Source organism: Megasphaera sp. ASD88, assembly GCF_002287425.1.
Classification (GTDB): domain Bacteria; phylum Bacillota; class Negativicutes; order Veillonellales; family Megasphaeraceae; genus Megasphaera; species Megasphaera stantonii.
Genome location: NZ_NQXW01000002.1, coordinates 1 through 57,671, shown reverse-complemented (window position 1 = coordinate 57,671; position 57,671 = coordinate 1). Strand labels below are relative to the sequence as shown.

General features: G+C 53.0%; 53 protein-coding genes, 1 other RNA gene, 1 pseudogene and 1 CRISPR repeat array (1 of these 56 running past the window's edge). Of the genes and pseudogenes, 42 read left to right on the top strand and 13 right to left on the bottom strand.

Features of this window, described 5'->3' with window-relative positions:
- The 6 genes from gyrB to CJ260_RS02030 form a co-directional block, all read left to right on the top strand.
- Positions 1–1,190, top strand: partial view of a DNA topoisomerase (ATP-hydrolyzing) subunit B gene (gene gyrB / locus CJ260_RS02055; RefSeq protein ID WP_095628986.1) — the 3' portion only. Its footprint begins 730 nt before the window's first position; the window shows 1,190 of its 1,920 coding nt (coding positions 731–1,920); its start codon lies beyond the left edge, outside the window; its stop codon occupies positions 1,188–1,190.
- Positions 1,191–1,202: 12 nt separating this feature from the next.
- Positions 1,203–2,363: a pyridoxal phosphate-dependent aminotransferase gene (locus CJ260_RS02050; RefSeq protein ID WP_095628985.1), complete on the top strand. Its 1,161-nt coding sequence runs from the start codon at positions 1,203–1,205 to the stop codon at positions 2,361–2,363.
- A 30-nt stretch (positions 2,364–2,393) separates the two neighbouring features.
- Positions 2,394–3,152: a hypothetical protein gene (locus CJ260_RS02045; RefSeq protein ID WP_087477770.1), complete on the top strand. Its 759-nt coding sequence runs from the start codon at positions 2,394–2,396 to the stop codon at positions 3,150–3,152.
- 321 nt (positions 3,153–3,473) lie between these two features.
- A complete protein-coding gene (locus tag CJ260_RS02040; RefSeq protein ID WP_158221355.1) occupies positions 3,474–4,478 on the top strand; it encodes an NAD(P)-dependent oxidoreductase in 1,005 nt (334 codons plus the stop codon).
- 206 nt (positions 4,479–4,684) lie between these two features.
- Positions 4,685–6,052: a hemolysin family protein gene (locus CJ260_RS02035; RefSeq protein ID WP_095628983.1), complete on the top strand. Its 1,368-nt coding sequence runs from the start codon at positions 4,685–4,687 to the stop codon at positions 6,050–6,052.
- Between the two features lie 537 nt (positions 6,053–6,589).
- Positions 6,590–9,298 (top strand): autotransporter outer membrane beta-barrel domain-containing protein, encoded by a 2,709-nt coding sequence (locus CJ260_RS02030; protein WP_095628982.1) that lies wholly within the window; start codon positions 6,590–6,592, stop codon positions 9,296–9,298.
- Positions 9,299–9,802: 504 nt separating this feature from the next.
- Here the strand turns inward: CJ260_RS02030 and CJ260_RS02025 are convergent.
- Positions 9,803–10,294 (bottom strand): prolyl-tRNA synthetase associated domain-containing protein, encoded by a 492-nt coding sequence (locus tag CJ260_RS02025; protein WP_095628981.1) that lies wholly within the window; start codon positions 10,292–10,294, stop codon positions 9,803–9,805.
- Positions 10,295–10,432: 138 nt separating this feature from the next.
- Between CJ260_RS02025 and CJ260_RS02020 the strand changes: the two genes are divergently transcribed.
- The 3 genes from CJ260_RS02020 to CJ260_RS02010 all read left to right on the top strand — a co-directional run bounded on the left by CJ260_RS02020 (position 10,433) and on the right by CJ260_RS02010 (position 12,286).
- Entirely contained in the window at positions 10,433–10,726 is a 294-nt protein-coding gene (locus CJ260_RS02020) for an Imm17 family immunity protein (protein WP_095628980.1), read from the top strand.
- An 18-nt stretch (positions 10,727–10,744) separates the two neighbouring features.
- Positions 10,745–11,407: a hypothetical protein gene (locus tag CJ260_RS02015; protein WP_087477774.1), complete on the top strand. Its 663-nt coding sequence runs from the start codon at positions 10,745–10,747 to the stop codon at positions 11,405–11,407.
- 120 nt (positions 11,408–11,527) lie between these two features.
- Entirely contained in the window at positions 11,528–12,286 is a 759-nt protein-coding gene (locus CJ260_RS02010) for a hypothetical protein (RefSeq protein WP_095628979.1), read from the top strand.
- A 2-nt stretch (positions 12,287–12,288) separates the two neighbouring features.
- Here CJ260_RS02010 and CJ260_RS02005 read toward each other — a convergent pair whose 3' ends face one another.
- Positions 12,289–13,248 carry an NAD(P)H-dependent glycerol-3-phosphate dehydrogenase gene (locus CJ260_RS02005; protein ID WP_095628978.1) on the bottom strand — a complete coding sequence of 320 codons (960 nt, stop codon included), beginning with the start codon at positions 13,246–13,248 and terminating at the stop codon, positions 12,289–12,291.
- 252 nt (positions 13,249–13,500) lie between these two features.
- Here CJ260_RS02005 and CJ260_RS02000 point away from each other — a divergent pair, with 252 nt between their 5' ends.
- The 12 genes from CJ260_RS02000 to CJ260_RS01950 all read left to right on the top strand — a co-directional run bounded on the left by CJ260_RS02000 (position 13,501) and on the right by CJ260_RS01950 (position 25,093).
- Positions 13,501–14,640: a PucR family transcriptional regulator gene (locus tag CJ260_RS02000; protein ID WP_095628977.1), complete on the top strand. Its 1,140-nt coding sequence runs from the start codon at positions 13,501–13,503 to the stop codon at positions 14,638–14,640.
- Positions 14,641–14,689: 49 nt separating this feature from the next.
- Positions 14,690–15,784: an iron-containing alcohol dehydrogenase family protein gene (locus CJ260_RS01995; RefSeq protein WP_095628976.1), complete on the top strand. Its 1,095-nt coding sequence runs from the start codon at positions 14,690–14,692 to the stop codon at positions 15,782–15,784.
- 115 nt (positions 15,785–15,899) lie between these two features.
- Positions 15,900–17,060: an alanine racemase gene (gene alr, locus CJ260_RS01990; RefSeq protein WP_233127861.1), complete on the top strand. Its 1,161-nt coding sequence runs from the start codon at positions 15,900–15,902 to the stop codon at positions 17,058–17,060.
- Between the two features lie 266 nt (positions 17,061–17,326).
- Complete coding sequence (locus CJ260_RS13295; RefSeq protein ID WP_255378459.1) at positions 17,327–17,722, top strand: aminotransferase class III-fold pyridoxal phosphate-dependent enzyme; 396 nt, start codon at positions 17,327–17,329, stop codon at positions 17,720–17,722.
- Entirely contained in the window at positions 17,695–18,654 is a 960-nt protein-coding gene (locus CJ260_RS01985; RefSeq protein ID WP_255378458.1) for an aminotransferase class III-fold pyridoxal phosphate-dependent enzyme, read from the top strand. The genes CJ260_RS13295 and CJ260_RS01985 overlap by 28 nt, the downstream gene beginning before the upstream one ends.
- Positions 18,655–18,892: 238 nt before the next feature.
- A complete protein-coding gene (locus CJ260_RS01980; RefSeq protein WP_087477781.1) occupies positions 18,893–19,213 on the top strand; it encodes a P-II family nitrogen regulator in 321 nt (106 codons plus the stop codon).
- A 47-nt stretch (positions 19,214–19,260) separates the two neighbouring features.
- Positions 19,261–20,154 (top strand): branched-chain amino acid ABC transporter permease, encoded by an 894-nt coding sequence (locus CJ260_RS01975; RefSeq protein ID WP_087477782.1) that lies wholly within the window; start codon positions 19,261–19,263, stop codon positions 20,152–20,154.
- A 9-nt stretch (positions 20,155–20,163) separates the two neighbouring features.
- On the top strand, positions 20,164–21,135 hold the full coding sequence (locus CJ260_RS01970; protein ID WP_233127860.1) for a branched-chain amino acid ABC transporter permease: 972 nt from the start codon (positions 20,164–20,166) through the stop codon (positions 21,133–21,135).
- Positions 21,110–21,877 (top strand): ABC transporter ATP-binding protein, encoded by a 768-nt coding sequence (locus CJ260_RS01965; protein WP_095628974.1) that lies wholly within the window; start codon positions 21,110–21,112, stop codon positions 21,875–21,877. The genes CJ260_RS01970 and CJ260_RS01965 overlap by 26 nt, the downstream gene beginning before the upstream one ends.
- A 2-nt stretch (positions 21,878–21,879) precedes the next feature.
- A complete protein-coding gene (locus tag CJ260_RS01960; protein WP_095628973.1) occupies positions 21,880–22,590 on the top strand; it encodes an ABC transporter ATP-binding protein in 711 nt (236 codons plus the stop codon).
- Between the two features lie 75 nt (positions 22,591–22,665).
- Entirely contained in the window at positions 22,666–23,841 is a 1,176-nt protein-coding gene (locus tag CJ260_RS01955) for an ABC transporter substrate-binding protein (protein WP_095628972.1), read from the top strand.
- 145 nt (positions 23,842–23,986) lie between these two features.
- On the top strand, positions 23,987–25,093 hold the full coding sequence (locus CJ260_RS01950; protein WP_095628971.1) for an acyltransferase family protein: 1,107 nt from the start codon (positions 23,987–23,989) through the stop codon (positions 25,091–25,093).
- Positions 25,094–25,148: 55 nt separating this feature from the next.
- On the opposite strand, the gene CJ260_RS01945 is transcribed toward CJ260_RS01950, so the two are convergent.
- Both CJ260_RS01945 and CJ260_RS01940 read right to left on the bottom strand, forming a co-directional pair.
- On the bottom strand, positions 25,149–26,147 hold the full coding sequence (locus CJ260_RS01945; RefSeq protein ID WP_095628970.1) for an isocitrate/isopropylmalate dehydrogenase family protein: 999 nt from the start codon (positions 26,145–26,147) through the stop codon (positions 25,149–25,151).
- Between the two features lies 1 nt (position 26,148).
- Positions 26,149–27,489 carry a citrate synthase gene (locus tag CJ260_RS01940; protein ID WP_095628969.1) on the bottom strand — a complete coding sequence of 447 codons (1,341 nt, stop codon included), beginning with the start codon at positions 27,487–27,489 and terminating at the stop codon, positions 26,149–26,151.
- A 311-nt stretch (positions 27,490–27,800) separates the two neighbouring features.
- Here CJ260_RS01940 and CJ260_RS01935 point away from each other — a divergent pair, with 311 nt between their 5' ends.
- Positions 27,801–30,092 (top strand): hydratase, encoded by a 2,292-nt coding sequence (locus CJ260_RS01935; protein WP_095628968.1) that lies wholly within the window; start codon positions 27,801–27,803, stop codon positions 30,090–30,092.
- Positions 30,093–30,526: 434 nt separating this feature from the next.
- Here the strand turns inward: CJ260_RS01935 and CJ260_RS01930 are convergent, their stop codons facing one another.
- The gene (locus tag CJ260_RS01930; RefSeq protein ID WP_095628967.1) at positions 30,527–31,690 is read right to left on the bottom strand and encodes a twin-arginine translocation signal domain-containing protein; all 1,164 of its coding nucleotides are present in this window, start codon (positions 31,688–31,690) and stop codon (positions 30,527–30,529) included.
- Between the two features lie 189 nt (positions 31,691–31,879).
- Between CJ260_RS01930 and CJ260_RS01925 the strand changes: the two genes are divergently transcribed.
- The gene (locus CJ260_RS01925; protein WP_087477791.1) at positions 31,880–32,080 is read left to right on the top strand and encodes a twin-arginine translocase TatA/TatE family subunit; all 201 of its coding nucleotides are present in this window, start codon (positions 31,880–31,882) and stop codon (positions 32,078–32,080) included.
- A 67-nt stretch (positions 32,081–32,147) separates the two neighbouring features.
- On the opposite strand, the gene CJ260_RS01920 is transcribed toward CJ260_RS01925, so the two are convergent.
- The 3 genes from CJ260_RS01920 to CJ260_RS01910 all read right to left on the bottom strand — a co-directional run bounded on the left by CJ260_RS01920 (position 32,148) and on the right by CJ260_RS01910 (position 34,757).
- Complete coding sequence (locus CJ260_RS01920) at positions 32,148–33,341, bottom strand: MFS transporter (protein WP_095628966.1); 1,194 nt, start codon at positions 33,339–33,341, stop codon at positions 32,148–32,150.
- A 59-nt stretch (positions 33,342–33,400) separates the two neighbouring features.
- Positions 33,401–33,820, bottom strand: coding sequence for a MarR family winged helix-turn-helix transcriptional regulator (locus CJ260_RS01915; RefSeq protein ID WP_095628965.1), 420 nt, complete (start codon positions 33,818–33,820; stop codon positions 33,401–33,403).
- Between the two features lie 94 nt (positions 33,821–33,914).
- A complete protein-coding gene (locus tag CJ260_RS01910) occupies positions 33,915–34,757 on the bottom strand; it encodes an AraC family transcriptional regulator (RefSeq protein WP_095628964.1) in 843 nt (280 codons plus the stop codon).
- Between the two features lie 133 nt (positions 34,758–34,890).
- On the opposite strand from CJ260_RS01910, the gene dapF reads away from it, so the two are divergent.
- Entirely contained in the window at positions 34,891–35,727 is an 837-nt protein-coding gene (dapF, locus tag CJ260_RS01905; RefSeq protein WP_095628963.1) for a diaminopimelate epimerase, read from the top strand.
- Positions 35,728–35,880: 153 nt separating this feature from the next.
- Entirely contained in the window at positions 35,881–36,675 is a 795-nt protein-coding gene (locus CJ260_RS01900) for a sugar phosphate isomerase/epimerase (protein ID WP_087477796.1), read from the top strand.
- 57 nt (positions 36,676–36,732) lie between these two features.
- Here CJ260_RS01900 and CJ260_RS01895 read toward each other — a convergent pair whose 3' ends face one another.
- Positions 36,733–37,173: a DUF805 domain-containing protein gene (locus CJ260_RS01895; protein WP_095628962.1), complete on the bottom strand. Its 441-nt coding sequence runs from the start codon at positions 37,171–37,173 to the stop codon at positions 36,733–36,735.
- Between the two features lie 534 nt (positions 37,174–37,707).
- Between CJ260_RS01895 and CJ260_RS01890 the strand changes: the two genes are divergently transcribed.
- The 5 genes from CJ260_RS01890 to CJ260_RS01870 all read left to right on the top strand — a co-directional run bounded on the left by CJ260_RS01890 (position 37,708) and on the right by CJ260_RS01870 (position 41,093).
- A complete protein-coding gene (locus tag CJ260_RS01890) occupies positions 37,708–38,148 on the top strand; it encodes an Hsp20/alpha crystallin family protein (protein WP_095628961.1) in 441 nt (146 codons plus the stop codon).
- A gap of 64 nt (positions 38,149–38,212) precedes the next feature.
- A complete protein-coding gene (locus CJ260_RS01885; protein ID WP_095628960.1) occupies positions 38,213–38,650 on the top strand; it encodes an Hsp20 family protein in 438 nt (145 codons plus the stop codon).
- 142 nt (positions 38,651–38,792) lie between these two features.
- Positions 38,793–39,935: a DNA/RNA nuclease SfsA gene (gene sfsA / locus CJ260_RS01880; RefSeq protein ID WP_095628959.1), complete on the top strand. Its 1,143-nt coding sequence runs from the start codon at positions 38,793–38,795 to the stop codon at positions 39,933–39,935.
- 108 nt (positions 39,936–40,043) lie between these two features.
- Positions 40,044–40,634: a hydrolase gene (locus CJ260_RS01875; RefSeq protein ID WP_087477801.1), complete on the top strand. Its 591-nt coding sequence runs from the start codon at positions 40,044–40,046 to the stop codon at positions 40,632–40,634.
- A 42-nt stretch (positions 40,635–40,676) separates the two neighbouring features.
- A complete protein-coding gene (locus CJ260_RS01870; protein WP_087477802.1) occupies positions 40,677–41,093 on the top strand; it encodes an OmpH family outer membrane protein in 417 nt (138 codons plus the stop codon).
- A gap of 156 nt (positions 41,094–41,249) precedes the next feature.
- On the opposite strand, the gene CJ260_RS01865 is transcribed toward CJ260_RS01870, so the two are convergent.
- From CJ260_RS01865 to CJ260_RS01860, 3 genes are all read right to left on the bottom strand, one after another.
- Entirely contained in the window at positions 41,250–42,398 is a 1,149-nt protein-coding gene (locus CJ260_RS01865; protein ID WP_095628958.1) for an acyl-CoA dehydrogenase family protein, read from the bottom strand.
- A 99-nt stretch (positions 42,399–42,497) separates the two neighbouring features.
- Positions 42,498–42,653: a hypothetical protein gene (locus CJ260_RS12780; RefSeq protein ID WP_158221354.1), complete on the bottom strand. Its 156-nt coding sequence runs from the start codon at positions 42,651–42,653 to the stop codon at positions 42,498–42,500.
- A gap of 215 nt (positions 42,654–42,868) precedes the next feature.
- The gene (locus CJ260_RS01860) at positions 42,869–43,291 is read right to left on the bottom strand and encodes a MarR family winged helix-turn-helix transcriptional regulator (RefSeq protein WP_087477804.1); all 423 of its coding nucleotides are present in this window, start codon (positions 43,289–43,291) and stop codon (positions 42,869–42,871) included.
- A 246-nt stretch (positions 43,292–43,537) separates the two neighbouring features.
- On the opposite strand from CJ260_RS01860, the gene CJ260_RS01855 reads away from it, so the two are divergent.
- The 12 genes from CJ260_RS01855 (at position 43,538) to eis (ending at position 53,680) form a co-directional block, all read left to right on the top strand.
- Complete coding sequence (locus tag CJ260_RS01855; protein WP_087477805.1) at positions 43,538–43,987, top strand: GtrA family protein; 450 nt, start codon at positions 43,538–43,540, stop codon at positions 43,985–43,987.
- 17 nt (positions 43,988–44,004) lie between these two features.
- A complete protein-coding gene (locus CJ260_RS01850) occupies positions 44,005–45,549 on the top strand; it encodes a M20/M25/M40 family metallo-hydrolase (RefSeq protein WP_095628957.1) in 1,545 nt (514 codons plus the stop codon).
- A 50-nt stretch (positions 45,550–45,599) separates the two neighbouring features.
- An RNA gene (ffs, locus tag CJ260_RS01845) (signal recognition particle sRNA large type) lies at positions 45,600–45,834 on the top strand.
- Positions 45,835–45,874: 40 nt separating this feature from the next.
- The gene (gene dnaX, locus CJ260_RS01840) at positions 45,875–47,650 is read left to right on the top strand and encodes a DNA polymerase III subunit gamma/tau (protein WP_233127859.1); all 1,776 of its coding nucleotides are present in this window, start codon (positions 45,875–45,877) and stop codon (positions 47,648–47,650) included.
- 251 nt (positions 47,651–47,901) lie between these two features.
- Positions 47,902–48,219 carry a YbaB/EbfC family nucleoid-associated protein gene (locus CJ260_RS01835; protein ID WP_087477809.1) on the top strand — a complete coding sequence of 106 codons (318 nt, stop codon included), beginning with the start codon at positions 47,902–47,904 and terminating at the stop codon, positions 48,217–48,219.
- A complete protein-coding gene (gene recR, locus CJ260_RS01830) occupies positions 48,219–48,809 on the top strand; it encodes a recombination mediator RecR (protein WP_087477810.1) in 591 nt (196 codons plus the stop codon). Before CJ260_RS01835 ends, recR begins: the two co-directional genes overlap by 1 nt.
- Before the next feature lie 20 nt (positions 48,810–48,829).
- Complete coding sequence (locus CJ260_RS01825) at positions 48,830–49,066, top strand: pro-sigmaK processing inhibitor BofA family protein (protein WP_233127858.1); 237 nt, start codon at positions 48,830–48,832, stop codon at positions 49,064–49,066.
- Between the two features lie 21 nt (positions 49,067–49,087).
- A complete protein-coding gene (locus CJ260_RS01820) occupies positions 49,088–50,194 on the top strand; it encodes an efflux RND transporter periplasmic adaptor subunit (protein ID WP_095628955.1) in 1,107 nt (368 codons plus the stop codon).
- 40 nt (positions 50,195–50,234) lie between these two features.
- Positions 50,235–50,972: an IclR family transcriptional regulator gene (locus tag CJ260_RS01815; RefSeq protein ID WP_232818809.1), complete on the top strand. Its 738-nt coding sequence runs from the start codon at positions 50,235–50,237 to the stop codon at positions 50,970–50,972.
- Positions 50,969–51,580: a DNA-3-methyladenine glycosylase gene (locus CJ260_RS01810; RefSeq protein WP_095628953.1), complete on the top strand. Its 612-nt coding sequence runs from the start codon at positions 50,969–50,971 to the stop codon at positions 51,578–51,580. Before CJ260_RS01815 ends, CJ260_RS01810 begins: the two co-directional genes overlap by 4 nt.
- Before the next feature lie 46 nt (positions 51,581–51,626).
- The gene (locus CJ260_RS01805) at positions 51,627–52,529 is read left to right on the top strand and encodes a DUF2156 domain-containing protein (protein ID WP_255376408.1); all 903 of its coding nucleotides are present in this window, start codon (positions 51,627–51,629) and stop codon (positions 52,527–52,529) included.
- Positions 52,514–53,680 (top strand): enhanced intracellular survival protein Eis, encoded by a 1,167-nt coding sequence (eis, locus tag CJ260_RS01800; RefSeq protein WP_095628952.1) that lies wholly within the window; start codon positions 52,514–52,516, stop codon positions 53,678–53,680. Before CJ260_RS01805 ends, eis begins: the two co-directional genes overlap by 16 nt.
- A 169-nt stretch (positions 53,681–53,849) precedes the next feature.
- A CRISPR array of direct repeats spans positions 53,850–57,481; the repeat unit is 32 nt; unit sequence GTCACCCTCCGTGTGAGGGTGTGGATTGAAAT.
- A 72-nt stretch (positions 57,482–57,553) separates the two neighbouring features.
- On the opposite strand, the pseudogene CJ260_RS13080 reads toward eis, so the two are convergent.
- A pseudogene (locus CJ260_RS13080) lies at positions 57,554–57,671 on the bottom strand (IS30 family transposase); the annotation flags it as partial.

Here is a 57,671-nt window from a genome sequence, read left to right as displayed (position 1 = left end):
CGGTCATTACGCTGGAAGGCGAAAAGAACAAGGTCCTCGTGGACATCGCCATGCAGTATAACGACGGCTACAGCGAAAATATCCTGACCTTCGTCAACGACATCTTTACAGAAGAAGGGGGCACTCACCTGAGCGGCTTCCGTTCCGGCCTGACCCGCACGATCAACGACTACGGCCGTACGGCGGGACTGCTGAAGGACAAGGAAGAAAACTTATCCGGCGAAGACGTGCGCGAAGGCCTGACGGCTATCGTCAGCGTCAAGGTACGGGAACCGCAGTTCGAAGGGCAGACGAAGACGAAGCTGGGCAACAGCGAGGTCAAGGGGATCGTCGACAACATCGTGTCCGACGGATTGAAGGAATTTTTCGAAGAACATCCCGGCGAAGCCAAGTCCATTGTCAATAAGGCGATTTCCGCAGCCAGAGCCCGCCAGGCCGCCCGCCACGCCCGCGACCTGACGCGCCGTAAAAACGCCCTGGAAATCAGCAGCTTGCCGGGCAAACTGGCCGACTGCTCGGAAAAGAACGCCGCCATGACGGAAATCTACCTGGTCGAAGGCGATTCGGCCGGCGGCTCGGCCAAACAGGGCCGGGACCGGAAATTCCAGGCCATCTTACCGCTCCGCGGCAAGATCATCAACGTCGAAAAGGCCCGTCTGGACAAGATCCTGGCCAACGAAGAAATCCGCTCCATGATTACGGCCTTCGGCACGGGCATCGGCGAAGAATTCGACATCAGCAAGCGGCGCTACGATAAGATCATCATCATGACCGATGCCGACGTCGACGGAGCCCATATCCGCACGCTCCTGCTGACGTTCTTCTACCGCTTTATGAAGCCTCTCATTACGGAAGGCCATATATACATCGCCCAGCCGCCCCTGTATCAGGTGCGCAAGGGCAAACAGGTCTGGTATTACTACACGGACGAAGCGATGAACGCCAAGCTCGACGAGCTGGGCCGCGACAGCAGCGTCGTCGTCCAGCGCTATAAGGGCCTCGGCGAAATGAATCCGGAGCAGCTCTGGGAAACGACGATGGACCCCCAGAACCGCACGATGCTCCAGGTCCACCTGGAAGACGCCGTAGAAGCGGACCGCATTTTTTCCGTCCTCATGGGCGACAAGGTCGAACCGCGCCGTCAATTCATTCAGGAAAACGCCAAGAAGGTGCGGAATCTGGACTTATAGGAGGATGTGTCTATGCCGAACATATCGAAACGAATTTCCTTGTTTTCCGAATCGGCCATTGCCAGAATCTCCCACATGGCCGAAAGGTACGAGGCGATTAATTTATCGGAAGGCTTTCCCGATTTTCCCCCGCCGGAAGCCCTGCGGAACCGCCTGAAGGATATAGCCTCTCAGGGGCCGCACCAATACAGTATAGACAGCGGCGCACAGAACCTGCGGCAGGCCTTGGCGAACTACCGCCGGACCTTCGCCGGCCAGACGCTGGACCCGGAACAGGAAGTCGTCGTCACCTGCGGCGGCACGGAAGCCCTGATGACGACGATGATGGCCCTCGTCGACCCGGGCGATAAGGTCGTCGTATTTTCGCCCTTTTACGAAGCCTACGGCACGGACGTGCTGCTGGCCGGCGGCGATCCCATTTACGTGCCTCTCCGCCAGCCGGACTTCACCTTCGACGCCGACGTGCTGGAAGACGCCTTCCGGCAGCGTCCGAAGGCGATCATCCTCTGCAATCCGTCCAATCCCTGCGGAAAGGTATTTTCTAAGGCCGAGCTGGAAATCATCGCCGGCCTGGTGCAGAAATACGATGCCTTCGCCATCGTCGATGAAGTATACGAGCACATCGTGTACAAGCCGACGGAATATACGTACTTCTCCAATTTGCCGGGCATGTACGAACGGACCATATCTTGCGGTTCCTTGTCGAAGACCTATTCGATTACGGGATGGCGCGTCGGCTACATCTTCGCGCCGCCTCATCTGGCCGCGGCGCTGCGGCAGCTCCACATGTTCATGACCATCAGCGCGCCGAGCCCGCTCCAGGAAGCGGCTGTGACCAGCCTCGGCTTCGACCGGTCCTATTACGAAGGGCTGCGGGAAGTATATACGAAGAAGCGCGACATCGTCATGAAGGGCCTCGACGCCATCGGCATTCCCCACAACGTGCCTCAGGGGGCCTTTTACATGCTGATGGATATTTCGGAATACGGCTACGACGACGATACGGCCTTCTGCGAGGACTTGATCCGGAAACTGGGCGTAGCCCTCGTGCCCGGCTCGACCTTTTTCCACGAAGACGTACACAACCTCGTCCGCCTTCAATTTGCCGTCAAGGACGAAACGCTCTATGAAGCGCTGAACCGTCTGGAAGGCATTCATTGCATGAAACGGTAATTCTATGCTTCGTTAAAGGAGGGATTTTGTATGAAATGGCCTGCGTTAGTACTCAGCGTATTGTGCTGCTTAGGCAGCTTCTCCGCCTTTGCCGCCGCGCCGGCAGGGGCAGCCGTACAGATCGACCCGTCGGTCCGTATGGAAACATTGGACGACTATTACATTACGAAGGGCAGTACGTATGATAAGATTACAGCCCTTCTGCAAAATCTTCCTTCTGAGGCGTCGGGCCTTTCGGGAGACTATTATTTCCGAATTGAAAAGAAGCTGACTCACGACTATTTTTATCACGTCAAAGCCTACGATACGAATACGCACGTTCAGAAGGGAAATTATTTCTTCGCCAAGGATGAAAGCTGCGTATGGCGTCTCGACCCGACAGGCGACGCGGTGATGATTTACGGCAGCGCGGAAAATCTTCTGAAAAAGACGGAAATCGTCGTCTATCCTAAGAAAATCGCCTTGGGCAGCTACGGCATCATCCGGGTTCACGTGCCGGGCATGCTCCCCTACGACATCAAGCTGACCAGCTTGAACGCCAACGTGGCGCAAATCTCCGATAAGATGAATATCGTCCCCGTCAGCGCCGGCAAGACGGACATCGTCGTCGACTTGAAGATCGGCTCGGCGACGCGCACCTTTACAGAAACCGTCTCCATTATCGATACGGCCGACGACGGCCGCGACAGAGGCATGAGCCCCTCCGTCGGCATTGGTATCGGCGTAGGATGGGGCAGCGGCTGGCATCATGGCGGCGGCATCGGCATCGGTGTGGGCCCCTGGTGGTAATGGTGGTAAGAGTTATATCATATGCATAGGCACAGAGCGGAATACCCATTGTATTCCGCTTTGTTTTTATATACTATAAGAAAAAAAGTTTGCCCATCTTCTGATCATAATAACAAAAAGACAATATTGAATGTATTTCTATATGATTTATGTATAAAAGCAAAGAGAATTGAAATACGTATGAGAATTTGAAACGATGCCTTTCTTGTGATATAACGAAAAGGAACCTGTCTAATACCATATCATATGATACGACGGCGTATGAAATCTATTGGTATATCGTATTTCAATGCGCTGTTTGGCAGAAAGGACGTGAATGCTATGAGAGTGGGAATTTTCAGCAATGTCAGAGGCGGCGCAGCCAGATTTGCGCCGTATGTACGCCTTGGATGCGACGATATAGAGTTAATCGGCCTGCCTTGCGAAGCGGCGTTGGATACGATAGAAACGGTTAAGAAGGCGAAGTGCGAAGGCCTTATTTATTACAGTGATCATAAGGAAGATGAACCCTTTTATAAGGCTCTGGCCGAGAGCGGCGTCAAATACGTCGTGACATGCAGCGCCGGTTACGATCATCTCAATATAGAGGCGATGAAAAGGTACGGCATCAAAGGGGCCAATGTGCCGAGATATTCGCCCAACGCCATATCAGAACACACGGTGATGATCGTGCTGGCCCTTCTTCGCAAGCTGCGGACGCAGATACTGCGTGTAGAACATGGCAATTTTACTACGACAGGATTGCAAGGGCGGGAACTTCGCAATATGGTCGTAGGCATCGTCGGCGCCGGCCGTATCGGATATACGACGATACAGTGTTTGAGCGGGTTTCATCCTAAAGCTATCCTGGCTTACGATATTTACGAGAACAATGACGTACGCCAGTATGCATCCTATGTGACGCTGGACGAATTATACGCTAAGGCCGACGTGATCATTTTCCATTGCGCCTATACGAAAGAGAATTACCATATGGTAAACGACGAGGCCATTCAGGCTATGAAAGACGGCGTCGTCCTTGTCAACAGCGCCCGAGGCCCTTTATTTGACACGCAGTCCGTACTGCGGGGCCTTCACAGCGGTAAGATTGGCGCGTTAGGAATCGACGTGATCGAAGGAGAAGGAGCGCTGCGAAAATCGTCGGGATCTCAAAAAGACGTCGCTTCCGATATTAGAAAACTGCTGTCTTACGAAAACGTCATATTTACGGCTCATACGGCTTTCTATACGGATCAGGCTGATTATAATTTATGCGAAACGACGATTCAGAATCTGCGCCAGTATGCCCAGACCGGATCGTGCGACAACGAATTGATACGTGAATAAAGTCGGCCTATGTCTGCGTACTTTGCAAGTCACGATGACGGCCGGGCAAGGTATCGGGCCGTTATTCGGCAGCATTTCAGCGGAATATTTCGGCATGAGGCCTTCCTTGTGTCCCATGCTGTGCTGCGCTTGTAGGAATGGGAAAAACACGATATAATATAAACTAAAAAATTATTTTTTGCGTATTAAAGGAGACGTGATTTGTTTTGGAAGTTTCCCTAGGGAAAGAGTGCATCGTCATATTATTGCTGATTTTTGGCAACGGCGTATTTTCGCTGCTGGAAATGTCCATCGTCAGCTGCCATCAGCCGCGGCTGGAGGCCATGGCCGAAGAGGGCAGCAAGTCGGCGAAAATCGTCCTGAAGCTGCGGGAAAACCCGAATAAGATGTTTTCGGCCGTACAGTTCGGCATCACCCTGATGGGCCTGCTGACGGGCGTATACGGCGGTACGGAAATGGCCGGCCCCATGTCGCAGTACGTGGCCATGATCCCCGGCCTGGAGCCCTATGCCTACAGCGTCAGCCTGACGACTATCGTCGCCGTCATTACCTATTTGACCATCATTTTAGGGGAAATCGTGCCGAAGCGCATCGCCATCAACAAGCCTGAAGCCATCGCCTGCTTTCTGGCCCGGCCGATGCTGTATTTCTGTACGGTCAGTACGCCCCTCATTTGGTTTCTGTCGGCTTCGACGGCCTTGGTGACGAAGGTCATCGGCATGGGCAAGCCGGAGGTGCAGCCCGTAACGGAAGAGGAAATCAAAATCCTTCTGGAGCAGGGCGCAGAGCTGGGCGCTTTCGAAAAGGAAGAGCCCGAGCTGGTAGACCGCGTATTCCGCCTGGCCGATATGAACGTCAGCGATATTATGACCAACCGCACCCAGGTTGACTGGATTGACGTAGAAGATCCCGACGAGACGATTATGAATGAAATGATCGCCTTCAATCACATCCACCTGCCCGTCGGCAGGGGCTCGCTCGACGAATTTCTCGGCATGGTTTCGGTCAACATGGTCTTCCAAAAATATTACGACGCCGTCCATTCTGGGAAAACCGTGACCATGAAATCCCTCGTCGAATCGAGCGTCCAGAAGCCAGTCTTCGTGCCCGAATCGATGGATATCATGAAGGTCGTGCCGGTTTTCCGCGAGCACAGCGTCCACGAAGCGGCCGTCCTCGACGAATACGGCAACTTCAGCGGCCTGCTGACCCTCCACGACATCTTGGAAGAGCTCGTAGGCAGCATGCCATCAGGCGAAAAGGAAAAGAAGGAAAACGACAACCGCATCGTCCAGCGCGGCCCCAACGAATGGCTCATGGAGGGTCTGCTGACCATCGAAGAATTCAAGGATTTCTTCGAGCTGGAAGATGACCTGCCCGGCGAAGAAGACGACCTGTACAAGACCCTGGCCGGCTTCGTCACCTACGGCGTAGGCCGCATTCCTAAGGAAACGGATACGTACGTCTGGAACGAATTTACCTTTGAAGTCATGGATATGGACAACCTCCGCGTCGACAAAATCCTCGTCACGCGGCAGGAAGCAGAAAAAAAATCGGAAGAAGACGAAGAATAAAATACATAGACAAACAGCGGCAGGAACGCATTCCTGCCGCTGTTTTAACGTTATAAAATCATCCATGTTTTTAATAGGTATAGAGAGGTTTATACTCTGAGAGGGAAACGAATCGGACTATGTCTGATCCGTTTTAGGCAAACACTGGGAAACTTCTGCTGCAGATGTTCGCAGGTTTGCAGAAACGCTGTGATAGATGTATTGACTGTATGACGCCGTTTTTCCGTATACGCGGCGACGGAGGTAACGCGTACGTAACGCTATAGACTAGAAGAGACAAGAAAAGAAGGAGAAGAGAGAAAGAGTGTAACGCTTTTATTGGCGACCGACAGGCCTAGTTCCTTTGGGGATTCGGCCTGTTTTTTATGCCTGAATGGAATGTAAAAAATCGCGCAACCATGCTGTTTGCTATTGACATAAGGGGGGGGGGGGGATGAAGTATAATGAAAATAAGATTAGCATGCCATACGCTGTATCGGCAGCGCGCGGCTGCGTACGAAACGAATGAATGAATTACAGACGAAACGAGGGATTTATATGAAAAAGACAACCTGCGCGAGATTAGCCGTCGTCGCGGCGACTGCCGGCTGCGTTATGTTTTGGGGAATGACTCCGGCTTATGCCTTGGAAGGTACGAAAAATAACTATACTGTGGAAATCCGTGAAGGCGATATCATATCGGAAGATGTATATGGGAATAACGGCAATTCCGTAAATGACGAAGGAGATATTACCGGAGCCGTTTATATGACCGGCGGTACCGTTACGGGAAATATACACGGCGGAAGCTATAAGAAAAGTTCTCAGGAGGTTCATAGAGTAAAAAATAATATAGTCCATGTCTCAGGCGGTACTGTTACTGGCAATATCTATGGCGGATATGGATTCAATAACAGCACCTCGAACTATTACGACATTGACGATGCGGTGGATAATACGGTGATTATTACCGGCGGTACTATTACTGGCAATATTTATGGAGGTATATATGGTACTAGACCTAAGAAGGAAAATAGTCCAGTAAAAGCCGAAGGAGTACAGCGGAATACGGTTATATTAGCTGGGGGGAGCATCACTGGACGTATACATGCATCTGATAAAAGCGGGACAACTGTTTCGCAGGATAACCAAATTATTTTAACTGGCAGCGCTGATATAACTAATAGCAAACTTTATGGTAAGGGCCTTAATATTCGTGCAGATGCTAGTCAAAATAATAATCTTGTTATCGACGATTGGCAAGGTACGACAGTAGAGGAAATCCGGGGATTTTCCAATATCATATTTAAAAATATTGATTTGTCGAAAGACTCTATTTTGGAAGTAAATACCTTGGATAAGGTGTATTTTGACATGTCTGATAAATCTAAGATTTGCATAGAATCCATCAAGGCCGGCGATTATGAGGAGGGAGATTACGGGCTTTTAAACAAGGCGATTCGTTGGGATGAAGATATGCGCCCTGATAAAAATGGTCATTACTTCGAAACCATCGTCAGCGACGAATTGCAACAGGGATTGTCTGGATATTATTATGCCGATAGAATAGGCGGAGGCCTATGGGTTAACGAATTTGATAATCTAAAGGTTTCTGATGCAGATGGCAGCGACAGCCAAGTAGAAGTGTCGGGAGCTGTTAGGAAAACTGTCTTAACCGGGGTATATATAGACGAAACCGGCGCGGCGCACGGCAATTCGAATAAGTTATGGTATGGAGACGAAACGGCCGTAGAGACGACGGGATTGACTATTGAAGACGGCCTTACAACGAATGCCAGCGTTATTACCGGCGCGTATGCCGTGGAGAATCAGACGGCTTCAGGCGGCAAATTGTATATACAGGGCAACTATAAAGGCGATGCTGTGGTATATGCCGGATACAGCGAAGGCGGCGGAACAGAAAATAACCATGTATATATAGAAAACGGCACAAAGGCGGGAAACATTGATCTTCGGGGCAATAATAAAAATGACGGCGCAAGCGGCGCGACGCTGCACGTCGGCGGCAACGGCAATACGTTGGGCAGCGTGGGACGGCTGGATGTCATTTCCTTTACCGGCACGGTTTTAAATGATGCCGCCGCGTTGAGCGTAACGGACGCCGCTCTGGAAGGAACGGCGGTGCAGGTCGACAGCCTGGCCGGCGGTACGGAGTATCATGAAGGCGATACGGTGACGCTGCTTCATGCGGAAAACGCTATTGCGAGTGCGGCCGACAGCATTCGAGTAGCCGATACTATCGTACAGGCCGGCGTAGCTCAGGAATTGACTGTGAGCGCTTCTCAAACCAATGCTAATGATATTGATTTGACGGTTACGTCCGTCAAATTATCGGATCAGACGGATCTCATCGCCGAAAACCGCGCTGTGGCAGCGGCCTTTGTCAATCAGGGCGCGGATATTGCCGCTGAAAGCCTGGATTTGATGAGCGAAGATTATAAGTACGGCGTACGTACCTTCGGTGCAGTTTATGGCAGCAGAAGCAAGTACGACGTCAACAGCGACCTCAAAATCAATGGCTGGAATACTATTGTCGGCGTAGGGAACGTCCATCGTAAAGGCGACGCCAATTTGTCTTGGGGCGTGTTCTACGAAAACGGCACGGGAAATTACCGCACGGAAAATAGTTTTAACGACGAATTCTTCCGCGGCGACGGAAGCCTCGTCTACAACGGCGGCGGCGCAGCCGTACGGTATAAGAAAGACAGCGGCGCATACTATGAAGCGTCTTTGCGCGTTGGTACGCTGAACTCGTCCATGTCCAACGCCGTGAAGGATGGGAACGGAAATTCTTACGGATACGACAGCGACAGCACCTACTGGGGAACTCACCTCGGCATAGGCAAGCTGGTGCAAAGCGGCAGCGGCGAGTGGAATCTGTACGGCAAGTATTTTCATACTGAAGTAGAAGGAGACCAGTTCTCTATTGCCGGTGATGAATTTTCTTTTGACGACGTGACCAGCGACCGTCTGCGTCTGGGCGCACGATATACTGCCGACACGGAAAAAGCGTGGAGCCTGTATTACGGTCTGGCCTGGGAATATGAATTTAACGGCGACAGCAACATGAAAGCTAGCCAGTTCGACGCGCCGGAACAAAGCTTGCAGGGCAGTACGGGAATCGCGGAAATCGGCACGGTATGGCGTTCTGATGATTCGCCGTGGCGAGCTGATATCAATTTAAAGGGCTATACGGGCGAACGGGAAGGCTTCAGCGGCATGGTGCATTTGACGTATCTATTCTAAGGCTGTTGAAAAGAAGTGATTCTTCATGAAACAAACAGCGATTTGCCCTGTCTGCGGCAAAGAGTTTACGGCGAACCGGCGTACTCAGCTGTACTGCAGTTCCCATTGCCGACGCTATGCCTATCGGCATCGAGATGAGATTTCATCAGAATCAGTTGGATATGTATCGGCTTTGCGGACGTTTTGCTGCCTGCGGTGCGGGACTATCGTACATGTGACGCAGCGAGAGGATAAGCGCGTGAAGTTTTGCTCGCCTCACTGCGAACGATTGTATTGGAAACATTCGAAGAAACAAAGCGTCAAATCATTGGTTGTGCCGCGTACGTTTCCATGCCGAAACTGCGGCAGGATTGTCGTAGTTAGGGAAGCGAAAGATCGAAGAATTGCTTTTTGCAGCGCTGAGTGCCGGATTCAATGGAATTCTCTCCAGCGAAAACATCATACATAACGAAACCATCCCTTGTAAGGCTATCAGGCGTTTCAAGGGATGGTTTTTTACTTTCCTTATATCTCGGCAACGATGACGGGGTTGCCGTGCTCCTTGAGGAGGCGGATTAGGCCGTCTGCCTGCATCCAGACCGAGGCCCTGTTGTCGTTGGGGTGGACGGCGATTTGGTTTCCCATAAAGTCTTTGTCGAAGACGACGACGACCGACTGTGTTTCGTCGTTCAGGGCGCCTAAGGGCGTGACGGCCCCTTTGGTCAGCTTCAGGTACTTCCACAGGTCGTCTTCAGAGGCGAAGCTCAGAGGGCGCGAGCCCAGGGTCTGCCGCAGGGCCTTGAGGTTGGCCGTCTTTTCCTGACGGATGACGACAATGTAGTAGGTCCTCTTCTTATCGTCGCGGATAAACAGGTTTTTGGCTACGGCCTCGCCGTCGGGGAGGTGCAGGGCGGACATTTCGTCTATGGTGTAGACGGGAATGTGTTCTTTCACATGGTATTCTATATGGGCAGTTTGTAATACGGATAGTACGGTTTGGGCTTGTTCGGACAGCATAGGAGGGCCTCCCTTGTATAATATTTTATCATATACATAGATTTTACATAAAAAAGAAGGTATCTCAAAAAAAAAAGAATAATATTAAGAGATGAGGAAATTTGCTTCGTGAAGATGCCGTAGGCAGGAGGTGGGGGAATGGACAACGCCATTATTGCATTTTTTCATGATTACGGCGACATACTATTTCTGGCCCTCGGCCTGTATTCCATAGGAGGGGCCGTCAAGCAGTGGTCATGGTTTGTCAATAACAGCCGGGCCCGCAATGTTGCCGGACGTACAGGCGGAACGACGGGAATGCGTATTTTTTATGTTGTCTTAGGATTGGGCTTTTGTATCGTCGGCCTTATATCGTTTATGACGGGCATATCGGTCTTGTATATCATACCGATGATCAAAGCCGATCCGCTGTCTGTGTTTGAATTATTATAAGGGAAAGGATGAAGCGTTATGAAGAACAAAAAATGGCTGGCGGCGGCACTGATTGCGGTCATGCTGACATCGGGATGCGGCTCGAAGGATACGAAATCTATCGTATGGCATTCCAGCGAATCGTCGAAAATCGTCAAACAGATTCAGTCCGATACGTCGCTAACGAAGGACCAGCAGGAATTTTTCCAATCCCTCGCTAAATCGCGAGATCAGAAGGCCTATGAAGGAAAGACCGTCGGCGAAATACTCGACGTGTACGCCAAGTGGAAGGCTCAGGTTGAAAAGGACCGGGAGCAGATGAACCAAACGCTGCAGGTATCCGTCGTCGATAAGGTGAGCCTCGACCAGAACGCCTCGGCCGGACGCATGCATCCTCAGATACAGTTCGATATTTCCATTGCCAACGTATCGCAAAACGATATTCAGACCTTCAAAGGGCGGTTCATCGTTTCCGATGCGTCGGGCAATGAATTGTTCCGCGCCGATTATCTGGACACGATGCCCGTCATGGCCGGCGTAACGAGGACCGATACGATTTACACCGATATAAACGACACGAACGAAAAAGAAGTCAAAGCCTATGATTCTCCTCTCAGCGACCTCAAGGTCACCTGGGAGCCGACGGCGATGAAGTTTATGGACGGCACGCGCATCGGCGAAGATAAGAATGAACTGCGGTAGCGCGGCATAGAGGAAACGGCACGATACACAGGGACTGGGGGATCTTCCCCTGCTGTGTTTCGTGTCGTTTTTTGTGTGTGATACAATAGAGATATGAATTACGAGATGAGGAGGCTGGCTATGCGGACCAGTTATGTGTTGAATCACTATATGGACGAAGCGGCGGCAAAGATAAGGAGGATTGCCCATGAGGCCCGTTCCCTGTCGGTCAACGGCACGCTGATGCTGCAGGATTATCCCTTTTGGCTGTATCATGCCATATTTGCCGATTATTCGACGATCTCTTTTTTGGCCAAGTGCATGTCCGATATCGATTATTTTGATTTGCGACCCTTGTATTGTATTTTGCGGTCTTCCCTGGAGAAATACGCCGACCTGGCGAATTTATGCGCCAAGGGACGGACCTATGAATGGTATTTGTGGTATTTGAACTTCGAGTCCAACGCCATAGAAGCATATACGGCCGGCGACAGCCGGGAAGGTGCGTCGCTGCGCCGAAAGGCCGACTCGTATAAGCGGCAGTTCATGGAGCGCTGGGAGATTTCCCGCTGCAACCGCCTGACGCGGTATTACGTACTGGGGGACTTTAATCAGCTCATACAAGGCGGCGTCTCGCCGGATATCGTCCAGTTCAACCGCAGTCTTTCGAAAATCGACTCGAAATGCAGCCAGATACTGCATAACAACGTGACCTTTGCGGCCCGGCATAACCGGGAGGAAATCAAGGATATCCTGACGTATATACACTACATCATGTGGACGTCCCAATGGATGCTGCCGCGGTTTTACGCCTGGGATCTGCCGGAACTACAGGAAGGCTTGGAGCGGCTGCAGCAGGCCATCGACTGTATTCACCAGGGGAAGGGTTTTATGGAGTAGGCTTATTCGGCCTTGGTGGAGCGCAGGAAGAGCTGCTCCAGCATGGCGTGCGGGTCCTTGCCGAGTTTGACGATGCTGTACAGGACCTGCGTAATGGGCAGCTCGACGCCGACGCGGCGGGACAGGTCGACGAGGGCTTCCGTCGTGTATACGCCTTCGGCCAGTTTGTGGAAGGGCTTGCCCTGGATGAAGTCTTCGCCGAAGCGGCGGTTGTTGCTGTGGGCCGAAAAGAGCGTCGCTTCGTAATCGCCTAAGTGGCTGAGGCCGTAGACGGTCATGGCATTGCCGCCCAGTTTTTCAATCAGGACGGACAACTCGTGGGTGCCTCTGGCCATGAGGGCTCCTTTGAGGCTCGTAAGGCCTGCGCCGTCGAGCATGCCGGCGGCGATGCCCATGACGTTTTTGGCAGCCGCGCCGATTTCAATGCCCAGGAGGTCTTGTCCGTAGTAGAAGCGGATGAGGGGGCTGGTAAAGACGTCGACGAGGCGGCGCGTCAGGTCCATGTCGCGGGAGGCCATGACCATGCAGTTCGGCATACCGGCGACGAAGTCCTGCACGTGGCCCGGGCCGACCCAGACGGCAGTCTGCACGTCGGGCTCCAGCTCTTCCTCCATGACCGTCGTGAGGCGCTTGCCGCTGCCGATTTCCAGCCCCTTCATGGCCAGGATGAAGGGCAGGGACGAGGAAAATCCCGTTTCCCGAAGCTGTCCGGCGAAGGCGCGGAGCTGCTGGGCGCTGATGGAAATGATGCAGACGTCGGCATTATGCAGGGCGTCGGCCAAATCGTCGGTCAGGGCGATGGACGAGGGCAGGGTCAGGTATTCGTTTTTTCCCGTACAGCGAAGGGTTTCCAGATTGCGGGACGACGGGCGGCCCCATAAGGTGACGGTATGGCCGATGCGGTCGGCGTACCAGGCGTGGAAAGCGCCCCAGCGGCCGCAGCCTAAGACGGTAATATTCATGAGTGTCCTCCTGATAGATTTTTTTCCATTATACCATACTTACATAGGCGTTACAGCGTGGAGTGGGGTAAATGTTTTATGTTTACAGATTATAACGCACATACATAAAATATATTAGGAAAATCTGGTGATGATATTTACTAAATTACGAAAATGTAGTAAGGTTATACAAAAGCATAAAAGCGTTTAACGCGAGCACGATGAAGTGTACACTGTTCATCGTGCTCGTTTTCGTTTAAGGGGGCGAAACATGTGGTTGTCACAGTAGGATTTTTATATGCTAAAAGTCAGAAAGTATACAAGATGCAGTGCCTGACAGGAACGCAGGGCTTTGACAGCCGTGTTTCGTGGATACACATTATAGAAAACAAGGAATCCGCTTTGTTTTTACACGGCGGGGAACTGGTGTTTTGCACGGGGAGTATCTATAACGGCGAAGAGTGGCTGCTGGATTATATCAAGAAGTTACAGAAAAGCAGAGCTAGCGGATTGGTGATCAACATCGGCCCTTTTATACGCAGCGTTCCGAAATCCGTCGCGGCCTTTTGCGAACAACGCGGATTTCCCCTGTTCCTTATTCCGTGGAGCGTGCGGTTAGTCGATATTACACGCTACTTATGCCAGTTTATCATTGAAGAGGAAACTAGAGAACAACAATTTCTCCAATATTTCCTGTTTATTCTCATGCATCCGGGCCAGTGCGGCAATGCTTGCCGAGCCCTGCGGACATACGGCATAGATATCGATAAGGCCTTCCGTGTTTTCGTCGTCCGTCCGGCAGAACGCCGCCGTCTCGACGAGGCAGCGGCGCAGATGAGCGCTTGCGAGCCCGACGTCCACGTTTTGACGTACGGCGACGCTCTGGTATGCGTAGCGCCGGACGAAGGCGAATCAAACGCATGGAGCAGGGCCTGGGAATGGCGTGAATACTTTCTGGGCCGAGACCTCTCCGTTACGGTTTGCGTCGGCTCGGCCGTACCTTCTGTCGAACGGTTGTCTGAAAGCTATACGCGGGCGTCAGCTATGACGGCTCTCGTTTCGGAAACGCGGCCTGTCGTACAATATGAGCGCGTCGGCGTGTACAAGCTGCTGCTGGACGGTCCTTCACCAGGCACGCTGCGGCAATTTTACGACGATACGATGAAAGGGCTGGACGAATACGACGCCGCCCATCATTCGTCGCTGGTGGAGACGCTGGAATATTACCTGTCTCATCGCTGCAGTATTAAGGATACGGCAGTTCACGAAGTGGTTCACCGCAATACGGTACTGTATAAACTGAATAAAATAGAAACTATTACGGGGAAGAAACTAAACGAAGAAGAGGATAAGCTGGATATTCTCATTGCGCTGAAAATCAAGAAGCTGTTTTCTGTACAGAAAGACGGATGAATCGGCGCGTGATAGTATACATCATCATTATAGGCAGGGGGAGTTTGGTATGTTTACGTATGAAATGCCGACGAAATTGTATTTCGGGAAAGGATGCGTTGCCCAATCCGTGGCAGATATGGCGGCGCTGGGCAAGAAAGCCCTGATCGTTACGGGACGCAGTTCGGCGAAGCGAAACGGATCGCAGGACGCTGTCGTCGCCGTACTGGAATCGGCAGGCCTCGGCTGGGTCCTGTTTGACGAAGTAGAAGCGAACCCGTCTGTCGAAACCGTGCGGAACGGCGCGGAGCTAGGGCGGAAGGAACAGGTTGACTTCGTCATCGGCATTGGCGGCGGTTCGCCTATGGACGCAGCTAAAGTGATCGCCTTATTATGCACGAACGATTTGGACGACGAGATGCTGTTTACAGGGCCGTACGGAGTGCCGCCCTTGCCTATTGTCACCGTTCCTACGACGTCTGGCACGGGCAGCGAAGTGACGAAAATCAGTATCCTGACCAATCATAAGGCCGGCACGAAGCAGGGCGTCAAATCGCCAATGTTATATCCGAAGCTGTCTTTGGCCGATCCGTCCTTTACGATGGGCGTACCGGAACACGTGACGATCGACACGGCTATCGACGCCTTGTCTCATGCGATAGAAGGCTATATGGCGAAGGATGCGACGCCTGTCAGCGACGTATGGGCTGAAGAAGCCCTGCGCTTTTTCGGCCTCCATCTGACGCAGCTGCGCGGCACGCTGTCCTATGCCGTCCGCGAAGACCTCATGTATGCTTCGACCTTGGCGGGCATCGTCATTTCCCAGGCTGGTACGACGCTGGTACACGGCATGGGATATTGCCTGACGTATTACAAGGGTTTTTCGCATGGCCGGGCCAACGGCTTGCTGCTGCCTCAGTACATGAAGCTCATGGAAGAATCCATGGCCGATAAAGCCCAGCGCGTATGGGAATTGCTGGGATTTGCCGGCTCCGATGACTTCGAAGCATTTATGAAAGATCTCATGCCCGATACGGTCACGCTGTCTGAAGAAGAAATTGAGAAATTTACGACGATGGTCATGAAGACGGCTTCCGTCAAGGCGACGTCGTACGATGTGACGGCAGGCGTCGTAGCCCGTATATACGCTCATATATCTAAATGACGGCTTGACGGCGTTTGCCCGGCCGGGGTTATGGGAGGTGCGAAGGATTATGGCTATATGCGAAACCATAAACGCAGATGTATTGCAGTGTACTGAATCATTTTCGAGGCGTCCTATGTGGGCGCAGGTCGATTGGGATGCGGCGGCGTATAATATGCAGCATATTCGGCGTTTTGTCGGCGCCCATACGCTGATTATGGCCGTCGTCAAAGCCGACGCCTACGGATGCGGCGCCGTGGCGATGGCCCGCGTTTTTTTGCAGAACGGAGCGGACCGGCTGGCCGTAGCCTGTCTGGACGAAGCCGTCGAGCTGCGCCGCGCCGGTATTGCGGCTCCTATCCTGGTGTTGGGGCATACGGACGGGCGGCGCGCAGCGGAAGTCGTGGGCAATCATATCGACGTGGCCGTGTTTCATTACGACGACGCAGTGCTTTTTTCGCAGGAAGCCGAACGGACGCAGCAGACCGTGCGCGTCCATATTGCCGTAGACAGCGGCATGGGACGTATCGGCTACAAGCTGTCGAAACGAAGCGTCGAAGAGATAAAGCGCATCAGGGCGCTGCCCGGCGTGATGATGGAAGGGATCTTTACGCATTTTGCCGTGGCCGACGACGCGGCTGACGACGCCTGCGCATACACGAAGGAGCAATTCTTTCAGTTTACGCAGCTGTACCGTTGGCTGTGGGAAGAAGGCGTGTCATTCCATCTCCGTCACTGTGACAACAGTGCCGGCGTCCTGGCGTATCCGGCTTTTTTCTGCAACATGGTGCGTCCCGGCATTATTCAGTACGGCTATAATCCCTTTGATGCGGCGCGTCATCCGGAGTTTGTACCGCATCCCGTCATGTCCCTGCGCTGCTGTATTACCCATGTGAAGCGCCTGGAAGAAGGCGAGACTGTAGGATACGGCCGCAGGTTCAGAGCGCGTCGTCCTACCTTGGTCGCCACCTTGCCGTTAGGCTATGCCGACGGATATACCCGCCTCCTGTCCAATCGGGCCGACGTATTGGTACGGGGCCGGCGCGTCCCGCAAATCGGCAATATATGCATGGATCAGTGCATGATAGACGTTACCGATATTCCTGACGTGCGCGTAGGCGAAGAATGCGTGTTGTTCGGCCGCCAGGGAAGCGAATATATCGGAGCGGATGAACTGGCACGCATCATAGGGACGATACCTCATGAAGTGCTCTGCAATATCGGCCGCCGCGTCCCCCGCGTATATTTCGAAAAGGGCCGTTGCGTCGGCCGGACTGAATATTTGTTTCAAACGTAACGCGTCTGCTTTAGGGACCGCCGCGTTCGTGTTGCGCAAAAGGGACGGCTGCACCTTCAATTTAGAATGAATGCCAGTGAATAAAGAAATATAGTGGTAAAAATTTAACAGATGTGATTATTGTGCGAATGTACAATAAAGTTTATGGTTTTGTCATATTGTTTTATCGCATTGCCTATGACATAATAAGCACAAGAAAAAGCAACGGCGCTTTTCCGAAAGGACGCCGCTGCTTTTTTAGTATTATAACGCAGGGGGATGATCTCATGACAGGACAGGAAATTCGCGACATGGATTTAAAATATAATCTGCATTCGTGGTCGAAGCAGAAGGGGCTGAAGCCCTTAGTCATTACGAAGGCGGAGGGCATCTATTTATGGGACAGCGACGGAAAGCGATATATGGATATGTCGTCGGGACAGGTTAATTCCAACGTGGGGCACGGAAATAAAGACATTATCGAAGCGATTAAGGAACAAGCCGACAAATATTGCTTCATATCTCCGAGTCTGGCTGTAGAACCGCGGGCTAAATTGGCTAAAATGGTCATCGACCGCATGCCCGACAACATGGGGAAGGTATTTTTTACCAACGGCGCGCCGACGCCAACGAAAACGCCATTAAGATGGCCCGCATGTATACGGGGCGCTATAAGGTCATGAGCCGGTACCGCAGCTATCACGGCTCGACCTTCGGCGCAGGCAATCTGACGGGTGAACCGCGGCGCTATCCGCTGGAACCGGGGATTCCCGGCTTCATTAAATTTTTCGATCCCTACATATACCGCGAAGCCATTTCCTTTGCCAGCGAAGAAGACGCGACGAAATTTTACATTACCAAGCTGCGGGAACAAATTATTTATGAAAATCCGTCGACGATCGCCGCTATCGTCATGGAAACGATTACGGGCTCCAACGGCGTCATCATTCCGCCGAAGGGCTATCTGGAAGGCGTGCGCAAGCTGTGCGATGAATTCGGCATCATGATGATCTGCGACGAAGTCATGGCCGGCTGGTGCCGGACGGGCAAGATGTTCGCCTTTGAGCATTTCAACGTCAAGCCCGACATCGTGACGTTTGCCAAGGGGATTACCTGCGGCTATATTCAGCTCGGCGGCGTCGCCGTATCGAAGAAAATCGCCGCCTATTTCGACGATCACCTCCTGTCGTGCGGCCTGACGTACAGCGGCCATCCGCTGGCCTGCGCCGCCGGGGTCGCCTGCCTGAATTACTATGATAAGGCGCGGATTTTAGACAACGTAAACGCCGTCGGCAAGGTGCTGGGCGAAGAAGAAGAAAAGCTGAAGGCGAAACATGCCTGTGTCGGCGACGTCCGCTATATCGGGTTATGGTCGGCTATCGAGCTGGTAAAGGATAAGAAAACGAAGGAACCCCTCGTGCCGTACGGAAAGGACGAAGGGGGAACGATGCCGGGCATCGTCAAATCGCTGATGAAAAAGGGCTTTTGTACCTATTCTCACGAAAACATGCTTCTCGTCGCTCCGCCCCTTATTATTACAAAAGAACAGCTTCTGGAAGCGATGAAGATTTTGGACGACGTGCTGAGCGAAGTCGACGCCGCTATCGGGGGATAACGTCCTCCGGCGAGTGGAGAAAGGCATAGGTTGGATACATGCCTGACGCCTATGCCTTTTATTTTTTAATCTGTTATACATGTACATAAAAATATTTATGCAAGTGCCTAATTGATTTTTAAAACATTAAATATTATAATAACTTCATTCTTAAAAGAAAATATTTTCCATAACAACGGCGTTATTATTAAAAAATAATTTCGCCGTTGTTTTGCGTATGGGGGAGGGGGAACAAAATATGATTGAAATTAAAGCGATTATCCGACGGGAACGGCTGAAGGCGCTGAAAGATGCGCTGGCCGAACGAGGATTTTACGGATTGACGCACTGGCCCGTTTCGGGGCGAGGAAAACAGCGCGGCGTTACGGTAAACGGCGTTGTGTATGACGAGCTTCCGAAGGAAATGGTATATATCGTCGTCCACGACGAACATAAGACGGCTGTCGTTACGACGATTATCGCCATATGCCAGACGCAGCCGAAAGGAACCGCCGGCGATGGCAGAATTTTTATTACCAGGCTGGACGAAGGATATACGATTAGCGAGCAGCTGCTTTGATACGCAACGTGTCGAGCGCTCCCGACATGAGGAAGGAGAGATATACAGTGGAAGGCACATTATGGCTGCAGTTCGTGCAGCAGCTCATTAACGGCATATCCTTAGGCAGCATTTACGCGCTGATAGCCCTAGGATATACGATGGTATACGGCATTATGAAATTGATCAACTTCGCTCACGGCGATATCTACATGATCGGTTCGTACGTCGGATTTTTTGCGATTACGGCCATGGGGCTGCCCTTTGTGCCGGCGATCCTGGCGGCGATGGTCATGACGGGGATTTTGGGGATGGTCGTCGAACGGCTGGCGTATAAGCCCCTTCGCCATAGCCCGAAAATCGCCATTTTGACGACGGCCATCGGCGTCAGCTTGTTCTTGGAATACACGACGATGCTCGCCTTGTCGCCGCAGCCGCGGACCTTTCCGCACGTACTGGACAACAGCGTGTACCACATCGGCGGCTTGGTCATTTCGTTTCAGCAAATCGTCATCTTCCTTATTTCGGTCGTGCTGATGCTGATTCTGACGTACGTCGTGAACTATACGAAAATGGGCAAGGCGATGCGGGCCGTTTCGTACGATCCCGACGCGGCCCAGCTCATGGGAATCAACGTAGACAAGACGATTTCCTTTACCTTCTGCATCGGGTCGAGCTTAGCCGGCGCGGCAGGCGTCCTCGTCGGGATTTACTATAATTCCATCGAGCCCCTCATGGGTATCATGCCGGGCATGAAGGCCTTCGTAGCGGCCGTCCTCGGCGGCATCGGCATCATTCCCGGCGCGATGACCGGCGGCATTATCCTAGGCGTCGTCGAAGCCATGGTCAGCGGATTTATTTCGTCTACCTTCCGCGACGCCGCGGCCTTTGCCATTTTGATTATTATCTTGCTCATCAAGCCGACGGGACTGTTCGGAAAGAATGAACGAGAAAAAGTGTAGGTGATGAATATGATAAACCGATTGCGAAAACAAGACGCTGTATTCTTACTCGCCGCCGTCGTCGTCTTTGCCGTCCTGCAGTTTTTGATGGCCGAACGAATCGTATCGTCGTTTTGGCGTCTGAATATCTCTTTGATTTGCCTGAACGTCATGCTGGCGTCCAGCTTGAACCTGATTAACGGCGTTACGGGACAGTTCTCCCTGGGGCACGCCGGATTTATGGCCGTCGGCGCTTACGTGTCGGCCGTATGCACCGTATTCCTGCACCTACCCTTCATCGTCAGCCTCATAGGCGGTGCGGCCGCTGCCGGCCTGCTGGGCTTTCTCGTCGGCGTGCCGACGCTGCGGCTGCAGGGCGATTATTTAGCTATCGCCACGCTGGGCATGGGGGAAATTATCCGCATCTGCATTTTGAATATACAGCAAGTAGGCGGCGCGTCTGGGATGTCGGGCATTCCGCGGGATACGACCTTTCCCTGGCTGTTTATCTGCATGGTCGTCACCTTGTTCGTCTTAAAGAATATCATCCACTCCAAGCAGGGGAGAGCCTGCCTGGCCGTACGGGAAAACGCCATTGCCGCCGAAGCCATGGGCATCAACACGACGGAATTTAAGGTATTTGCCTTTACGATTGCGTCGATGTTCGCCGGTTTGGCCGGCGCGCTGTTCTCTCATTACTTCGGCATCGCCCATCCGTCGAGCTTTACCTTTATGCGGTCTTTCGACATCATGACGATGGTCGTATTAGGCGGCCTGGGCAGCTTGTCCGGATCGGTCATCGGCGCCTTTATCCTGACCTTGATTGCCGCCGTAATGCAGAGCTATCCCGAATACCGCATGATCGTATACGCCTTGCTGCTCATCATACTCATGCTGTACCGTCCGAATGGGATTCTCGGCAATAAGGAGCTGGCTGAGCTGATGCTGTCCAAATGGAAGAAGGGGGGACGCGGCGATGGACCCGTTGCTGAAAACAAATAATGTATCCATATCCTTCGGCGGCATCAAGGCCGTCCAGGATTTTAACATCGTATTGAACCGGGGCGAGCTCGTCGGCCTCATCGGGCCGAACGGCGCAGGGAAGACGACGGCCTTCAACCTGTTGACCGGCGTATATCAGCCGACGACGGGGACCATTGAATTCGACGGCGTCGACGTCACGGGGATGAAGCCCTATAAAATTACGCAGCACGGCATTGCCCGCACGTTTCAGAATATCCGCCTGTTTGGAAACTTAACCGTATTGGACAATGTCAAAATTGCCTGCAATTACCTGGTCAACTACAGCTTGGCCGAAGCGATCCTGCGCGTCGGCCGGTACGGGAAGGAAGAAGAACGGATTGAACGCGAAGCGATCGAGCTGCTGCGGCTGTTTAAGCTCGACGATAAAAAGGACGAGCTGGCGTCCAACCTGCCCTACGGCTTGCAGCGGCATCTGGAAATTGCCCGGGCCCTGGCGGCCCGGCCGAAGCTGCTCCTGCTGGACGAACCGGCGGCGGGCATGAATCCGCAGGAAACGCTCGATCTCATGCACTTGATTGAAGAAATACGGAAGCGCTTCCAGCTGACGATTTTACTGATCGAACACGACATGTCCCTGGTCATGGGGATCTGCGAACGCTTGTACGTCCTGGAATTCGGCAAAATCTTAGCCCAGGGGATACCGCAGGAAATCAAGTCGAACGCCGACGTCATCCGGGCGTATTTAGGCGAGGAGGTGTGATCATGAGCCTGTTGGAATTAAAGGATATCAACGTCTACTACGGCGCGATCCACGCCCTGAAGGGAATCAGCCTGAACGTCGAAGAAGGACAGGTCGTCAGCCTCATCGGCGCGAACGGCGCCGGCAAGACGACGACGCTGCGGACGATTTCCGGGCTGCTGCGCTCCAAGACCGGATCTATTTCTTTCATGGGAAAGGAGCTGCGGCACGACAGCGCCGAATCCATCGTGCGGCTGGGGATTTCCCATTGTCCCGAAGGACGGCGGGTCTTTGCCGATATGTCCGTCAAGGAAAACCTGGAAATGGGGGCCTTTACCCGTAAGGATAAGAAGGAAATTTCCCAGACCATGGACATGATTTACGACCATTTTCCCCGCCTGAAGGAACGGATGAACCAGATGGCCGGCACCCTTTCCGGCGGCGAGCAGCAGATGCTGGCGATGGGCCGGGCGCTGATGAGCAAGCCGAAGCTGCTCCTCCTGGACGAACCGTCTATGGGGCTGGCGCCGATCCTGGTCAAGGAAATATTCAATATGGTGCAGGAAATACACGGCATGGGGACGACGGTGCTGCTGGTCGAACAGAACGCCCGCATGGCCCTGGCCATTTCCGATTACGCCTATGTCCTGGAAACAGGGCACATATCGCTGGAAGGAGAGGCTAAATCTCTGGCTGAAAGCGAAGAAGTGCGGAAGGTTTACTTGGGCGGCTGAGGCCCGTTACGGCGGATATACCATTACAGGTATGTTATATATTATGTTATATATACAGTTTAGGAGGGATACCTTATGACTATGAGTACATTGAAAAGATGCGTGTTGGCTGCCGTGGCCGTTGCGTCGATGGCCGTCATGCTGACGGGCTGCAGCGGCAGTTCGGGAGAATCAAGTGATACGATTAAAATCGGCGCGAACCTGGAATTGACAGGCAACAGCGCGTCGTACGGCACGTCGGCTAAGAACGGCATCGAAATGGCCGTCAAGGAAATCAACGACGCCGGCGGCCTGCTGGGAAAGAAAATTGAAGTCAGCTACGCCGATAACCGCAGCGAAGCGACGGAAGCGGCCAACGCCATGCAGAAGCTGTTGGACGACCAGGTCGATTTCATCGTCGGCCCGGACACGTCGAGCGGCGCCCTAGCCTGCGTCGCCACGGCAGATCAGGAAAAAATACCGATGATTTCGCCGTTCGGCACGAATCCGGACATTACGGTCGATCCGGCGACGCATAACGTACGGCCTTACGTATTCCGCGCCGCCTTTATCGATACCTTCCAGGGCAAGGCCATGGCTGATTTTGTAGCCGATACGCTGAAGGCGAAGAAAGTGGCTGTATACGTCGACAACTCCAGCGATTACTCGAAGGGGCTGCAGAAATTCTTTGAAGAAGAATTCGGCAAAAAAGGCGGCTCTATCGTAGCGACGGAAGCGTATTTGCAGAAGGATACGGACTTTAAGGCGGCCCTGACGAAGATCAAAGCGGCGAACCCTGACGTCATCTACGTTCCCGGATATTATCAGGAAGTCGGCATGATCATCAAGCAGGCCCGTGAAATGGGCATGACGCAGCCGATTGTCGGCGGCGACGGCTGGGACAGCACGAAGCTGGCGGAAATTGCCGGCGCGGCGAATCTGGTCGACTGCTATTTCAGCAACCACTATTCGTCTGACGATACGTCCGAAGTCGTCCAGAATTTCGTTTCCAATTATCAGAAGGCCTATGGCCAGAAGCCGGACGCTCCGGCAGCTGTGGCATACGACAGCATGATGATTTTGGCCCAGGCTATCAAGGACGCCAACAGCACCGATAAAGATACGGTGAAGGCGGCGCTGGAAAAGATCAGCGGATTCAACGCTGTCAGCGGCAAGATCAGCTTTAACGAGTTCCACGATCCCGTCAAATCGGCAGTTGTCCTGAGCTTTAAGGACGGCAAGCAAATCTTTGTTACCAAGGTAGAACCGTAAGGGCGATTCGTTACTGATACCTCATCTAATACATATAGATTCCTCTATCGAAGGGAGAAGACGAAGCGGAAGCTTTTTCTTCTCCCTTTCCCCTTTTCCGGAGCATGTGCTATACTTTGGGTAAATCTACTGTGAGGTGCATCGTATGAGCGGGCGTCGCATTATCTTCTTAGACAACTTGAAAACCTTGGTCATCGCCCTGGTCGTCGTGTTTCACGGCGCCATGTCCTATATGGCCTACGCGCCGGAGTGGTGGTACGTGCTGGACGACGAGCGATCCCTGGCGGCAACGGTATTTGTCGTCTGGGCCGACGTATTCATCATGCCGGTCATGTTTTTTATTTCCGGTTATTTCGGCGCGGCGTCCTTAGCCGGAACGGGGAGCTTTTGGAAATCGAAATGGAAGCGCGTCGGCCTGCCGTGGCTGTTCGGCTCGGTCTTTATTGCCCCGTATATCGCCTATCTGTACATGCTCAGCCGGGCTGTGCCCATGACGTTTTACCAGTTTTATGCAGAATGGTTTTGGGGCGTTTTTTATCAGCAGGCCCAGTATTGGTACCTGGGATTTTTAATGGCCTTGTACGGCCTGCTGTACCTGAGCCGGCGTCTGTATCCGGCGTGGCTGCGGCCGATACAGGGCCGGTTTTCCCTGACAGTCTTTTTCGGCTGCGCCGCCCTGTGCGCCCTCTCTATGGGGGCGATGCTGCAGTGTTACGACGACGCCGTGTGGATTCATCCCCTGTACGTCCTGTGCTTTCAGCCGACGCGGGCTCCCTTGTACCTCGTCGTATTCGGGCTGGGAGCCTACGCCTGGCGCAGCCGCTGGTTTTCCCAGGGGCTGTTCGCTTCGCCGGCAGCCTGGGGCGCTGCTTTTGCCGTCCTGTCCGTCGCATATACGGCCTTTCGCTTCGACTATGGCTATGAGTGGCATGGATTAGCCTGTTATTCCGAAATCTTTGCCGTCCTGCACAGCCTGTTCTGCCTGACGGCCGTTATAGCTCTGACGGCCTTGTTCCAGCGGTTTGCCGATTCGTACGGGCCTTGGGGACGGCAGCTGTCGTCCCTGTCATATGGCGTGTATTACATCCATCAGGTCGTCGTCATGCACGTCGTCTGGCTGCTGCGGCCCTGGGACGGCGGCGTCTATACCAAATATGCCGTCATGTGCGTCTTGTCCCTCTGCATCTGCACGCTTTTTAGCCGGTATGTGCTCAGCCGCATACCGTCCTTTTCCTCGTCGAAATCGAGATGACAGAACAGCCCCTCGGAGAGATTTCCAAGGGGCTGTTTTTTAGCGTGTGTGTTGTTTATTTTAAGTGAGCGATGACGGCGTCGCGGTATGCTTCCGTCGTGGCCTTGCCGCCGAGGTCCGGCGTGAGGCATTGGTTTTCCGCCAGCACGGCGTCGACGGCGCTGCGGATATTGGCGGCGACGTCCGTTTCGCCGATGTATTCCAGCATCATGCAGGCCGACCAGAGGAAGGCCGTCGGGTTGGCGATATGCTTGCCGGCAATGTCGGGGGCGCTGCCGTGGACGGCTTCAAACATGGCGAAGTCATCGCCGACGTTCATGGACGGCAGGAGGCCGAGGCCGCCGATGAGGCCGCTGGTCAGGTCCGATACGATGTCGCCGTACAGATTGGGCATGACCATGACGTCGAAGTTTTCCGGGTACATGACGAGCTGCATGCACGTGTTGTCGACGATTTTGTCGTCGCTTTCGATCTGCTGGTATTCCTTGGCGATTTCCCTGAAAATATCGAGGAACATGCCGTCGCTCATCTTGAGGATATTGGCCTTATGGACGCAGGTGACTTTTTTGCGGCCGTTGGCGACAGCGTAGTCGAAGGCGGCGCGGATGATGCGTTCGCTGGCCTTGCGCGTAATGAGCTTGATGGCCTGGACCGTGTCGTCGTTCATCTTGTATTCGACGCCGATGTACAGGTCTTCCGTGTTTTCGCGGAAGGTGACGATGTCGACGTTAGGGAAGGGCGTCGGCACGGCGGCATTCGACTTGGCCGGACGGATGTTGGCGTACAAATCGTATTTGTTGCGCAGCGTGACGTTGAGGGAGCGGAAGCCCTTGCCGACAGGCGTCGTAATCGGAGATTTCAGTAGAACCCGCGTCTTTTCAAAGGAAGAAAAGGCGGCGTCGGGAATGAGAGCGCCGTTCTTTTCGTATTCGGCGGCGCCGACGTTGAAGATTTCGTATTCCAGGGGAGCCTTGGCGGCTTTTAAGATGTCCAGGACGGCGTCGGTGATTTCCGGGCCGATGCCGTCGCCTTTAAATACGGTGATGGTTTTCATGTTATCTGTCCTCCATAGGTATATAATCCATTAAGTCGCCGACATACTTCGCTGCCGGACGGACGATGCGGTTGTCGTACAGCTTATGCTCGATGTTGTGGGCCAGCCAGCCGACCATACGGCTGATGACGAACAGGGGCGTGTACAAATCGCGGGGAATGCCCAGCATGTGATAGGCGAAGCCGCTGTAGTAGTCGACGTTGCTGCACATATTCGCGCCTTTTTCTTCGCTCAAGGTCTTCTTGGCGATGCGTTCGAAGCGCACGTAGAAATTGAAGATATCTTCCATGCCCTTTTCCTTGGCTAACTGGCCGCAGTAGTGGCGCATGATTTCGGCACGGGGATCCGACAGGGTGTATACGGCGTGGCCGAAGCCGTATATCAGCTTATCCTGATGGCGGAACTGGCCGCGGAGGATGCGTTCGATGACGTCCTTGATCTGGGCGTCCGTGGCCTTGATGCCGACGGCGTCCATGATGTTTTCCATCATGAGGGACACGCGGACGTTGGCCCCGCCGTGGCGCGGGCCCTTCAGGGCGCCGATGGAGCTGGCCATGCTGGAATAGATGTCCGTATTCGTCGACGAGACGACGACGTTCGTAAAGGTCGAGTTCGTACCGCCGCCGTGGTCGGCGTGGAGGAACAGCAGGAGGTCGAGGAGCTGGGCTTCCTTCGGCGTGAAGGCGCTGTCGAGGCGGAGCATGGACAAGATGTTTTCCGCCGTCGAGTAATCCTTGCGCGGATAGTGGATGACCAGGCTCTGGCGGTTGTAATAGTGCACCTTGGACATGTAGGCGTAGACGGCGATGGACGGCAGCTTGCTCATGATGTTGAGGCCCTTGCGCAGGGTCTGGTATACGTCAGTGTTATCCGGGTCTTCGTCGTAGTTGTACAAGGTGATGAGGGAGTGCTGCAGCTTGTTCATCAGGTTTTTTCCCGGCAGCCGCAGGAGGTTCATTTCCAAAAAGTCGTCGGGCAGGTCGTAATTTTCCTGGAGGACGTTGCAGAAGGCGTCCAGCTCTTCCCGCGTCGGCAAGTAGCCGAACAGGAGGAGGAAGCAAGCCTCTTCGTACAAGTAGCCGTTGTAGCGTTCCTTTTTCGCCAAATCGCGGATATCTAAGCCGCGGTAATAGAGGATGCCGTCGCAGTCTACCTTATTTCCTTCGGCGTCGCGCTTATAGCCTACGACGTCGGCAATGCGGGTCAGGCCGACGAGAACGCCGGTATGGTCTTCGTTGCGCAGGCCGCGCTTTACGCCGTACTTGGAAAACCATTCGCGGGGAATCTGTGTATAATTTTGTGATTTTCCATAGAATTGGGCCAAAAAGATGTTATTGTCCATGTGATTCCTCTCTTTCCGGAAACGAACTGTGCATAGCTTCGTTACTAATTATTCCAGAATATTTATAAAAATGCTTTGTAGAAATAGACGCAGCCATTTTTGCAAAGTATAAGTTATTATAGCATGATTACAGAAAAAAATAAATACGAATAATCGCGGATACCCAGTGGGTAAGGGTAGTCAGGGCCAGAATAATTATGATATAATATGGTGTATGTGAAGATAAAATTTTATATTATGAAATTTATTTACATAAATTTCGACATGAGAAATGTAATGCAGCATCGCACAGATGAAGAGGGGGATTGGACATGATTCAATTATATGAAGGCGGCGCGTACTTAGTGCACGGCTCGGAGCTCGTGCCGGAACGGGAAGCGGCGCGGGTAGAACAGCTTACGGGCAAGGCTCCCGATAAGGACGAAGCCCGCAAGGGGACGATTGCCTACTCGATTTTGCAGGCTCATAATACGTCCGGATCGATGGACCATTTAAAGATAAAATTCGACGCCATGGCGTCCCACGATATTACCTTTGTCGGCATCATCCAGACGGCGAAGGCTTCGGGCATGGAAACGTTTCCGCTGCCCTACGTGCTGACGAACTGCCACAATTCGCTGTGCGCCGTCGGCGGCACGATCAACGAAGATGACCACGTGTTCGGATTGTCGGCGGCTAAGAAATACGGCGGCATCTTCGTACCGCCTCATATCGCCGTCATCCACCAGTACATGCGGGAAAAGATGGCCGGCTGCGGCAAGATGATCATCGGCTCGGACAGCCACACGCGGTACGGCGCCCTGGGTACGATGGCCGTCGGCGAAGGCGGCGGCGAGCTGGTCAAGCAGCTCCTGCGCGATACGTACGACGTCGCCTATCCGGGCGTCGTAGCCGTATACCTGACGGGCAAGCCCAGTCCGGCCGTCGGTCCTCACGACATCGCCATCGCCATCGTCGGCGCCGTCTTTAAGAACGGCTATGTAAAGAACAAGGTCATGGAATTCGTCGGTCCCGGCGTGGCGTCGATGAATACGGATTACCGCAACAGCGTCGACGTCATGACGACGGAAACGACGTGCCTGTCGTCAGTATGGCGCACCGACGACGATACGAAGGCCTACCTGACCCAGCACGGCCGGCCTCAGGATTACAAGGAACTTAATCCGGCCGACATGGCCTACTACGACGGCGTCATTTACGTCGATTTGAGCAAGATCAAGCCGATGATCGCCATGCCCGTGCATCCGAGCAACGCCTTTACCATCGACGAGCTCAACGCCAACCTGGCCGATATCCTTCACGAAACGGAAGAAAGCATCAACGGCCGCATGAGCAATCCCGACCTCCATTACAGCCTGACGGATAAGATAGTCGACGGCAAATTCCACGTCCAGCAGGGCGTCATTGCCGGCTGCGCCGGCGGCAACTACAGCAACGTCATGGCTGCCGCTCATATTTTGAAAAACGCTTCCTGCGGCGACGGCGTCTTTACCCTCGACGTCTACCCGTCGTCCCAGCCCGTGTACATGGATTTGGTCCGCAAGGGCGCCGTGGCCGACCTCCTGGCTGCCGGGGCGATATTCAAGACGGCCTTCTGCGGCCCCTGCTTCGGAGCAGGCGATACGCCGGCGAACAACGCCTTCAGCATCCGCCATACGACGCGCAACTTCCCGAACCGCGAAGGCTCGAAGCCGGGCAGCGGCCAGTTCTCTGCCGTAGCCCTCATGGACGCCCGTTCCATCGCGGCGACGGCGGCCAACGGCGGCGTCCTCACGTCGGCCGAAGGCTACATGGACGATTATGTAGAACAGCCCTACGACTACGACAACTCGTCCTACGCGTCGCGCGTATACCAGGGCTTCGGCCAGGCCGATGGCGAAGCGGCTCTCGTATACGGGCCGAACATCAAAGACTGGCCGGACATGGAAGCCCTGGCCGACAACATCCTGGTCAAGGTCTGCTCGAAGATCATGGATCCCGTGACGACGACAGACGAACTGATTCCGTCGGGCGAAACGTCGTCGTACCGCTCCAATCCGCTGGGACTGGCTGAATTCACCTTGTCCCGCCGCGACCCGGAATACGTCGGCAGGGCCAAGGCAGTCGACGAGGCAGAACGGGCCCGCATAGCCGGACAATGCCCGGCCTCCGTCGACAAGGAGCTGAAAGACGTCTTTGCCAAGCTGAAAGAGACATTTGCCGACGCCGATATGGCGGCGACGGAAATCGGCAGCATGATTTACTGCGTCAAGCCCGGCGATGGCTCGGCCCGCGAACAGGCGGCCAGCTGCCAGCGCGTCCTCGGCGGCCTGGCCAATATCTGCCGGGAATATGCGACGAAGCGCTACCGCTCCAACGTCATCAACTGGGGCATGCTGCCCTTCCAGATGAAGGACGACCCGTCCTTTGAAGTCGGCGATTACATCTATATCCCCAACGTCAAGGCAGCCCTCGACGGCGACATGAAGGACATCAAGGCCTACGTCGTCGGCAAAGAACTTCAGGAAATTTCCCTGTACATCGCGGACATGACCGACGCGGAAAAAGAAATCGTCAAAGCCGGCAGCCTCATCAATTTCAACCGCAATAGACAAAAGGCATAATTGGCGGAATATTCATTGACGGATACGCCAGATATTGATATACTGAATGTGGAAAATGGTATTACTAAAGAATTTCCATCAGCGCAGTAAAAAACGAAAATCCCCTAGTTGCAGCTAGGGGATTTTCTATTCCATTTCAGAGGCGGCTTAGACCTCAGGCTGACTACCGGTTACTCTCCATCCAGCCATCTACAAACATAGTGACATACTATGCCTGCCGCGAGGGAGATCATAAATGGTATTACCAATTCCATATCAGCGCACCTCCTTCCTTCTACCAGTATGGAGGCGGTAGCGCATGTATTATATCATGTCGTTATGAGATTGAAAAGCGGCGTATTTAGATAGGCTATGCTGTATAAGCATCATAAAGACAGCAGGCAGGGAACGGGATTCTCTGCCTGCTGTTTTTATATTTTACTATGCTGTATGTATTATTTTAAGACGACCTTGGCGACTTGTTCTGCTGCCAGCTTGTAGCCGTTTGGTTCTGCTTCGAGCATGTTGAGGTACATATAGGATAGCTGCGCGCCGACGTAGTTGCGGAAATGGTTGAAGGCTGCTCCTTCCAGGTCGGCCTGGCTCATGCCGTATTCCTGATAGGCGATTTTTTTTAGGAGCAGGACCGTCTTCTGAGCTGCCGGCGACGACAGTACCCAGTCGTGGTCGCCGAGGTGGACGATGTAGCCTTCCTGATGATGGGGATTGGGAATCGTCTGGCCGTCTTTGCCGACGAGGCCGTAGACGACGGGATCCTTGCCGGCGATGATGGCGGCGGCTTTCAGCCAGCCGGCGACGTCGGCTTCTTCTTTCTTAGATGTCGGCGCGCCGTGGGCGCAGGCCTGGGCGACGACTTCTTCTGCCGGAAAACCGCGGTAGATGACTTCTGCCAGCGCCAGGGCGTGGTGCGCTCCTTGACCGGCAATGGGATATTCCGTCAGAGACGAGCCGTCGGCGTTCCACTGGAAGACGAAGGGCTTGGAAATATCGTGCAGGGCCTGAGCGGCGATGGCGATATCCTTGTTGACGGAGTAGTAAAAGACTTCCTCATAGGTCCGGCAGATGTAATCCGTAATGTGCATGTTGCAGCTCGTATGGGTAGCCAGCCCGCCCGGATAGGGATGGTGGCTGCCGTAGCCGCTGCCGGGAGCCGTTTTAAATTTCTGCACGGCGCCGTTAAAGGGCGGCAGTATGTGCTTTTCGTCGATTTTCGACGTGTCGATTAAGTTCTGGGCGGCCAATGCGGCATAGAGGCGGCTGCGGGATGCGGCGGACGAATATTCCTGCATAAAGGTCGGCGTCGGGTCGTTGAGGAGACGGACGACGGCCTGGCGGAGGCTTCCGTTTTCAATCGTATTGGATAATCTCAGGATGTCGTCGAAGGATTTTTGTACCAGCGGCGAAGCGTTGGCGGCTGCGACGGCGTTTTTGGGAATGTCTTTAAATGCGACGGGCTTCAGCGTCCGCTTCGGATTGTCGAGTTCCCGGGCGAAGGAAAAGGACGGCATGGAAAACATGGCCGCTCCCAATGCGGCTCCGCCGGCGAGCTTTAAAAAGCTGCGGCGCGATACGGTATGTTCAGATGACGGCGTTGACATAGTGTGATTCCTCCTTAAAGGCCTTTTCAATTTACCGTTAGTATAGTTTCCTTTTGTATATATTTTGTGAACATACCGTAAAGGTATTGTATGGAATGAAGGGCCGGTGAAATTTTACAAAAAGAACAGGCCGATTTTACGAAAGGGCTATGAAACTTTGCTACAGTAAGACCAAAGGAGGCGCAGTCTATGTTAGGATTAGGTTTTCCGGAATTGGCGTTGATTTTAGTGATCGGACTGGTCGTATTCGGGCCGGGAAAGCTGCCGTCTGTCGGCGGCGCACTGGGCAAGAGCCTGCGGGAGTTTAAAACGGCCGTTCGCGATGGAGAAGAAACTAAGGAGCCGGCATCTGCCGATACGTTTCATGAGGCCAAGGCGGGCAATAAATAATATTGCCGTATAGGCGCAAATTCTTTATAACAACAATCCCTGTCGGCTGGCAGGGATTGTTTGTCATTTACTTGCTTGCAAGTTTTTGTTTTGCAGCGTTCTGGCCGTAAAGGACATAATACAGTACGGCGCAGCACGCCAGCAGCACGGCCAGCGCCGCGTACATGACGCAAAAACCGGCATAGGGGAGCAGCGCACCTAAAACCAGAGGGCCTGCGCCGACGCTGAGATCCATGAAGACGAAAAACGTCGACGTCGCCAGGCCCATGCGGCCGCGAGGGGCCAAGCCGATAATGATGGCTTGAGAACAGGACATATACGTCCCATATCCCAGCCCCATCAGCGCGGCGGCGCCCAGCAGCATCCAGCCGGACGTCGACAGGCTGATGAAGCACAGGCTCAGGGCAAAGAATATAAATGCCGGGTACATGACGAAATTCGCGCCGCGGCTGTCGAACCATCGTCCTGTAAAAGGCCGGGAGCATACGGTGAACAGGGCATAGACGAGGAAAAAATATTTGCTGCTGGCAAGGAGATCCGCTTCTTTGGCAAAGGACGCCATAAAACCTAATATGGCGGCGAACCCCAAGTTGACGAGGAGGGTGAGAAACGCGACGGGAAGAGCCGTCGGCTCTATGAAGTTTTGCAGGGACAGATAGGAGCGAGGCTGTTCGGAGACAGACGGCTCATGGTCCTCCGCCGGTACATGGAGCAGGACTGTCGCCGCGAAGGCCAGTATCAGGAGGGCGCTGCCGGCGACGAGGTTGTACAGGATGACGCCGTCGCTGTAAAAATACAAGCCGGCAAAGGGGCCGACAGCCGTTCCCAGCGTAACAAACATGGCATAGTAGCTCGTGCCTTCGCCGCGGCGGGCTGCCGGGACGAGGTGCGCCATGATCGTCCCCGTCGTAGATGACGACAGGCCGAAGCCGACGCCCTGGACGAAACGGGCTGCGTAGAGGAGATACAGGCTGTGGATTCCTATGTTCAGGAGAGAGGCTGCTAAAAAGAGGAACAGGCCGATATATAAGGAGCGTTTCAGGCCGATTCGTTCGATACATCCGCCCAGAAACAGGCGGGCAAATAAGGTTCCTAAGATAAAGATGCCGCAGGCCAATCCCGCTTCTGCCAGCGAAGCGTGAAGCGCCGTCGCCGCGCAGTCGGCTATAACGACCATCGTCATATAATACGATTGGTTTACGACGAAGCAAACGATGCAGTTCAGGATAAAATCTTTGGTCCAGATGGCCGAAGTATTCATGACGTGTTCTCCTTTTCTATTATTGTACAACTAGTTGTATATAGGAGCAAAAAACGACATCATACGTTGTCGTTTATTTTCAGGAGTAAGGAAAGGAGCTGGTCTTTTTCCTCTTCCGACAATCCCTTTAAAAGCTGGCATCCTACGTTTGTACCGAGATGCTTGAGGTCATCGCACGTCGTCCGGCCTTTTTCCGTGAGATACACTTGCTTGAAGCGGCCGTCTTCTTCCGAGACGACGACGTAGAGCAATTCTTTCCGCTTCATCCGTTCGACGAGATTCCGCGCCGCCTGATGGGTAATGCGCAGGTGCTCTTTTAAATCGATGATGGAACGGCCCGGGCAGTTGTCAAAATAAAGCAGCGCTTCTGATTGATTGGCCGTCAGATCGAAGGGGATCAAATCCTTGTCGCGGCCGTTGCTGATTTTATTGCCGATGCGCAGGATTTGGCGTTCGATGATGAAGTTTTTGTCTTTCATGAGGTATCCTTTCCCAATTATACAATGAGTTGTATAGTTTTATTTTATATACTTTTTTTAGTTTGTCAAATACCGGCGGCAGGGATAGGCGGCGTTATTCGAGGAAGAGCCGCGTCTGAGGCGGTATGCCCTTGGCCGGCGACGCGCCGTAATATTTTTTCCAGGCCCGGTAAAAGGTGGAATACTGCTTAAAGCCGCTGTCGTAGCATACCTCCGTCAGGGGGCGGTCCTGCTGCATGAGGGAGCGGGCCAGGAGGAGGCGTTTGATGGTAATGTATTGGCCCAGGGAATAGCCCGTCTCTTCCTTGAAGAGGTGCATGAGGTAGTCCGGGCTGATGCAGAGCTGTTCGGCCAAAACCGGTACGGACAGCTCGCCCCGCAGGTGCTCGTTGATGTAGGTCAGGAGGCGCTGTATCTTTTCGTTTTGCCGTCCCGTCTTGACGTAGCCGATGTGCCGCTCCTGAATAGATTGGGCCAAATAGATGAGAAACTCCAGAAACAGAGTTTCCTTCAACACGGCATGATGGGCGCAGGCTTCGGCGCAGCAGACCTGGCGGAGGCGGCACGACGCGCCGTAGAGGCTGCCCGCTTCCTGAGGCTGGCGCAGGATAGGCGACGCCGTCTGGAACAGGGCCGACAGGTCGCAGCCGCGCTGCCTGTAGGACTCAATGTACGCCGGCGAAATATAGGCGATGATGCGCTCATACGTATGGGTTCCGCCGACGACGGGGCGGTGCATCTGCCCGGCCGGCACGACGACGATGTCGTAGGGCTGGAGCCGGTACGATTTCCCTTCGATTTCATAGGTCACGTCTCCCTGAAAGAACAGCATGACCTTGTCGAATTCGTGATAATGGACGGGACAAGCCCAGTCTCTCTTGTCCGATACGTAAAACAGCTTCAGGGGCTCCGTCAGGTAGCCCGTTTTTTCATACACACGCGTCGCCTCCTATCGCTACAGCAGGATTTGCAATAAGTATAGCATGATTTTACTATACTTGCTATTTTCAGTTATTGTATAATAGCTATGGTAAGACGCATGATAGATTTCCTATAAGGAGGATATACAGATGAAATTCGTTAAAATGCATGGATTAGGAAACGATTTCGTATTTTTTGAAGATAAAGATGGCGCGAACAAGGATTTTTCCGAATTGGCCGTGAAACTGTGCGACCGCCATACGGGCGTCGGAGCCGACGGCATCATCGTCATCGTGCCCAGCGATAAGGCCGACGTGCGGATGCGCATTATCAATGCCGACGGCAGCGAAGCAGAAATGTGCGGCAACGGCATCCGCTGCTTCGCAAAATACGTCTACGACAACGGCATCATTACGAAGGACGAATTTTCCGTCGAAACCCTGGCCGGCATCATGAAGCCGAAGGTCACTGTCGGCGAAGACGGCAAGGTCAGCCTGGTTACCATCAATATGGGCAAGCCCTTTACGGACCGGGCCCAGATCCCCATGGAAGGGCCGGCCGGCCCCGTCGTCGACGAACCGATTGAAATCGACGGCAAGACCTATAAGATCACCAGCCTGCTCATGGGCGTGCCCCACACGATGACCTACGTCCGCGACGTAGACGCCGTTCCCCTTCATGAACTGGGGCCGAAGTTTGAAACGTACAAGGCCTTCCCGCGGAAGACCAACATGAACTTCGTCCAGGTCATCGACAACCATACGATCAAAGTCCATACGTGGGAACGGGGCGCCGGCGCGACCCTGGCCTGCGGCACCGGCTCCTGCGCCTGCGCCGTCGGTTCGTACCTCAACGGCTTTACGGGACGGAGCGTCGACGTGCAGCTGTACCTCGGCACGCTTCACATCGAATACAGCGAAGAAGACGGCAACGTATACATGACCGGCCCGGCTGCCGTGACCTTTACGGGTGAATGGCTGGGATAAAGGCCTCGCTGAACGAAATACAGGGAAAAACGCAGAAAGATGTGCAGTACAGGAAGGATATTCCTGATATTGCACATCTTTTTTACATAATACAGGCCGAAGCTTTACAATGACGTGGGTATAATAATACCGTACTAGTGAGGAGGAGACCTGATGAAACAGATTTTAATTTCGTCTACCTTGTTATGGAATCTTTCGCTGCGCGACATGTTCCGCCAGGTCTATGAACTCGGCTTGGGCGGCTTGGAAATGTGGGCTCAGCACTTTTACTGCCAGCAGTATGACGAAGGCGAATACCGGCGGCTGTCGCAGAAATATCCCCTGCATACCGTCGTTCACAGCTGCAGCTGGGATTTGAACCTGTCGTCCATGAACCAGGCCGTACGGCAGGCGTCTGTAGAGGAAGTCATCGCGTCGATGGAATTTGCCAAGCGCGTCGGAGCCAGGGAAGTGACGGTTCACCCCGGCCATATGACGATGCCCTGCTGGCGTCGGGAAAGCGCCCTGCTCATGCACGAGTCCCTGCAGAAAATCGCCGACGCGTCGTACCGGCTGAACATGCCCGTCTCGCTGGAAATCATGGAAAAGACGAAGAAGGAATTTGTAACTGATATAGAATCCATGAAGGAAGTTACAGGCGACCTCTTTTCTTTCTTCACCTATACCCTGGACATCGCTCACTGCGAAAGCCCTGACGAAGGGCTGGATATCCTGCGGCGCGTCGACACCGTGTCCAAGCTTCACATCAGCAACCGTATCGGCGGCTTATACCATACGCCCCTGTACGACGGGGATTTTGATTTCACAGAACTACTTCCTGCGCTGCGTTCTTACCATCTTCCCATGGTTTTGGAAGGCTATGACCCGCAGGGCGGTTTGGACGTATTTTACCGCAACGTCGAATTTTTGCAAGAACATCTCATGCAGCTTCAATGCCGCATTTCTTAATATATCTTCTTCCCTTTTTCAGGCCTTGCTCCGGCAAGGTCTTTTTATGTGTTTTGGTTATTCGTTCAGGATAGAAGAATAATAATCCTCCGGGCCGTACTGGTTGTCGCCGTCGGAAGGGCGGAGGAGCCAGATAAACAAGACGAGGCCGCCGAGGAGGGGAATCAGGCTGATGAGCTGCCACCAGCCCGATTTGCCGATGTCGTGGAGGCGGCGGGCGTTTAAGGCGGCCGATACAAAAAATACGGTCAGGCCGGTGACGAGGTACAGGACGAGAAAGGCGTCGGCCAGGACGGCCCCGTTCAGAGCCGTGCGGGAAACGCCGGCGATGAAGAACAGAAAGATCGCGTAGAGTATGCTGAAGACGGCGTAGTAACTCAGCCACAGTGCAGCGACGCCAAGCCAGAACTCCTTGCGGGACGAGCGGCCGGAAAAGGAAAACTTCCGTTTCCAGAGAATTACAGCGGCGTCTTTTAAAGTTATCTTGTATATGGTCATGAATAGGCCTCCCTTGGTATGCCAGAACGGCGGGCATAATACTGGATTATTTATATCGCTTATTATACTGGATAAGAGAGAATAATACTATAGATATGATAAAATAATATAATTAATGCATAAATTTATTTTATTTAAAAAGACTATATCTTAGGATTGCAGAAGGCAGACGGCGTCAATTTCCTTTTATCGGCGTCATTGTATTGCTGTGTTTTCACCGTAATGCAGAGCTATTACGGCCTGATAACACGCTGTGACCATACAAAGAACGGCTTAGGAACGCCCTTTACGGGCGAGTCAGGTCCGTCGCGTTACGCGTAACGTCTTATATTATCTATCTAGTTCTTAGTTTATATAGACGTGACGTGATGTGTTTTATAAAAAAAGTCAAAAAGTCAAAATAAAGTGTTGACAAGGGAGGAAAACGGGTATATAGTATAGCTGTAATCGGAAAGAGGTTACAGACAGACATATAAAAGTCAAAAGAGCAATCAAGTAATTGCATCTCATTAGGTATTTTAGAAAGAAGGGTTTATGATGAGAAGCTTATTCCCGATTGTAACAAATAACGATTTAGTATTTCCTGATAATTTTGTAAATCATTTCTTCGGCGATTTTATGAAGCCGTTCGACAGTTCCTACAGCGTTCCGAAAGTCGACGTAGAAGACAAAGAAAACGAATACGTCTTGACGACGGATTTGCCGGGCATGGCCAAGGAAGATATCAAGCTGACCTATGATAAGGATATCCTGACCATTTCGGCCCGCCATGAAGAAAAGAAAGATGAAAAAGACGAAAAGAAAAACTATATCCGCAAAGAACGGACGAGTCAGTCCTTCTGCCGCCAGTTCCAGGTCAGCGGCGTTCAGAAAGACCATATTCAGGCATCCTTTGCCAACGGCGTGCTGACCGTCACCTTGCCGAAGGAAACGGCTAAGCAGGTCGAAGCGGCCAAGACGATTGAAATTCAGTAATATATCATGTGTTTTACAACCCCGTGACTCTATCCAACGAGGCTTACGAAAGAAGGTTTTTATTATGAAAAGCTTATTCCCGATTGTAACGAACAGCGACGCAGTATTTCCGACGAACTTTGCCGACCGCTTCTTCAGCGATTTCATGAAACCTTTCGAAGGCTCGTACAACATTCCGAGAGTCGATATTGAAGACAAGGGCAACGAATACGTCTTGACGACGGATCTGCCCGGCGTCGCCAAAGAAGACATTTCCCTGACTTATGACGACGACGTGCTGACCTTGTCGGCCCGTCATGAAGAAGCGAAGGACGAACAAGACGACCAGAAGAACTACATCTATAAAGAACGGTCGAGCAGCTCCTTCTGCCGCAGCTTCCCTGTCAGCGGCATTCGGAAGGACGGCATCCAGGCCTCCTTTGTTGACGGCGTATTGACTGTCACCTTGCCGAAGGAAACGCCGCAGCCGGCCGAATCGGTTCATACGATCGACATTCAGTAATCCATTTCCCATTCCTATAGAAGCATAACTCATATCCCCCTTTTGACATCCGTCAGATTTTCTCCGCTGAAAGTCTGGCGGATTTTTTGTGGTATAATATAACAATGCAAAGGTTATTTTTTATAGTAAAGGTATAGAGAATATGAAATTTACGCAGGACATTCAAATCGGGTATTTCGTGAAGCGGCCGAACCGCTTTATCGCCTATGTAGAAATCAACGGAACCGTAGAGGTCTGCCATATGCCCAATCCCGGACGCATGTGGGAGCTGCTGTTTCCCGGCGCCGCCGTATACGTGCGCCATGTCGGCAAGACGGAACGCAAGACGGCGTACGACGTCGTCGGAATCGAACGGGACGGCGTGCCTATCTTGCTGGATACGCAGTACAACAACGACATCGCGGCCAAGCTCATCCAGGAGCACCGCATTCCCGGCTGGGAAGAGTGGAGCCTGCTGCGGCGGGAAGTGACCGTAGGCGACAGCCGTTTCGATCTGCTTCTTCACAAGGGGAAGGAGCTGTTTTATTTAGAGGTCAAGTCGTGCACCTTGTTTGGAAAATCGGGAGCTATGTTTCCCGATGCCGTGACGGAACGGGGCCGGAAGCATATTGCAGAATTAGCGGCCATGCACGACGACGGCTATCATACGGGCGTGCTGTTCCTCGTCCATTGGGACCGGGCCCGCTGGTTCCTGCCCGATTACCATACGGATACGGACTTTGCCGCCACGTTTATGGAATGCGCGCCGAAGCTGGACTGGAAGGCCTTTTCCCTGCGGTGGACGGCGGAGTTTTCCCAGCCGGAGCCGGTCCGGCTCTTGTCGTACCCCGAAGAGGTGCTGCGGCGGGAAAATCACGACTGCGGCGATTATATGCTCGTCATGCACCTGCCTGAAGGGCGGGACATCGAGGTCGGCGCGAAGGGAGAGATTTCCTTTCCCCAGGGATACTACGTATACGTCGGCTCGGCTAAAAAGAATCTGGCGTCACGCCTGGCCCGCCATACGAGGAAGCGCAAGAAAATGCATTGGCATATCGACTACCTGCGCCGATACGCCGACGTGGCGGCCGTCCTGCCCGTCCGAACAGCCGACGACCTGGAGCACAAGCTGGCCGCGGCCGTCGGGGCGATTTCCCATTGGCAGATACAGGACTTCGGCTGCACCGACTGCAGTTGTCCGTCTCATTTGTTCGGCTTTCACGACAATCCCATCCACCGCCGCGATTTCATGCAGCTCGTCGAGGACTTCCGCATGAACCGCCTGGAGTCCCTAATAGGGCGGTAAAGGCCGTTTTTAAATTCTTTGTGACAATTCTGTTGCGAATATATCCCCTCAAAATATATTTATGGTATAATAAGGATGTTATTTAAAAACGAAGGAGGGTATTCGTTCATGGACAGACAAGAAGCGCTGCAGCTGCTGCGCAAATATAACGGCGAGCCGTTTCATATTATGCATGCCCTGACGGTGGAAGGCGTCATGCGCTGGTATGCCAGGGAACTCGGCTACGGCGACGAAGAAGATTTTTGGGGCTTAGTCGGCTTGCTGCACGATATCGACTTTGAAAAATATCCCGAGCAGCACTGCAAAAAAGCGCCGGAGCTCTTGAAGGAAATCGACGCCGACGACAGATTCATCCACGCCGTCGTATGTCACGGCGGATGCGGCCTGTGCGTAGACGACGTGCCGGAGCATGAAATGGAAAAGGTATTGTTCGCGTCCGACGAATTGACCGGCCTCATTTGGGCCGCCGCCAAGATGCGGCCGTCTAAGAGTACCCAGGACATGGAAGTCAAGAGCCTGAAGAAAAAATTCAAGGACAAGAGCTTCGCTGCCGGCTGCTCCCGCGACGTCATCAAGATGGGCGCGGAACTGCTGGGATGGGAGCTTCCCGATTTATTTGAAAAGACGATTTTAGCTATGCGCTCCTGCGAGGACTCGGTGCGCAGCGAATGCTTCGCGCTGACCGGCGTAAGAGAATAATAAAACAATAATTATACAATGAGTTATGAGGAGGAATGAATCATGAAAAAAGCAATTGCGACGGCCCTTATGGCCGCTATGATGACAGTAGGTACAGTAGGCGCGTCCTTCGCTGCCGGCTTGGGCACCATCGACATGGCAGCCCTGCTGCAGAAGCATCCGAACTACCCGAAGGCTATGGCTCAGTGGCGCAGTGACGTAGAAAAAGCCCAGAAGGATTTCCAAGATCAGGTAAAGAAAGAAAAAGACCCGAAAGCTCAGCAGGAATTGGCGCAGAAATTCAACGTTCAGCTGAACAAACAGCGTATCGAGCTGTTCACGCCGCTGGAAAAGGATATTCTGGAAAAGACAAAGGCTGTTAAGCAGGAAAAAGGCTTGGATTACGTCGTATTGAACGGTTCCGTCGTAGACGGTCAGGGTCAGGACATTACGAACGACGTCGCCGCCAAGTTGAAATAAGCATACAGGCAAGACAATCGGCTGAAGCGTTTTCAGCCGATTTTTTTTGTCGTGCTGCGCTACAAAAGCATGCAAAATGCGGCAATCCGGCAGAGGGAAGAATCTGCCGGATTGCCGCGTGTCATAATGTTAGATGGAGAGTTTATGGATTATCAATTATTTACGACGGAACAAGCCTCCGGAAATGACCAGTTTCTGGATTTCGTTTGTACCTTCGTAAATTTGGGTGATTTTTGCGTCGCGCATCATGCGTTCTACATGATATTCGTGCATGTAGCCGTTGCCGCCGAGCATCTGTACGCATTCCGTCGTGACCTTCATGGCGACGTCGGTGCAGGTGAGTTTTGCTACGGCTGCGGCTGTCGTGAAGGGTTTGCCTTCTTCTTTCAGGAAGGCCGCCTTGTAGAGGACGAGCTTGGCCTTTTCGATGTCGGCGTAGAGCTCGGCCATTTTGAATGCCAGGTACTGCTGCTTGAACAGGGGCTTGCCGAACTGTTCCCGTTCCTGGAGGTATTTGACGGCGATGTCGAAGGCTCCTTCGGCGATGCCGAGAGCCTGGGCGCCGACGCCGATGCGGCCGCCGTCGAGGGTTTTCATGGCCAGTTTAAAACCTTCGCCTGGTTTAGCGATCATGCGGTCTGCCGATACGCGGACGTTGGAGAGGACCATTTCAGAAACCTGGGCGGAACGGATGCCCATCTTATTTTCTACCTTGCCGACATGGAAGCCTTCCATGCCCTTTTCGACGACGAAGGCGCACATGCTCTTCGTGCCGACAGACGGGTCGGTTAGGGCGTAGATGACGGTGTAGTCAGCCAGGGGGCCGTTGGTATTGAAAATCTTCGTGCCGTTGAGGATGTAGTCATCGCCGTCCTTCGTGGCAATGGTCTTCTGTCCTGCCGCGTCGGAACCGGCCGATGCTTCGGTGAGGCCGAAGGAGCCGATGGCCTTGCCGCTGGCGATAGGAGAGAGGAAGCGTTTTTTCTGTTCGTCCGTAGCGGAGGAATACATGACGCTGCCGCCGTATAAGGACGTATTGACGGAAAAACCGATACCGAAGGAGGAATCGACTTTAGAAACTTCTTCGACGGCTAAGATATACGGGAGGTAGCCTACGTCTGTGCCGCCGAATTCTTTCGGATAGCAGAGGCCGAACATTCCCATGGCGCCGAATTCCTTAAAGGCTTCTACGGGGAATACCTGCTGTTCATCCCGTTCGAGTACGCCGGGAGCTAAGCGCTGGGCCGTAAATTCGCGAACCTGATCGACGATTTGCTGCTGTTGTTCTGTCAAATTGAAATTCATAGTGCGTCCACTCCTTCTGGTAACGGTAATATATTTAAAATTAAAATATAAGCGGATTTGTTATGTCCCTGGTTCGGGAGCTTTTACTGCGGAGATTTTTTAGATGACGACATTTTGGTTGGCCAAGATGCCGTTGAGGAATTTTTCATACTCCGTTTCTTTGCTTACTTTTGTGTTGACAGGAGTCAGGCTCTTAGAAGTAAATTTGCGGATGAGTTTGCATGTGTTTTTTTGTTCAAACGAAAACTTTGTCATAATGGAGTCACTCCTTTGGTAGATGAATTAAATTATACTTTGCAGAAATAATTCGTAATAAGAATTATTATGGTCACATAATATCACAGGAAAAACAGAAGGTCAAGAAATTTGACTAAATTGCATAGAAAATAATTTGTAATACGAAATATTAATAATAAAAAATACCGCTATCCATGAATCGTCCATGAGATAACGGTATTCGATATGACGTGTTACATGTCGTGCTGGTGGATGATGCGTTTGATATAGCCGATAAATTCCTCTCGTTCCTGCGGCGAAAAATCACGAAGGACCAAATCGTTCAGTTCGTCTATCGTTTTCATCACCGGCTCTTTTAAAGCCATGCCTTCCTTTGTCGCCTTGACTGTAATGCTGCGGCGGTTATTGGGATTGAGGACGCGGTCGATGAGGCCGCGCTTCTGCATCCGGTCCAATACGCCGGAAATCGTAGAGTTTTCTACGCGGAGGATCGTAGCGATTTCCTTCGGCGACAAGGTTTCATCCTTCCAAAGACAGGCCAATACTCCGTATTGCCCCGGAGTGATGCCGTATTTGGACAAACTTTCGGAAAAGGTGAGAAATACTTCATGCTGGGCTACAGTAAGTAGAAAATTAATGCAGTTCACATACTCCACGGTGACGCTTCCTTTCTGTGTTTTATTTCGTATTCCTAACTAATGTATAGTTTACCATATTTTATGCTTCCTTACTATAACAAATGGGGAATTTGTGAAAAAATTATCAGACTATAAAGGGCTGAGTAAAAAATTATCCCCATTTGCTGTCGGGCCTGTAAATTTGTAGCATTTCTTTCCAAGATGACGTATAATTAGGACAACATACATCTTGCCGCGGTAAAGGAGATTGTAAGCGGATATACTATGAGACAAAAAAAGATTTTTGGATTCGATTATACCGACAACGAGTACGTGAAGCTGTTCATGTACTTGCTCGTCGGCGGTTCGGCGGCCTTGTTTGAATGGGCTATGTTTTACGTGCTGTTTCAGACGCTGAGGGGACTGAGCGTATTTGCCTATCAGACGCAGGCTGTCCTGACGGCGACGGCGACGGCCTTCGCCTTGTCTACTTTATATCATTATATATTATGCAACCGCTTCGTCTTTGACAGCGGCAGCCGCTACAAGAAAGGGGCGGAAATTTCCCTGGTGTTCTTGGTCAGCGCCATTGGACTGGGATGGAACCTGCTGCTCATGTGGCTGTTTACATCGCCGTCTCTCCTGGGGCTGCCTCCCATGGTTTCCAAAATCATGGCCAGCGCCATTGTAACGGTGTGGAACTACGTATCGCGCAAGAAGTGGATATTTTCATAAAAAAGGGGCGAGGGATTATGGAACGAAACGAACGAGTCATGGAACTGCTGCGGCAGATGATCGCTATCGACAGCGAGACCGATACGGACAAGGAACGGGATATGGAACGATACCTGCAGAAAACCCTGTCGGAGATGGAACACGTGACGAGCGGCATGATTCACATTCCCGACGACGTGCACGACCGCTCCGTCGTGTACGGCTTTGTGCAGGGACGCAAAAAGGACACGGTGATCTTCTTAAATCATCACGACGTCGTCGGCGTAGACCCGTACGGCATCCTGCGCGACGAGGCCTTTTCTCCCGACGTGCTGCTGGATGATTTGCTGAAATACGAGACGAACGAAGAGGTCCTTTGCGATTTGCAGAGCGGCCAATGGCTCGTCGGCCGCGGCTCCTGCGACATGAAGGGCGGCGCGGCGGCCCAGCTGGCCGTCTTTGAAGCCTATGCGGCTCATCCGGGCGACGCCAGCTTGCTGTACATTTCCCTGCCTGACGAGGAATCCTATTCGGCGGGGATGCGGGCCGCCGTCACGGTCCTGAAGGAGCTGCGCGCGTCTTACGGCTTGACGTACCGGGTACTGGTCAACAGCGAGCCGAATGAAATGGCCGACGGCAAGCTCGTGTCGTATACGGGTTCCGTAGGCAAGCTCCTGCCCGTCGTCGTCGTACAGGGGAAATCGGTCCATATTGGAAATTACCAGCAAGGCGTCAATCCCATCGGCGTCATGTCCCAGATCATCGCCGAAACGGAGGGCGACATGTCCCTGGCCGATTCGTGGGGCGAAGAATCGACGCCGCCGCCGGCGTGGATTTACCTCCGCGACCGCAAGGAGCATTACGACGTGTCGCTGCCTCAGCGGGCTGCAGCCTGCGCTAATTTCATGACCTACCAGAAGACGCCGGAAGATGTTATGTACCTGCTGATGAACGCGGCCCGCCACGCCGTGGAAAAGATGCTGAGCCGCGTCGATTCTGCTCAGTCTATGGAAGTCATCAGCGGGGCGGAGCTGCTCAAGCGGGCCTCGGTCTATCCGGGCTTCGACGTATTCTATGAGACCGTCAAGAACAACTGCTTTGTGGCCCTGCAGAAGGGGGAAAGCACCTACGCCCAGGAAACGATACGCCTTATCGAAGAAACTATCAATTTTACGGGCATGACGGAGCCCCTCGTAGTCATCGCCTTCGTGCCGCCTTATTATCCGGCGGCGGACAGCACCATGCTGCAGGACGAACGGTTCGACGGCTTGCTGCGGGAAATCGGCGGGATGACGGATATTACCTTCAAGCACTATTTCAACGGCATATCGGACTGCAGCTACTGCTGCGTCGCCCCCGATTTGAACGAATATATACTGGAAGACAACCTGCTCCTGTGGGGCAAGGCCTACAGCTTCGACTTCTCGGCCATGGCGGAAATGCAGATTCCCTTCATCCTCCTGGGACCGTGGGGAAAAGATCTGCACGAACGGACGGAACGCGTCCACATCGGCAGCGTGTCGAAGGAACTGCCGGCGATTTTGGATGCCATCGTGGAATACGTAGGAAAAACGGCGGAATAAAGGGACTGCGTTTCTGACATAACGCGGCGAAAAAAGTTGCGAATTATTCTTGCTTATATAGGGTAAAACAGGCCTTTCCTCTTGCCAAAAGGCCTGTTTTACGCTATAATAACATAGCTAACTTAATAAAAGTATTGGTGCGTGGTAATCCGCCGGGGCTTGTGCAATGGAAACCTATGAACCTTGTCAGGTCCGAGAGGAAGCAGCAATAAGTAGTCATTTTCATGTGCCACGAGGAAACCTGGCGGGTTATCATACACGAATACTTTTTGGTTGGTAGAAGCAGCGGTTAGCTGCTTTTTTTCATATCTGGAGAGGACGAGACATGGCATATATCGCATTATACCGTAAGTGGCGGCCCAAAAGCTTTGAAGACGTCGTCGGCCAGTCCCATATTACGGAAACGCTGCAAAAAGCTATCGATACGGATAAAGTGGCGCATGCCTACTTATTTTCCGGCCCCAGGGGGACGGGCAAGACCAGTACGGCTAAAATCTTCGCCCGGGCCATGAACTGCGTCCATGGCCCGACGTCCCATCCCTGCAACGAATGCGAAATATGCCGCCATATCCTGAGCGGCGAGTCGATGGACGTCGTGGAAATCGACGCCGCGTCCAACCGCAGCATCGAGGACATCCGGACACTGCGGGAAACGATCAAATTTATGCCTGCCGAAGGCCATAAGAAGATATACATTATCGACGAAGTGCACATGCTGACGACGGAAGCCTTCAACGCCCTGCTGAAAACGCTGGAAGAGCCGCCGTCCCACGTCATATTCATTTTGGCGACGACGGAGCCGGAACGGATTCCCATGACGATATTGTCGCGGTGCCAGCGGTATGAATTCCGCCGTATTACCAGCGCCGACATCGCCGCCCGGCTGATGTACGTGGCAGAGCAGGAGCATATCGGCCTGACGAAGGGAGCCGCCCATATCTTGGCCGTCCAGGCCGACGGCGGCATGCGCGACGCCTTGAGCATGCTGGACCAGTGCGTTGGCAACGCCGACGGGCAGATCGACGAGAGCCTCGTTCGGGATTTGCTGGGACTCATCGGCAGGGACTGGCTGTTTTCCCTGTCTGACGCCGTGTTTCAGGGGCGGGGAAGCGTCGTCATCAAAGCAGTGGACGATGTGATCCGCATGGGCAAGGAGCCGCAGATCATCCTGACGGAGCTGGTGGAACACCTGCGGGCTATCATGCTGTACCAGGCCGATCCCCATACGGATACGCTGGCTGCCTACGCCGACTCGCTGCCCCAGCTGGCAAAGCAGGCCGGGAGCGTGGCGGCGGAGCAGGTCTTCGCCGTATTGAACGTCCTGCAGCAGGCCATGCTGACGGCGAAGAATTCGCCGGCGCCGCGGGTCGCCGTGGAAATGGGGCTGCTCATGGCTAGCCGGCCTATGCCTGCGGCGGGAGCCGTTTCGCCAGTGGGGCCGAGCGCTGTTATCCCCGACGGGATATTGGACCGCTTGCTGAAGCTGGAGCAGGCCGTCTTTCACGGCGGCGCTATTCCTGGAAAGGGCGAGCCGGCGAAGAAAAAGGAATATATTCCCTTGCTGGAAGAAGACGGCATGCCCGGCGTCATGGACGAAGAATCCGTGCCCTTTCCCGACGACGAATATACGGCGCCGCCGCAGGAACCGGCTGCGCCTTCGATACAGGAGAGTTTGCCGCCTAAGCTGGCCGACAGAGATGTTGTTATTGAGCCGGAACGGCGGCAGGAACGGCCGCAGCCCCCTGCGCCGGCGGCAGCACAGCCGGCAGCGCCTTCTCCTTCCGGTGCGTCTTCCGTCGTGCCGTCGGCGGAATACCAGCGGATCTGGCAGCAGGTGTGCGATATCTTAGGCAAGAAGCTGAAAAAGCCCGGCGTGCAGTCCTGCGTCCGTACGGGCCGTGTCCTCTATATCGGCGGCGGCGAGGCCGCCGTGGCGTATAAGACGCCCTTCCTCGTCAAGCGGGCCAATCGGGAAGATTATTTCCGGTTTGTCGACGAGGCGCTGGAAATGGTTCTCGGCGGCTCTTACCACATGAAGGGCTTCCTGGAAGGCTCGCCCGACGTGGCCGAATACGAAAAAAAAATGCTGAATCAGGTATAACCAGTCGTCCTGCAGAAGAACAGCCTCGTCCTAAAGAGGAGGCGCAGCCTGAGGCGGCTGCCAGTGTTTCCGACGAGGCTTCCCGTCCGCAGCCGCCTGTTTCGGCAGAACCGCCGTCCCTGCGGCCGGTACTGCCGGAAGAGATGACCGCCGCGGACCGGGCTTTGCTGGAACCGTTGCTCAAAACGGTAGGAGACTGTAATATATACATAGAAGATAAACCATAATTTCAAAATCAGGAGGAATTACAAATGTTTGGTGGAAATATGCAAGGCATGATGAAGAAAGTACAGAAGATGCAGAAGGAAATGAAGAAGCTTCAAGACGATTTGAAAAAACGCACTGTAGAAGCGACGGTCGGCGGCGGCGTGCTGACCTTGGTCATGAACGGCGAAAAGAACGTCGAAAGTGTTCATATCGACCCGAGCATTATCGACCCGGAAGATTCGGAAATGTTGGAAGACCTCATCGTAGCAGCTGTCAACGAAGCCAATAAGAAGGTCGATGAAATGATGGCTCAGGAAATGAGCAAGATTACCGGCGGCATGCACTTGCCGGGGATGTTCTGATGGATACGCCCTTAGACCGGCTGACAGAGCAATTTCGCCGTCTGCCGGGCATCGGCATCAAGACGGCCCGCAAGCTGGCCTATTACATGGTCCAGCAGCCGCAGGAGCAGGTTGACGCCTTTATCAACGCGGTCCGCAGCGCGAAGGAAACCATGTGCTTCTGCTCCGTCTGCTTTAATTTAGCTTCTCAGGACCCCTGCCCGATTTGCAGCGACGAGACGCGGGACCGCTCGACGATATGCGTCGTCGAAACGCCGCAGGACGTCATGGCTATCGAGCGCAGCGGCGATTACCGCGGACTGTATCACGTGCTCCACGGCGCCCTGTCTCCCTTGGACGGCGTCGGCGTCGACGATTTGCGCATCAAGGAGCTGCTGCAGCGCCTGAGCGATACAGATGTCAAGGAAATCATCATCGCCACGGACCCTGATGTAGAAGGCGAAGCGACGGCCTTGTACCTGGCCCGCCTCCTGAAGACGGCGGGGATCAAGGTGACGCGCATTGCCCGAGGCCTGCCCATGGGCGGCGACATCGAGTACGCCGACGAGGCGACCCTGGCCGGCGCCGTGGCGAACCGTCAGGAAATGTGAGGTAGGAACTGATGGACCTTATGTGGATTGCTATAGGCGTCGCAGCCTTATTTTTGCTGAATAAGCTGATTCTGGCTCCGTTCCGCAAGCTCGTGGTCAATATTGCCGTAGGCTTGCTCGCCTTATATCTCATTAACTTTTACGGATATATGATTGGATTGGAAGCCGTGCCTATTACGATTGTGACCGGCATTATCATCGGCATTCTCGGACTGCCCGGCGTAGTGCTGGTAACGCTGTATTATACAATGTTTTAATATAAATGGAGATGGCCTGCAGTGAATGTAAAAAAATGGATCGCCATAGCCCTTGCCGCCGCGATGACGGCCGCCGTGCTTTCGGGCTGCGGCAGCAGCGTTTCAACGGAAACGGAGACCGTTTCCAAGACGGAACATCCCGTCGCCCTGACGCTGGACGCGAATATTACGGCCCTTCATATGACGACGATCGTTCCTAAGCTTTCCGGTAAAATCGTATCAGCTCCGCTGACTAAGGGGCAGGAAATACAGTCCGGCGAAATCGTCGTCCAAATCGATACGGCCCCGTATGAGCAGAGCGTCAGCGCGGCCGAATCGGAATTGATTGCGGCGACGTCTGCCGCAGCTGCGGCGCCGGCCTATACACCCTCGGCCGGCGACAGCCAGCGCCGGGTGGAACTGAAAGCCTGGTACGACATGGGAGCCTTATCCCGCGTCGAATACAATCAGATGATGTCGCAGACGGCGGCTCCTCAGGCCAGCGCTCCTTCCGTAGACAGCGGGCGCATTGCCCAGCTGCAGCAAAATCTTCAGGCTGCCCGCGATATGCTGAGCAACGCTACGATCTATTCGCCGATTAACGGCCGCGTTACGGCCGTAGCGGAAAACCCGTCTGTAGCTGTCGCCGGCAACGTGCTGGCTACGATTCAGCAGATGACGCCGCTGGTAGCGACCTTCGCCGTGCCGGAGATGTACGTGCAGGCCCTGCAGGCCGCTAAGCAGGCCGGTACGCTGCAAGTATCGGTCATCGCGCCGTCGGGCGAATCGCAGGCCGGCGAGCTGACCTATTTGGCGACGGAGAAAGACCCGTCGACAGGGGCGTATACGGCGAAAATAACATTTAACAACGACAAGAATTTGTTTGTGCCCGGCGAATTTTATCATATCCGCATATCGACGCCGCAGGAAGTGTCGCAGATTACCGTGCCGAAGACGGCCGTGCGGACCAAGGACAGCGGCGATTTCGTATATATCGTCAATGAAAACGGGCTGGCCGACGCCCGGTCCGTTTTGACCGGCGATGAAGAAGAAGGCCGCGTCGTCATTTTGGACGGCCTGAAAGAAGGGGACAAGGTCATCGTCGATCCGCCCGATTCGTTGGAAATCGGCATGAAAATGAATTCGTAAGCCTAAGGGGGACAGGTGAGGCGCAATGAAGGAAGAAGGAATGGAACGACACAATAGCTTATTGAAGTCGCTCGAAAAAAGTTTAGACGTCCTCGATATCTTTGTCGAGTGCAATACGGGGATGAATTTGAAGGATATCGCCGCCCGCACGAATCTGAACACGTCCACGGCTTTTCGTATCGTCAATACGCTGGAACGCCGTCAGTATCTGACGCGCGACGACATATCGAAGCAGTACCGGCTGGGACCGAGAGCGCTGGCCCTGGGATATTCTTCCCACTGGACGGAAAACGTTATGACGCTGGTTAAGCCCTATTTGCGGCGGCTCCAGCAGATGTTTAACGAAACGGCCAGCGTATACATCGCCGAAGGGGACAGCCGCATTTGTCTGGACCATGTGGAAAGCACTCACTCGCTGCGCCGGGTCATTCCCATAGGCGAGTCTCTGCCGCTGTATAAGGGCGCCGCCGGCAAGGTGCTGCTGGCCTGGGCTCCTAAGGAAGAGCGCAACCGCATGATCGTCCAGTACGGCCATTTATCGGAAGAGGAGTTTGCCTCTATCCGGCACAACGGCTACGCCATTACGCAGGATGAAAGCGAGCACGGCCTCTTTGCCTTGTCGGTGCCGATCTTCAATTTTGAAGAGCAGGTCATCGCCTCGCTGACTATTGCCGGGCCGACGATGCGGTTTTACGATTCTATCCGGCAGAAAATGCTCTTTACCATGAGCCAATATGCCTATGAAATTTCCTATTCCTTAGGATACAGGAAAAAATGACGGCCTATACGATTTGGACTAAAGAAGAATATCAGGAGCGGGCCAGCGTCGTAGCGCCGAAGCTTCTGGGCCAATATTTGATTCACCGCACGGCGGAGACGACCTATATCGGCCGCATCGTGGAGACGGAGGCCTACGGCGGCTCGTACCGCCGCATGGCCGACGACGGGGCTCACAGCTTCCGCGGGCTGACGAAGCGGACCGAGCCCATGTTTTGCGCCGGCGGCGTTTCTTACGTATATCTCATTTACGGCATGTATCACTGCGTGAACATCGTTACCGGACCGGAAGGCTCGGGACAGGCCGTCCTCATACGAGCCGTCGAGCCCGTAGCCGGTATAGAACATATGTTGGAAAACCGCTGCATGGAGGCCGTAAAGCCGGCAGTCAGCAACGGCCCGGGCAAGCTGTGCCGGGCTATGGATATTACGCTGGCCCAGAACCGATTGGATTTGTGCGGCTCCGAGCTGTATATCGCCCGTCCTGCGGAGCAGCCGCGGTTTGCCGTCGTGCGCACGACGCGGATCAACATCGACTACGCCGTCAAGGGAAAACAATTTCCCTGGCGTTTTTATATAAAAGATAATCCATACGTTTCTATGCGATAAGAGATAGATAGGGGGAATTACTATTATTTCGTTCAGAGAATTCCGATTGGAAGACAAGCAAATTATTGATGACTATTTTCATCAACAAAGATACGAACAGGCCGACGCGTCCTTTATGAACCTGTTTGCCTGGCAGTACCCGTATGAAATCCAGTGGGCAGAGGAAGACAACGTATTGTACATACGCTCCGGCCGCGGCAAGAAGCAGTTCTGGCTGCCTCCCTTTACCCGTCATGACGGCAGCTTTACGAAGGGCATCCTGCGCATGCACGAATGGTTCGACCAGCACGGCTATCCCTTCCTCATGAAGGGCGTCACGCCGGAGGCGGCGGAACGCATCCGCGCTCTTTGTCCGGACTGCTATAACTTCACGCCGGACCGGGACAATTATGAATACGTCTACTTGACGCAGAACCTCATCAACCTGTCCGGCAAAAAATACCGGCAGAAAAAGAATAACCTCAACCACTTCCGCAATCAGTATATCGGCAACTGGGAATACGTTCCCATTACGGAAGAAATCTTCGACGAATGCCTCGCGGCGGAAGAAAATTGGTACGATAAGCACGAAGGATTTGAAGACGACGAAGAACTCCAGGGCGAACGCCAGGCCATTGAAACGGTATTCAACAACTGGGGCATTCTCCAGCCGACAGGCGGCGCTATCCGCATGTACAACAAAATCGTAGCCTTTTCTATCGGTGAAATGCTGAACGACGATACGGCTATCATTCACTACGAAAAGAGCGACCCGACGATTCGCGGCCTGTACCAGGCCATTAACCATGAATTCGTCGTTCACGCCTGGAGCCATACGACGTATATCAACCGGGAGGAAGACATGGGCCTGCCGGGACTGCGCCAGTCCAAAGAATCGTATAATCCGGTGCGGTATATTGAAAAATTTGAAGTTACCTTGAAGGAGCCGGGAAAATGGACTTCCGATTAGCGAAAGAAGAAGACAGAGATCTGGTTGAAAGCTTATGGGCCTATTGCTTCGAGCCGCGGGAACATCCTTTTTTTCAGTGGTATTTTTCGAAGTTTTATCAGCCGGAAAACGTGCTCATGGGATTTAAGGACGGCGAAATGGCCTGTCTTACCCATTTAAACCCGTATACGCTGCGCCTGCGGGGACGGGACGTACCGACGTCGTATATTGTCGGCCTGGCGACCCATCCGGCTGCCAGGAGAAGCGGCGTAGGCCGGCTGCTGCTGACGGCTGCCCTGAAGGAAATGAAGCGCCGCGGCCATTATATTCATATTCTCATGCCGTCCAAGGCGGGATTTTACCAGCCCTATGGCTATGAATTGTACTGCCATCAGTGGAAGGAAACGATGCCGCTGGAATCGTTGCGGCCCCTGACGGATCGGACGGTCCGTTTTGCCTTCGTCAACAGCGCCGACCAGTGGCCCTATTTGGCTTCCGTGTACGAGGCGTATACGAAACACCTGTCGGGCTACGCCGTCCGCAATGAAGCGTCGTGGCGCAGCCACATCGAGGCCCAGCTGGCCGAAGGATATATTGCCGTCGTATTTCATGACGATACGCCGATTGCCTATATGTTTTATCAAATCGGCGAGGGGACGATTACGAGCGGTGAATTTGTCTACGCCACCCTGCAGGGAAAGCGGGGCTTATTAGAATACGTCTACAATCACCGCTCTCAAGGCAAGGAATTTCAATGGAACGAAGGAATTCACGACCAATCCTATCGCTTCTATCCCGACGGCAAGCAGGGCCATGAAACGATGCCCTTCATGACCTGCCGTATTGTCGACGTCAAAGGCGCACTGGAGCAAATTTCCTATCCGGAACAGGCTGAAGGCAGCCTTGTCATCCAAACGGAGGACCCCTTGGCCGACTGGAATACCGGCACGTTCCGTCTGACCGTTCGGCAGGGACGCGGCTCCGTAGAACGGACGGAGCAGGAGAAGCCGGACGCCGTCATGCCTATTGGCACCTTAGCGCTGCTGGTCTTCGGCGCAATGGATCCAGCGAATCTGGCATTCAATGAAAAACTATCCGGCAGCGACAAAGTCTTGCAAACCTTGGGAGCCTTCTTCCCGACAGAAAAATGCTACATTAACGAATGGTACTAGACGATGAACACGTGCGAATGGCAAGCATCGGATAGATACCAGGGAGATTCGCACTCAAACAAGTAATATGTTGTCAAAATAGACAGCGATTTTCATCAAATCAGTTGGATTAAGTTGTATCAGCTTCTATATATGCTATGTTTTGGATTAAGAGATACCAAATGTAGCTGTCACCCTCCGTGTGAGGGTGTGGATTGAAATGATTTGACGATGGCGCAATTCCGGGACATTAACGTCACCCTCCGTGTGAGGGTGTGGATTGAAATACCTATTTCTTGAATAAACGGTAGTCCAATACGAAGTCACCCTCCGTGTGAGGGTGTGGATTGAAATACCATTAATATGTCATTTATATCGCATTTTAATAGTCACCCTCCGTGTGAGGGTGTGGATTGAAATTATGCCGTCGGCGTTGACGTAAGGCTTGCCTAAGTGTCACCCTCCGTGTGAGGGTGTGGATTGAAATCCATGGCTCCTAGGTCAAAAGCTTCGAATTCATAGTCACCCTCCGTGTGAGGGTGTGGATTGAAATGGCGCGGCGTCGGGTAAAAAAGGCTACGCCAACAAGTCACCCTCCGTGTGAGGGTGTGGATTGAAATAATAAGCGTAGGCGTCTTAATCGTCGAAAATGCATGTCACCCTCCGTGTGAGGGTGTGGATTGAAATAGCACCGGGAAAAATGGCATTTCCACGACCATGAAGTCACCCTCCGTGTGAGGGTGTGGATTGAAATCTTGTCCGGCACAGAATGCCGTGTATGCGAAATAGTCACCCTCCGTGTGAGGGTGTGGATTGAAATATGTGCGACGACGATATATATTTCTCGCTCATCGGTCACCCTCCGTGTGAGGGTGTGGATTGAAATCCGCGGTGGTGGGGCCAGATCGATATAAACGTATCGTCACCCTCCGTGTGAGGGTGTGGATTGAAATGTTTGTCCGGTTTGACAAGGCAGTGTCGTAGACGGTCACCCTCCGTGTGAGGGTGTGGATTGAAATACCTTTGGCCAGTACGGCTTGTTCAAATTCGCCGGGTCACCCTCCGTGTGAGGGTGTGGATTGAAATTTAGTAGCGTCTTTCATCGGCGGCGGTGCTAGTCGTCACCCTCCGTGTGAGGGTGTGGATTGAAATAGCGTGTTTCCGCTGCTGGCGACGTAGCTGTCCAAGTCACCCTCCGTGTGAGGGTGTGGATTGAAATCATCAGCGTTCGCTGTCCCGATACGTTGCCGCCAGTCACCCTCCGTGTGAGGGTGTGGATTGAAATCTGCCGTATTTTGGCTTCTCCTTCCTGATACTGCCGTCACCCTCCGTGTGAGGGTGTGGATTGAAATTTGGGGATCCATGGAAGGTTGATTTAGCCAATCCAGTCACCCTCCGTGTGAGGGTGTGGATTGAAATCTTCTTTTCGAGCTGGATTTCGCCCTTGTTATTCAGTCACCCTCCGTGTGAGGGTGTGGATTGAAATTAATACTTGACACCGAATCACAGATACTGTTTTTACGTCACCCTCCGTGTGAGGGTGTGGATTGAAATCAGTCCAGCTAGAGCCATTATATACTCTTCTATATGTCACCCTCCGTGTGAGGGTGTGGATTGAAATCGCTGGTTGCTCAGTAAGGTGTTGCTGTCGTCGTGGTCACCCTCCGTGTGAGGGTGTGGATTGAAATATAAGAGAACGTACAAGAAGTAGCGAATCTTGTAGGTCACCCTCCGTGTGAGGGTGTGGATTGAAATCCGTATTGGAGAAGCTTTATAGTTGGTTCCGTGTGTCACCCTCCGTGTGAGGGTGTGGATTGAAATTGTACATTTTCAATAACCATCTGAATCTGGCCTAGTCACCCTCCGTGTGAGGGTGTGGATTGAAATATTCAGCGGCGGCAGTAGTACGCTGCCTACACTGGTCACCCTCCGTGTGAGGGTGTGGATTGAAATGGCATCAGTAGCCATTGAGGCACCTCCTTATATCGGTCACCCTCCGTGTGAGGGTGTGGATTGAAATTGCCGACATAGGCAGGCTTTGGGACAGGGCGAGGAGTCACCCTCCGTGTGAGGGTGTGGATTGAAATCCCCAGCGGTCCAACGCGGGTTACGATGTCGGATAGTCACCCTCCGTGTGAGGGTGTGGATTGAAATAAGACTCCGGCGGTTTGGAAGTTTAAGAACGGCACGTCACCCTCCGTGTGAGGGTGTGGATTGAAATATGACAGCTTTGGAACGGATTTAAACCATGCCGAGGTCACCCTCCGTGTGAGGGTGTGGATTGAAATTTGCAACGTGATTTGTTGGCCACGCTGCTGTACAAGTCACCCTCCGTGTGAGGGTGTGGATTGAAATATCAAACAGCTTTTTCATGCAATAGTACAGCACTTGTCACCCTCCGTGTGAGGGTGTGGATTGAAATGACCTAAAGAATCTGATGGTTCTCGTCAGCCGATGTCACCCTCCGTGTGAGGGTGTGGATTGAAATTGAGCATAAAAGCCATCGCATAACCCATTTTGGAGTCACCCTCCGTGTGAGGGTGTGGATTGAAATTTCCTATCCTAGTGGCTTGCTCCTGACGGCAAGAGTCACCCTCCGTGTGAGGGTGTGGATTGAAATTCGGCGTGTCCGTTTTGATTTTGCCATCGTCCAAAGTCACCCTCCGTGTGAGGGTGTGGATTGAAATAGATATATAGTGCCTATTCAATTCGCGGACACTTAGTCACCCTCCGTGTGAGGGTGTGGATTGAAATGTCCCGTTCTGCTTTTGTATCAAAATAGTTTAAGGTCACCCTCCGTGTGAGGGTGTGGATTGAAATGACGTACATTTGCGAAAAGTCTAGCAGATTGCGGCGTCACCCTCCGTGTGAGGGTGTGGATTGAAATAAAATACAAACAGGAAACATTGCCGATGCACTGACGTCACCCTCCGTGTGAGGGTGTGGATTGAAATGTATACCATACGATACATCAAGCAGCCTAGTATAGTCACCCTCCGTGTGAGGGTGTGGATTGAAATCGTCCGGGACGGCCATTTGATTTGTACCTATCAAGGTCACCCTCCGTGTGAGGGTGTGGATTGAAATCTGCGGGTGGATATAAACGCCGCTAGCATCATACGGTCACCCTCCGTGTGAGGGTGTGGATTGAAATAATCGTGGGCGCATCGTTTTGGTCAATTGTTGCCTAGGTCACCCTCCGTGTGAGGGTGTGGATTGAAATTACAAAGGATTTAACAAAGCCATGTCGCTTAGACGTCACCCTCCGTGTGAGGGTGTGGATTGAAATGTAGCGGAAACCATGGGAACCGTATACTCCGTGGAGTCACCCTCCGTGTGAGGGTGTGGATTGAAATTTTTTAGCACTCAAATCCTCAACTTGATAACCAAGTCACCCTCCGTGTGAGGGTGTGGATTGAAATAGCGTCAATCGGTTGTCAAGGGAAAAAAATTTACGTCACCCTCCGTGTGAGGGTGTGGATTGAAATAGATGTAGCAAAAATAAAACGCGTTAATTGAATAGGTCACCCTCCGTGTGAGGGTGTGGATTGAAATCTTCCAGTGCTGCCAAAGCAACCGAAACGGAACAGTCACCCTCCGTGTGAGGGTGTGGATTGAAATGCGCTGGTAGCGGTCGTACATGTCATCCCTAGTGAGTCACCCTCCGTGTGAGGGTGTGGATTGAAATATGCATAGACCGGCCTACGCCGACGGTTGCGTCTGCGTCACCCTCCGTGTGAGGGTGTGGATTGAAATGCTTTCATTATTACCTCCTAGCTCTTTGCTGTTGGTCACCCTCCGTGTGAGGGTGGGGATTGAAGTCATGCGGCATCATTAGATATATTGTCAGTTTTTTGCCAGTTCAAGGCTATCAAAATATTATACGGCGAATTGTCAAGCTAAGTGCAACTTTTTAGAGTAATGTACTTCGTATGGCGTTTTGTATCCTAAACATTTTCGGGGACGGCGATTTAGTTCTGCAAAAACAGCTTGCACATAGGCTTCTGGAACG

Coding starts and splice junctions, on each gene's coding strand:
- CJ260_RS01935 (WP_095628968.1), top strand. CDS start 27,801: ATGATTCAATTATATGAAGGCGGCGCGTACTTAGTGCACGGCTCGGAG.
- CJ260_RS01890 (WP_095628961.1), top strand. CDS start 37,708: ATGATGAGAAGCTTATTCCCGATTGTAACAAATAACGATTTAGTATTT.
- CJ260_RS01835 (WP_087477809.1), top strand. CDS start 47,902: ATGTTTGGTGGAAATATGCAAGGCATGATGAAGAAAGTACAGAAGATG.
- CJ260_RS01850 (WP_095628957.1), top strand. CDS start 44,005: ATGGAACGAAACGAACGAGTCATGGAACTGCTGCGGCAGATGATCGCT.
- dapF (WP_095628963.1), top strand. CDS start 34,891: ATGAAATTCGTTAAAATGCATGGATTAGGAAACGATTTCGTATTTTTT.
- CJ260_RS12780 (WP_158221354.1), bottom strand. CDS start 42,653: ATGACAAAGTTTTCGTTTGAACAAAAAAACACATGCAAACTCATCCGC.
- CJ260_RS01930 (WP_095628967.1), bottom strand. CDS start 31,690: ATGTCAACGCCGTCATCTGAACATACCGTATCGCGCCGCAGCTTTTTA.
- CJ260_RS01955 (WP_095628972.1), top strand. CDS start 22,666: ATGACTATGAGTACATTGAAAAGATGCGTGTTGGCTGCCGTGGCCGTT.
- CJ260_RS02045 (WP_087477770.1), top strand. CDS start 2,394: ATGAAATGGCCTGCGTTAGTACTCAGCGTATTGTGCTGCTTAGGCAGC.
- recR (WP_087477810.1), top strand. CDS start 48,219: ATGGATACGCCCTTAGACCGGCTGACAGAGCAATTTCGCCGTCTGCCG.
- CJ260_RS01875 (WP_087477801.1), top strand. CDS start 40,044: ATGGACAGACAAGAAGCGCTGCAGCTGCTGCGCAAATATAACGGCGAG.
- CJ260_RS01965 (WP_095628974.1), top strand. CDS start 21,110: ATGGACCCGTTGCTGAAAACAAATAATGTATCCATATCCTTCGGCGGC.
- CJ260_RS01900 (WP_087477796.1), top strand. CDS start 35,881: ATGAAACAGATTTTAATTTCGTCTACCTTGTTATGGAATCTTTCGCTG.
- CJ260_RS01940 (WP_095628969.1), bottom strand. CDS start 27,489: ATGGACAATAACATCTTTTTGGCCCAATTCTATGGAAAATCACAAAAT.
- CJ260_RS01995 (WP_095628976.1), top strand. CDS start 14,690: ATGTTTACGTATGAAATGCCGACGAAATTGTATTTCGGGAAAGGATGC.
- CJ260_RS01895 (WP_095628962.1), bottom strand. CDS start 37,173: ATGACCATATACAAGATAACTTTAAAAGACGCCGCTGTAATTCTCTGG.
- CJ260_RS01970 (WP_233127860.1), top strand. CDS start 20,164: ATGATAAACCGATTGCGAAAACAAGACGCTGTATTCTTACTCGCCGCC.
- CJ260_RS01870 (WP_087477802.1), top strand. CDS start 40,677: ATGAAAAAAGCAATTGCGACGGCCCTTATGGCCGCTATGATGACAGTA.
- CJ260_RS02040 (WP_158221355.1), top strand. CDS start 3,474: ATGAGAGTGGGAATTTTCAGCAATGTCAGAGGCGGCGCAGCCAGATTT.
- CJ260_RS01915 (WP_095628965.1), bottom strand. CDS start 33,820: ATGAAAGACAAAAACTTCATCATCGAACGCCAAATCCTGCGCATCGGC.
- CJ260_RS01885 (WP_095628960.1), top strand. CDS start 38,213: ATGAAAAGCTTATTCCCGATTGTAACGAACAGCGACGCAGTATTTCCG.
- CJ260_RS02020 (WP_095628980.1), top strand. CDS start 10,433: ATGGACAACGCCATTATTGCATTTTTTCATGATTACGGCGACATACTA.
- CJ260_RS02025 (WP_095628981.1), bottom strand. CDS start 10,294: ATGCTGTCCGAACAAGCCCAAACCGTACTATCCGTATTACAAACTGCC.
- dnaX (WP_233127859.1), top strand. CDS start 45,875: ATGGCATATATCGCATTATACCGTAAGTGGCGGCCCAAAAGCTTTGAA.
- CJ260_RS01920 (WP_095628966.1), bottom strand. CDS start 33,341: ATGAATACTTCGGCCATCTGGACCAAAGATTTTATCCTGAACTGCATC.
- CJ260_RS01980 (WP_087477781.1), top strand. CDS start 18,893: ATGATTGAAATTAAAGCGATTATCCGACGGGAACGGCTGAAGGCGCTG.
- CJ260_RS13295 (WP_255378459.1), top strand. CDS start 17,327: ATGACAGGACAGGAAATTCGCGACATGGATTTAAAATATAATCTGCAT.
- CJ260_RS02010 (WP_095628979.1), top strand. CDS start 11,528: ATGCGGACCAGTTATGTGTTGAATCACTATATGGACGAAGCGGCGGCA.
- alr (WP_233127861.1), top strand. CDS start 15,900: ATGTGGGCGCAGGTCGATTGGGATGCGGCGGCGTATAATATGCAGCAT.
- CJ260_RS02005 (WP_095628978.1), bottom strand. CDS start 13,248: ATGAATATTACCGTCTTAGGCTGCGGCCGCTGGGGCGCTTTCCACGCC.
- CJ260_RS01925 (WP_087477791.1), top strand. CDS start 31,880: ATGTTAGGATTAGGTTTTCCGGAATTGGCGTTGATTTTAGTGATCGGA.
- CJ260_RS01855 (WP_087477805.1), top strand. CDS start 43,538: ATGAGACAAAAAAAGATTTTTGGATTCGATTATACCGACAACGAGTAC.
- CJ260_RS01825 (WP_233127858.1), top strand. CDS start 48,830: ATGTGGATTGCTATAGGCGTCGCAGCCTTATTTTTGCTGAATAAGCTG.
- CJ260_RS01865 (WP_095628958.1), bottom strand. CDS start 42,398: ATGAATTTCAATTTGACAGAACAACAGCAGCAAATCGTCGATCAGGTT.
- CJ260_RS01815 (WP_232818809.1), top strand. CDS start 50,235: ATGGAACGACACAATAGCTTATTGAAGTCGCTCGAAAAAAGTTTAGAC.
- CJ260_RS01985 (WP_255378458.1), top strand. CDS start 17,695: ATGTATACGGGGCGCTATAAGGTCATGAGCCGGTACCGCAGCTATCAC.
- CJ260_RS01810 (WP_095628953.1), top strand. CDS start 50,969: ATGACGGCCTATACGATTTGGACTAAAGAAGAATATCAGGAGCGGGCC.
- CJ260_RS02030 (WP_095628982.1), top strand. CDS start 6,590: ATGAAAAAGACAACCTGCGCGAGATTAGCCGTCGTCGCGGCGACTGCC.
- CJ260_RS01960 (WP_095628973.1), top strand. CDS start 21,880: ATGAGCCTGTTGGAATTAAAGGATATCAACGTCTACTACGGCGCGATC.
- eis (WP_095628952.1), top strand. CDS start 52,514: ATGGACTTCCGATTAGCGAAAGAAGAAGACAGAGATCTGGTTGAAAGC.
- CJ260_RS01945 (WP_095628970.1), bottom strand. CDS start 26,147: ATGAAAACCATCACCGTATTTAAAGGCGACGGCATCGGCCCGGAAATC.
- CJ260_RS01950 (WP_095628971.1), top strand. CDS start 23,987: ATGAGCGGGCGTCGCATTATCTTCTTAGACAACTTGAAAACCTTGGTC.
- CJ260_RS02015 (WP_087477774.1), top strand. CDS start 10,745: ATGAAGAACAAAAAATGGCTGGCGGCGGCACTGATTGCGGTCATGCTG.
- CJ260_RS02050 (WP_095628985.1), top strand. CDS start 1,203: ATGCCGAACATATCGAAACGAATTTCCTTGTTTTCCGAATCGGCCATT.
- sfsA (WP_095628959.1), top strand. CDS start 38,793: ATGAAATTTACGCAGGACATTCAAATCGGGTATTTCGTGAAGCGGCCG.